Annotated in this window: 62 protein-coding genes, 1 tRNA gene and 4 pseudogenes (2 of these 67 running past the window's edge); 23 read left to right on the forward strand and 44 right to left on the reverse strand. The window is 70.3% G+C overall.

The window, feature by feature from the left end; translation table 11 throughout:
• The 4 genes from P3X83_RS03850 to P3X83_RS03865 all read right to left on the reverse strand — a co-directional run.
• A protein-coding gene (locus P3X83_RS03850; protein ID WP_277303066.1) for a hydrogenase expression protein HypE crosses the window boundary here: on the reverse strand, positions 1-918 show its 5' portion. The gene continues 129 nt to the left of window position 1, outside the view; the window shows 918 of its 1,047 coding nt (coding positions 1-918); the start codon lies at positions 916-918; the stop codon falls past the left edge of the window.
• A gap of 67 nt (positions 919-985) precedes the next feature.
• Positions 986-3,310: a carbamoyltransferase HypF gene (hypF, locus tag P3X83_RS03855; protein WP_277303067.1), complete on the reverse strand. Its 2,325-nt coding sequence runs from the start codon at positions 3,308-3,310 to the stop codon at positions 986-988.
• Positions 3,311-3,397: 87 nt separating this feature from the next.
• Complete coding sequence (locus P3X83_RS03860) at positions 3,398-4,168, reverse strand: protein phosphatase 2C domain-containing protein (protein ID WP_277303068.1); 771 nt, start codon at positions 4,166-4,168, stop codon at positions 3,398-3,400.
• Between the two features lie 13 nt (positions 4,169-4,181).
• Positions 4,182-4,451 carry a hypothetical protein gene (locus P3X83_RS03865; RefSeq protein ID WP_277303069.1) on the reverse strand — a complete coding sequence of 90 codons (270 nt, stop codon included), beginning with the start codon at positions 4,449-4,451 and terminating at the stop codon, positions 4,182-4,184.
• 148 nt (positions 4,452-4,599) lie between these two features.
• Between P3X83_RS03865 and P3X83_RS03870 the strand changes: the two genes are divergently transcribed.
• Together P3X83_RS03870 and P3X83_RS03875 are read left to right on the forward strand one after the other, a co-directional pair.
• Entirely contained in the window at positions 4,600-7,935 is a 3,336-nt protein-coding gene (locus P3X83_RS03870) for a hypothetical protein (protein WP_277303070.1), read from the forward strand.
• Between the two features lie 536 nt (positions 7,936-8,471).
• On the forward strand, positions 8,472-8,699 hold the full coding sequence (locus P3X83_RS03875; protein ID WP_277303071.1) for a hypothetical protein: 228 nt from the start codon (positions 8,472-8,474) through the stop codon (positions 8,697-8,699).
• A gap of 85 nt (positions 8,700-8,784) precedes the next feature.
• Here the strand turns inward: P3X83_RS03875 and P3X83_RS03880 are convergent, their stop codons facing one another.
• The 3 genes from P3X83_RS03880 to P3X83_RS03890 form a co-directional block, all read right to left on the reverse strand.
• Positions 8,785-9,366 (reverse strand): dihydrofolate reductase family protein, encoded by a 582-nt coding sequence (locus P3X83_RS03880; protein ID WP_277303072.1) that lies wholly within the window; start codon positions 9,364-9,366, stop codon positions 8,785-8,787.
• A 93-nt stretch (positions 9,367-9,459) separates the two neighbouring features.
• Positions 9,460-10,461, reverse strand: coding sequence for an RNA polymerase subunit sigma-70 (locus P3X83_RS03885; RefSeq protein WP_277303073.1), 1,002 nt, complete (start codon positions 10,459-10,461; stop codon positions 9,460-9,462).
• Between the two features lie 142 nt (positions 10,462-10,603).
• Positions 10,604-10,891 carry a DUF6653 family protein gene (locus P3X83_RS03890; RefSeq protein ID WP_277303074.1) on the reverse strand — a complete coding sequence of 96 codons (288 nt, stop codon included), beginning with the start codon at positions 10,889-10,891 and terminating at the stop codon, positions 10,604-10,606.
• Between the two features lie 132 nt (positions 10,892-11,023).
• On the opposite strand from P3X83_RS03890, the gene P3X83_RS03895 reads away from it, so the two are divergent.
• The gene (locus P3X83_RS03895) at positions 11,024-11,353 is read left to right on the forward strand and encodes a hypothetical protein (RefSeq protein ID WP_277303075.1); all 330 of its coding nucleotides are present in this window, start codon (positions 11,024-11,026) and stop codon (positions 11,351-11,353) included.
• 84 nt (positions 11,354-11,437) lie between these two features.
• On the opposite strand, the gene P3X83_RS03900 is transcribed toward P3X83_RS03895, so the two are convergent.
• Positions 11,438-12,361 (reverse strand): hypothetical protein, encoded by a 924-nt coding sequence (locus tag P3X83_RS03900; protein WP_277303076.1) that lies wholly within the window; start codon positions 12,359-12,361, stop codon positions 11,438-11,440.
• A 598-nt stretch (positions 12,362-12,959) separates the two neighbouring features.
• On the opposite strand from P3X83_RS03900, the gene P3X83_RS03905 reads away from it, so the two are divergent.
• The 4 genes from P3X83_RS03905 (at position 12,960) to P3X83_RS03920 (ending at position 14,829) form a co-directional block, all read left to right on the forward strand.
• Positions 12,960-13,082 (forward strand): hypothetical protein, encoded by a 123-nt coding sequence (locus P3X83_RS03905; RefSeq protein WP_277303077.1) that lies wholly within the window; start codon positions 12,960-12,962, stop codon positions 13,080-13,082.
• A gap of 168 nt (positions 13,083-13,250) precedes the next feature.
• Positions 13,251-13,475 (forward strand): hypothetical protein, encoded by a 225-nt coding sequence (locus P3X83_RS03910; RefSeq protein WP_277303078.1) that lies wholly within the window; start codon positions 13,251-13,253, stop codon positions 13,473-13,475.
• Between the two features lie 214 nt (positions 13,476-13,689).
• Positions 13,690-14,358, forward strand: a complete 669-nt coding sequence (locus P3X83_RS03915) for a hypothetical protein (protein ID WP_277303079.1) — start codon at positions 13,690-13,692, stop codon at positions 14,356-14,358.
• 126 nt (positions 14,359-14,484) lie between these two features.
• Positions 14,485-14,829, forward strand: coding sequence for a hypothetical protein (locus P3X83_RS03920; protein WP_277303080.1), 345 nt, complete (start codon positions 14,485-14,487; stop codon positions 14,827-14,829).
• On the opposite strand, the gene P3X83_RS43280 is transcribed toward P3X83_RS03920, so the two are convergent.
• Together P3X83_RS43280 and P3X83_RS03930 are read right to left on the reverse strand one after the other, a co-directional pair.
• Positions 14,802-14,987 carry a hypothetical protein gene (locus P3X83_RS43280; protein ID WP_346742669.1) on the reverse strand — a complete coding sequence of 62 codons (186 nt, stop codon included), beginning with the start codon at positions 14,985-14,987 and terminating at the stop codon, positions 14,802-14,804. The genes P3X83_RS03920 and P3X83_RS43280 overlap by 28 nt on opposite strands.
• A gap of 229 nt (positions 14,988-15,216) precedes the next feature.
• Complete coding sequence (locus tag P3X83_RS03930; RefSeq protein ID WP_277303081.1) at positions 15,217-16,017, reverse strand: alpha/beta hydrolase; 801 nt, start codon at positions 16,015-16,017, stop codon at positions 15,217-15,219.
• An 87-nt stretch (positions 16,018-16,104) separates the two neighbouring features.
• Between P3X83_RS03930 and P3X83_RS03935 the strand changes: the two genes are divergently transcribed.
• Positions 16,105-16,686, forward strand: coding sequence for a TetR/AcrR family transcriptional regulator (locus tag P3X83_RS03935; protein ID WP_277303082.1), 582 nt, complete (start codon positions 16,105-16,107; stop codon positions 16,684-16,686).
• A gap of 274 nt (positions 16,687-16,960) precedes the next feature.
• Here P3X83_RS03935 and P3X83_RS03940 read toward each other — a convergent pair whose 3' ends face one another.
• A complete protein-coding gene (locus P3X83_RS03940) occupies positions 16,961-17,278 on the reverse strand; it encodes a DUF2470 domain-containing protein (RefSeq protein ID WP_277303083.1) in 318 nt (105 codons plus the stop codon).
• Positions 17,275-17,784 (reverse strand): FABP family protein, encoded by a 510-nt coding sequence (locus P3X83_RS03945; RefSeq protein ID WP_277303084.1) that lies wholly within the window; start codon positions 17,782-17,784, stop codon positions 17,275-17,277. The genes P3X83_RS03940 and P3X83_RS03945 overlap by 4 nt, the downstream gene beginning before the upstream one ends.
• Positions 17,785-17,896: 112 nt before the next feature.
• Here P3X83_RS03945 and P3X83_RS03950 point away from each other — a divergent pair, with 112 nt between their 5' ends.
• Positions 17,897-18,259 (forward strand): DsrE family protein, encoded by a 363-nt coding sequence (locus tag P3X83_RS03950; protein ID WP_277303085.1) that lies wholly within the window; start codon positions 17,897-17,899, stop codon positions 18,257-18,259.
• Between the two features lie 28 nt (positions 18,260-18,287).
• Here the strand turns inward: P3X83_RS03950 and P3X83_RS03955 are convergent, their stop codons facing one another.
• The 6 genes and pseudogenes from P3X83_RS03955 to P3X83_RS03980 all read right to left on the reverse strand — a co-directional run bounded on the left by P3X83_RS03955 (position 18,288) and on the right by P3X83_RS03980 (position 26,896).
• On the reverse strand, positions 18,288-19,025 hold the full coding sequence (locus P3X83_RS03955) for a glutamine amidotransferase (RefSeq protein WP_277303086.1): 738 nt from the start codon (positions 19,023-19,025) through the stop codon (positions 18,288-18,290).
• Positions 19,015-20,244: a MurT ligase domain-containing protein gene (locus tag P3X83_RS03960; protein WP_277303087.1), complete on the reverse strand. Its 1,230-nt coding sequence runs from the start codon at positions 20,242-20,244 to the stop codon at positions 19,015-19,017. Before P3X83_RS03960 ends, P3X83_RS03955 begins: the two co-directional genes overlap by 11 nt.
• A 215-nt stretch (positions 20,245-20,459) precedes the next feature.
• A complete protein-coding gene (locus P3X83_RS03965; RefSeq protein WP_277303088.1) occupies positions 20,460-23,450 on the reverse strand; it encodes an ATP-binding protein in 2,991 nt (996 codons plus the stop codon).
• Positions 23,451-23,678: 228 nt separating this feature from the next.
• On the reverse strand, positions 23,679-25,703 hold the full coding sequence (locus P3X83_RS03970; RefSeq protein WP_277303089.1) for a hypothetical protein: 2,025 nt from the start codon (positions 25,701-25,703) through the stop codon (positions 23,679-23,681).
• A gap of 204 nt (positions 25,704-25,907) precedes the next feature.
• Positions 25,908-26,078: pseudogene (locus tag P3X83_RS03975) on the reverse strand (DUF397 domain-containing protein); the annotation flags it as partial.
• Entirely contained in the window at positions 26,069-26,896 is an 828-nt protein-coding gene (locus P3X83_RS03980; protein ID WP_277303090.1) for a helix-turn-helix transcriptional regulator, read from the reverse strand. The pseudogene P3X83_RS03975 and the gene P3X83_RS03980, both read right to left, overlap by 10 nt.
• A gap of 433 nt (positions 26,897-27,329) precedes the next feature.
• Between P3X83_RS03980 and P3X83_RS03985 the strand changes: the two genes are divergently transcribed.
• From P3X83_RS03985 to P3X83_RS04000, 4 genes are all read left to right on the forward strand, one after another.
• On the forward strand, positions 27,330-27,593 hold the full coding sequence (locus tag P3X83_RS03985; protein WP_277303091.1) for a hypothetical protein: 264 nt from the start codon (positions 27,330-27,332) through the stop codon (positions 27,591-27,593).
• A gap of 89 nt (positions 27,594-27,682) precedes the next feature.
• The gene (locus P3X83_RS03990; RefSeq protein ID WP_277303092.1) at positions 27,683-28,342 is read left to right on the forward strand and encodes a hypothetical protein; all 660 of its coding nucleotides are present in this window, start codon (positions 27,683-27,685) and stop codon (positions 28,340-28,342) included.
• Complete coding sequence (locus P3X83_RS03995) at positions 28,339-28,989, forward strand: hypothetical protein (RefSeq protein ID WP_277303093.1); 651 nt, start codon at positions 28,339-28,341, stop codon at positions 28,987-28,989. Before P3X83_RS03990 ends, P3X83_RS03995 begins: the two co-directional genes overlap by 4 nt.
• Before the next feature lie 464 nt (positions 28,990-29,453).
• Entirely contained in the window at positions 29,454-30,074 is a 621-nt protein-coding gene (locus P3X83_RS04000) for a hypothetical protein (protein ID WP_277303094.1), read from the forward strand.
• Here the strand turns inward: P3X83_RS04000 and P3X83_RS04005 are convergent.
• From P3X83_RS04005 to P3X83_RS04045, 10 genes are all read right to left on the reverse strand, one after another.
• A complete protein-coding gene (locus P3X83_RS04005; protein WP_277303095.1) occupies positions 30,047-31,414 on the reverse strand; it encodes a hypothetical protein in 1,368 nt (455 codons plus the stop codon). The two genes, P3X83_RS04000 and P3X83_RS04005, sit on opposite strands and share 28 nt — an antisense overlap.
• Before the next feature lie 213 nt (positions 31,415-31,627).
• The gene (locus P3X83_RS04010; RefSeq protein ID WP_277303096.1) at positions 31,628-31,930 is read right to left on the reverse strand and encodes a DUF1416 domain-containing protein; all 303 of its coding nucleotides are present in this window, start codon (positions 31,928-31,930) and stop codon (positions 31,628-31,630) included.
• A complete protein-coding gene (locus P3X83_RS04015; RefSeq protein WP_277303097.1) occupies positions 31,930-32,769 on the reverse strand; it encodes a sulfurtransferase in 840 nt (279 codons plus the stop codon). Before P3X83_RS04015 ends, P3X83_RS04010 begins: the two co-directional genes overlap by 1 nt.
• A gap of 13 nt (positions 32,770-32,782) precedes the next feature.
• Positions 32,783-33,181, reverse strand: coding sequence for a DUF4395 domain-containing protein (locus P3X83_RS04020; RefSeq protein ID WP_277303098.1), 399 nt, complete (start codon positions 33,179-33,181; stop codon positions 32,783-32,785).
• A 57-nt stretch (positions 33,182-33,238) separates the two neighbouring features.
• Entirely contained in the window at positions 33,239-33,382 is a 144-nt protein-coding gene (locus P3X83_RS43285; RefSeq protein ID WP_346742670.1) for a putative leader peptide, read from the reverse strand.
• A gap of 36 nt (positions 33,383-33,418) precedes the next feature.
• A complete protein-coding gene (locus P3X83_RS04025) occupies positions 33,419-33,835 on the reverse strand; it encodes a thioredoxin family protein (protein WP_277303099.1) in 417 nt (138 codons plus the stop codon).
• Between the two features lie 99 nt (positions 33,836-33,934).
• Positions 33,935-34,762 carry a zf-HC2 domain-containing protein gene (locus tag P3X83_RS04030; protein ID WP_277303100.1) on the reverse strand — a complete coding sequence of 276 codons (828 nt, stop codon included), beginning with the start codon at positions 34,760-34,762 and terminating at the stop codon, positions 33,935-33,937.
• The gene (locus P3X83_RS04035; protein ID WP_277303101.1) at positions 34,759-35,274 is read right to left on the reverse strand and encodes a sigma-70 family RNA polymerase sigma factor; all 516 of its coding nucleotides are present in this window, start codon (positions 35,272-35,274) and stop codon (positions 34,759-34,761) included. The genes P3X83_RS04030 and P3X83_RS04035 overlap by 4 nt, the downstream gene beginning before the upstream one ends.
• A 55-nt stretch (positions 35,275-35,329) precedes the next feature.
• Positions 35,330-36,016 carry a DUF2993 domain-containing protein gene (locus P3X83_RS04040; protein ID WP_277303102.1) on the reverse strand — a complete coding sequence of 229 codons (687 nt, stop codon included), beginning with the start codon at positions 36,014-36,016 and terminating at the stop codon, positions 35,330-35,332.
• Positions 36,017-36,080: 64 nt separating this feature from the next.
• The gene (locus P3X83_RS04045) at positions 36,081-36,332 is read right to left on the reverse strand and encodes a MoaD/ThiS family protein (RefSeq protein WP_277303103.1); all 252 of its coding nucleotides are present in this window, start codon (positions 36,330-36,332) and stop codon (positions 36,081-36,083) included.
• Between the two features lie 213 nt (positions 36,333-36,545).
• On the opposite strand from P3X83_RS04045, the gene P3X83_RS04050 reads away from it, so the two are divergent.
• Positions 36,546-37,262 carry a response regulator transcription factor gene (locus tag P3X83_RS04050; RefSeq protein ID WP_277303104.1) on the forward strand — a complete coding sequence of 239 codons (717 nt, stop codon included), beginning with the start codon at positions 36,546-36,548 and terminating at the stop codon, positions 37,260-37,262.
• Between the two features lie 37 nt (positions 37,263-37,299).
• Here the strand turns inward: P3X83_RS04050 and P3X83_RS04055 are convergent, their stop codons facing one another.
• A complete protein-coding gene (locus P3X83_RS04055) occupies positions 37,300-39,051 on the reverse strand; it encodes a bifunctional metallophosphatase/5'-nucleotidase (RefSeq protein WP_346742671.1) in 1,752 nt (583 codons plus the stop codon).
• A gap of 122 nt (positions 39,052-39,173) precedes the next feature.
• Here P3X83_RS04055 and mshD point away from each other — a divergent pair, with 122 nt between their 5' ends.
• Complete coding sequence (gene mshD, locus P3X83_RS04060) at positions 39,174-40,100, forward strand: mycothiol synthase (protein ID WP_277303106.1); 927 nt, start codon at positions 39,174-39,176, stop codon at positions 40,098-40,100.
• A gap of 15 nt (positions 40,101-40,115) precedes the next feature.
• Here mshD and P3X83_RS04065 read toward each other — a convergent pair whose 3' ends face one another.
• The 3 genes from P3X83_RS04065 to dcd form a co-directional block, all read right to left on the reverse strand.
• Positions 40,116-41,114, reverse strand: coding sequence for an inorganic phosphate transporter (locus tag P3X83_RS04065; protein ID WP_277303107.1), 999 nt, complete (start codon positions 41,112-41,114; stop codon positions 40,116-40,118).
• 9 nt (positions 41,115-41,123) lie between these two features.
• Positions 41,124-41,741, reverse strand: a complete 618-nt coding sequence (locus tag P3X83_RS04070) for a DUF47 family protein (RefSeq protein WP_277303108.1) — start codon at positions 41,739-41,741, stop codon at positions 41,124-41,126.
• 243 nt (positions 41,742-41,984) lie between these two features.
• Positions 41,985-42,560, reverse strand: a complete 576-nt coding sequence (dcd, locus tag P3X83_RS04075) for a dCTP deaminase (RefSeq protein ID WP_277303109.1) — start codon at positions 42,558-42,560, stop codon at positions 41,985-41,987.
• A gap of 98 nt (positions 42,561-42,658) precedes the next feature.
• Here dcd and P3X83_RS04080 point away from each other — a divergent pair.
• Together P3X83_RS04080 and P3X83_RS04085 are read left to right on the forward strand one after the other, a co-directional pair.
• A tRNA-Gly gene (locus P3X83_RS04080) sits at positions 42,659-42,732 on the forward strand.
• Positions 42,733-42,893: 161 nt separating this feature from the next.
• Positions 42,894-43,708 (forward strand): IS5 family transposase gene (locus P3X83_RS04085; protein ID WP_277303110.1). Its coding sequence is split into 2 segments (ribosomal slippage): positions 42,894-43,239 and positions 43,239-43,708, totalling 816 coding nucleotides; the frame shifts between segments, so codons are not numbered across the junction.
• 6 nt (positions 43,709-43,714) lie between these two features.
• Here the strand turns inward: P3X83_RS04085 and P3X83_RS04090 are convergent.
• From P3X83_RS04090 to P3X83_RS04120, 8 genes and pseudogenes are all read right to left on the reverse strand, one after another.
• Entirely contained in the window at positions 43,715-44,251 is a 537-nt protein-coding gene (locus P3X83_RS04090; protein WP_277303111.1) for a site-specific integrase, read from the reverse strand.
• Positions 44,209-45,003 carry an N-terminal phage integrase SAM-like domain-containing protein gene (locus P3X83_RS04095; RefSeq protein ID WP_346742672.1) on the reverse strand — a complete coding sequence of 265 codons (795 nt, stop codon included), beginning with the start codon at positions 45,001-45,003 and terminating at the stop codon, positions 44,209-44,211. Before P3X83_RS04095 ends, P3X83_RS04090 begins: the two co-directional genes overlap by 43 nt.
• Before the next feature lie 32 nt (positions 45,004-45,035).
• A pseudogene (locus P3X83_RS04100) lies at positions 45,036-45,208 on the reverse strand (helix-turn-helix domain-containing protein); the annotation flags it as partial.
• Positions 45,209-45,219: 11 nt separating this feature from the next.
• Positions 45,220-46,136: pseudogene (locus P3X83_RS04105) on the reverse strand (replication initiator).
• Entirely contained in the window at positions 46,027-46,458 is a 432-nt protein-coding gene (locus P3X83_RS43290) for a replication initiator (RefSeq protein ID WP_346742673.1), read from the reverse strand. Before P3X83_RS43290 ends, P3X83_RS04105 begins: the two are co-directional and overlap by 110 nt.
• A pseudogene (locus P3X83_RS04110) lies at positions 46,455-46,718 on the reverse strand (cell division protein FtsK); the annotation flags it as partial. The gene P3X83_RS43290 and the pseudogene P3X83_RS04110, both read right to left, overlap by 4 nt.
• A gap of 24 nt (positions 46,719-46,742) precedes the next feature.
• Positions 46,743-47,156, reverse strand: coding sequence for a PIN domain-containing protein (locus tag P3X83_RS04115; protein WP_277303112.1), 414 nt, complete (start codon positions 47,154-47,156; stop codon positions 46,743-46,745).
• Positions 47,153-47,416: a CopG family transcriptional regulator gene (locus P3X83_RS04120; RefSeq protein WP_277303113.1), complete on the reverse strand. Its 264-nt coding sequence runs from the start codon at positions 47,414-47,416 to the stop codon at positions 47,153-47,155. Before P3X83_RS04120 ends, P3X83_RS04115 begins: the two co-directional genes overlap by 4 nt.
• A gap of 514 nt (positions 47,417-47,930) precedes the next feature.
• Between P3X83_RS04120 and P3X83_RS04125 the strand changes: the two genes are divergently transcribed.
• Together P3X83_RS04125 and P3X83_RS04130 are read left to right on the forward strand one after the other, a co-directional pair.
• On the forward strand, positions 47,931-48,626 hold the full coding sequence (locus P3X83_RS04125; protein ID WP_277303114.1) for a dihydrofolate reductase family protein: 696 nt from the start codon (positions 47,931-47,933) through the stop codon (positions 48,624-48,626).
• Positions 48,623-49,093, forward strand: a complete 471-nt coding sequence (locus P3X83_RS04130; RefSeq protein WP_277303115.1) for a dCMP deaminase — start codon at positions 48,623-48,625, stop codon at positions 49,091-49,093. The genes P3X83_RS04125 and P3X83_RS04130 overlap by 4 nt, the downstream gene beginning before the upstream one ends.
• A 1,063-nt stretch (positions 49,094-50,156) precedes the next feature.
• Here P3X83_RS04130 and P3X83_RS04135 read toward each other — a convergent pair.
• The 3 genes from P3X83_RS04135 to P3X83_RS04145 form a co-directional block, all read right to left on the reverse strand.
• Positions 50,157-50,756, reverse strand: coding sequence for a DUF1707 domain-containing protein (locus tag P3X83_RS04135; protein WP_277303116.1), 600 nt, complete (start codon positions 50,754-50,756; stop codon positions 50,157-50,159).
• 234 nt (positions 50,757-50,990) lie between these two features.
• Positions 50,991-51,329: a hypothetical protein gene (locus P3X83_RS04140; protein ID WP_277303117.1), complete on the reverse strand. Its 339-nt coding sequence runs from the start codon at positions 51,327-51,329 to the stop codon at positions 50,991-50,993.
• Complete coding sequence (locus P3X83_RS04145; RefSeq protein ID WP_277303118.1) at positions 51,326-51,604, reverse strand: hypothetical protein; 279 nt, start codon at positions 51,602-51,604, stop codon at positions 51,326-51,328. The genes P3X83_RS04140 and P3X83_RS04145 overlap by 4 nt, the downstream gene beginning before the upstream one ends.
• An 87-nt stretch (positions 51,605-51,691) precedes the next feature.
• Between P3X83_RS04145 and P3X83_RS04150 the strand changes: the two genes are divergently transcribed.
• From P3X83_RS04150 to P3X83_RS04165, 4 genes are all read left to right on the forward strand, one after another.
• Entirely contained in the window at positions 51,692-52,285 is a 594-nt protein-coding gene (locus P3X83_RS04150; protein ID WP_277303119.1) for a DUF6461 domain-containing protein, read from the forward strand.
• Positions 52,286-52,452: 167 nt separating this feature from the next.
• A complete protein-coding gene (locus P3X83_RS04155) occupies positions 52,453-52,725 on the forward strand; it encodes a hypothetical protein (protein WP_277303120.1) in 273 nt (90 codons plus the stop codon).
• A gap of 111 nt (positions 52,726-52,836) precedes the next feature.
• Entirely contained in the window at positions 52,837-53,178 is a 342-nt protein-coding gene (locus P3X83_RS04160) for a DUF5713 family protein (protein WP_277303121.1), read from the forward strand.
• A 138-nt stretch (positions 53,179-53,316) separates the two neighbouring features.
• Positions 53,317-54,102: a crotonase/enoyl-CoA hydratase family protein gene (locus P3X83_RS04165; RefSeq protein WP_277303122.1), complete on the forward strand. Its 786-nt coding sequence runs from the start codon at positions 53,317-53,319 to the stop codon at positions 54,100-54,102.
• Here the strand turns inward: P3X83_RS04165 and P3X83_RS04170 are convergent.
• Positions 54,099-54,414, reverse strand: the 3' end of a protein-coding gene (locus P3X83_RS04170; protein WP_277303123.1) for an inositol monophosphatase family protein. Its footprint extends 488 nt past the window's final position; only the last 316 of its 804 coding nucleotides appear in the window; its start codon lies off the right edge, out of view; it ends in the stop codon at positions 54,099-54,101. The two genes, P3X83_RS04165 and P3X83_RS04170, sit on opposite strands and share 4 nt — an antisense overlap.

The following is a 54,414-nucleotide window of genomic DNA, read 5'->3' on the forward strand; positions in this document are numbered from 1 at the left end:
GATGCCGGCCGAGACCGTGGCGCCGGGGGGTTCGTCCATGAATGGCATGAACTTGTCGGGAAAGCCGGGCATGGTGCAGGCGATGCAGATGCCGCCCACGTTGGGACAGCCGCCCACGCCGTCCATCCAGCCGCGCTTGGTGACGTTGCAGTTGACCACCGGACCCCAGCAGCCGATCCGCACCAGGCACTTGGGCGAGTTGTAGTCGTGGGCGAAGTCGCCCTGCTCGTAGTAGCCCGCCCGGTCGCAGCCCTCGTGCACGGTCTTGCCGAACAGCCAGGTGGGCCGGAACATGTCGTCCAGCGGGATCGTCGGAGCCATTCCGGCGGCCTGGTAGAGCAGCCAGGTCAGGGTCTCCATGAAGTTGTCCGGCTGCACCGGGCAGCCGGGGATGTTCACGATCGGCATGCCCCCGGCGGAGCGGAAGTCGCGCCCGAGGTAGTCGGTCAGGCCCATGCAGCCCGTCGGGTTCCCGGCCATCGCGTGGATGCCGCCGTACGCGGCGCAGGTGCCGATCGCGATCACGGCCCACGCCTTGTGCGCGAGCCGGTCGATCCACTGGTTGACCGTGATCGGCTCGCCGGTGACCGGGTCGTTGCCCATCGAGGTCCAGTAGCCATCGCCGTTGATGTGCTCGTTCGGAATTGATCCCTCGACCACCAGGACGAACGGGCCGAGTTCGCCGCGGTTCGCCTTGTGGAAGGCGGCCATGAACTCGTCGCCGGTCTCCTTGGCCAGCACCTTGTTGTGCAGGTGGACCTTGGGCAGGCCGGGCACGAGACCGAGCAGCACGTCCTCGATGCTCGGCAGCGTGGCCGCGGTGACGGAGACCGTGTCGCCGTCGCAGCTCATGCCCTCGGAGGTCCACAGAATGTGCACCTCGTCGAGCCCCGTGGTCTTTGCCGTGGTTGCGGTCATGGCCCAAGTCCCCTCTTCGGCCACCCAAGGTGATCGGAAGTCACCTCTCCGTAGCGGACATACCGCGTCAAGCTCCGCCGTAAACTCCGGCGTGATCTCGTGCGGCGGCCACCGCGGCCTGGCCGAGGCTGATACCGCCGTCGTTGGGCGGGATCCGCTCGTGGGTGAGTACCCGGAAACCGGCTTCGCCCAGCTCACGGGTGGTGCGTTCGAGCAGCAACGCGTTCTGGAACACGCCGCCGGACAGCGCCGCGGTGGTCAGTCCGGTGCCGTCCCTGATCACCCGGCAGGCCGTCACGACCAGCCCGGCCAGGCCGTTGTGGAACCGAGCGGCGACCACCCCGGACGGCACGCCCGCCAGCAGGTCGTCCGCCGCCGCCGCGACCAGGGCGGACCCCGAGGCCACCAGCGGATCGCCGGTCGTGACCGGCGCGCGGTACCGGCCGCGCTCGGCCGGGTCGGCGAGTTCCTCCAGCCCGGCCGCCGCCTGCCCCTCGTAGGTCACCGTGTCACGGACGCCCGCCAGCGCGGCGACCGCGTCGAACAGCCGTCCCGCGCTCGACGTCGGCGGCGCGACCCGGCGCAGGGGTGAGTCGGCGTCCGCCGCCGCCGCGCGGCGGGCGAGCCCGGCCACCTCCTCCCAGGCGGACTCGTTGCGCCGGGCCACGTCGAGCTTGGCGGCCAGGCCGTCCGGGAGACCGGCCAGGTAGGCGGCGGCCATCCGCCACGGCTGGCGGACCGCCGCCGGGCCGCCGGGCATCGGCACCTGGTCCAGGTGCCCGGCCCGCCGGTAGGAGACCAGGTCGGCGACCAGGAACTCGCCGCCCCACAGCGTCCCGTCCGCGCCGAAGCCGAGGCCGTCGAAGGCGACGCCGATCACCGGCCCCCGCTCGCCGTTGTCCACCAGGCAGGACGCGATGTGCGCGTGGTGGTGCTGCACCCCGGCCGTCTCGACGCCCGGCAGGTCGAGGGCGTGCTTGGTGGACAGGTACTCCGGGTGCAGGTCGTGCGCGACGAGCTCGGGGTGCACGCCGAACAGCCCGGCGAACCGGGCGATGCCCTCGACGTAGCAGCGCAGCGTCTCATAGCTGGAAAGGTCGCCGAAATGCTGGGAAAGGATCGCCCGATCTCCTTTGACCAGGCAGAACGTACTCTTCAAGGCCGCACCGCAGCCCAGCACGTGCCGGGGGGCCGCCCACGGCAGGGTGACCGGGGCCGGGGCGTGGCCGCGTGAGCGCCGCAGCACCAGGGCCCGTCCGCCGTGCGGGCGGACGACGGAGTCGTCCACCGGGGCGTCGATGGGACGGTCGTGGGTGAGGAACGCGTCGGCGACCCCGCCCAGCCGGGCCATGGCGTCGTCGTCGGCGTAGGCGATCGGCTCGTCCGACAGGTTTCCGCTGGTCAGCACGATCGGCTCGGCGACCTCCGCGAGCAGCAGGTGATGCACCGGCGTGTACGGCAGCAGCACCCCCAGGCGTGCCGTCCCCGGCGCGACCCCCTCCGCCACCCGCCGCACCGGCCGCGCCGCGCGCGGCAGCAGCACGATCGGCCGGTCCGCGCCGGTCAGCAGCGCGGCGGCCACCGCGTCCACCTCGCACAGCTCCGCCGCTCCCGCCAGGTCCGCGACCATCACCGCGAGCGGGCGCTCCTCCCGGCGCTTGCGCGCCCGCAGCTCCGCGACGGCCCGTTCGTCCGCCGCCGGCGCCGCCAGGTGGAACCCGCCGACGCCCTTCACGGCGAGCACCCCGCCCGCGCGCAGCACCCGCGCGGCCTCCGCGACCGGCTCACCGCTTCCCCCGGACGGCCCGCCGATCAGCCGCAGCTCCGGCCCGCAGTCCGGGCAGCACACCGGCTGGGCGTGGAACCGCCGGTCGGCCGGATCGTGGTACTCCCGCGCGCACGCCGCGCACATCGCGAAGGCGGCCATCGTGGTCAGCGCCCGGTCGTACGGGACGCCGCGCACGATGGACAGCCGGGGACCGCAGTTGACGCAGTTCACGAACGGATGGCGGTGCCGCCGGTCCTCCGGGTCGGCCAGCTCGGCCAGGCAGTCCGCGCACGTCGCGGTGTCCGGGGAGATCAACGTGCCGGGCGGCCCGCCGTCCTGGCTGGCCGCGATCGAGAACGTCCCGCCGGGCGCGGGCACCGGCTCCCGCGCCCCGGCCGTCACCCGCTCGACCCTGGCCAGCGGCGGCGCGTCGCGCGTCAGCCGCAGCAGGAACTCCTCCACCGCCTCTGGCACGCCCGTCACCTCGGCGAAGACCCCCCGGACGTCGTTGCCCACCCGCCCGGCGAGACCGAGCCCGGTCGCCAGGCCGTGCACGAACGGCCGGAACCCGACCCCCTGCACGACGCCCTCGACCCGCACCTCAACGCGTACCCACGCCCCCATCCGGCCAGTCTGCAACGGGGCCGGTCGCCGACCGGGCGGGCGCGCGGCGAGCCGCCGGTAAGTTCTTCACCACCCCTGAAGGGCTCTTCACCGCGCCTGAGGGGACGGCCAGGTCGCCCAGGCGGCGGTGGCGTCGTCGTGCGGCTTGGCATGGGCGGGTGCGCCGTGCTCCCGCTCCGCCGCGCGGACCAGGCCGATCAGCGCGGCCGGGCCGTCGGCGGCGGCGACGCCGACGACGTCGCGCCACGGCGTGCCGTACCAGTCGATCAGGCGGGTCACGCCGTCGGTGGCCAGCAGCGCGCCGGTCACCGTGGCGCGATGGGCCGACCCGGTGACCGCCTCGTGGGCGGCCTCGGGCCGGGTGCTCGCCACCCAGAACCCGCCCGCCCGGTTGCGCAGCGACCGGACCAGCTCCCGCGTGTACGGCTTGCCCCCCGGCAGCCGGTCGAGCCGGTCGTCGGCCACCACCGTGACCTCTCCCCCGGTCCGCCGCAGCGCCATCGGCGAGTCGCACAGCACCAGGTAGTCCAGCGCGTCGCCGCGCTCGCGGAGCACGGTGAGGGTGGACGACGGCGAGTCCGGGTTCGCCAGGTCGCAGGTGTGGCGGTGCCCGGCGGCGGTCTCCTCGATCGCGGCGGCGACCAGGTCGGGCAGCTTCTCCTCGGGCCGGGTGAGCAGTCCCCGCGCCAGGGCCCCGCCCAGGTGGGCGACCAGCCACGGCACGTCGTGGACGCAGCCCGACTCGACGCCGGGCGAGGGGGTCGCGCCGTCGAGCACGGCGACCCACGTGGATCCGCTGATCACCAGGTCCTCGTTCCGCCGCCCGGGCGCGGGCTGCGACGCATGGGCGACCAGCATGCCGACCATGATGTCATCCGCCCTCCCGCGAGCCCGTCCCGGGGGACGCGCGCCGCCGCGCGGGGGCGCGGGCCGTCCAGGGCAGCATCCGGAAGGCGCGGTCGCTGAGCCGCTCGGGCGCGTACAGCGCGGTGAGCACGACGGTGGCGGCCAGCGCCGCCTCAAGCAGGGTGAGCGCCGCGGCCAGGCCGGGAGCGCCCGCCCACAGCGCGGTGTGCACCCCGGCCACGGTCAGCAGGGCGCCGCCCTTGGCGGCGGCATCGGCGATGACGGCGGAAGGCATGACCGCAGCCTGCCGCCGGAGCACCCGGTCCGGTACGGGGTCCGGACAAGGCCGGACGCACGGCACCCCGATGAGGCAGTATCCGAAGGGAGATCGGAAGGGTTCTGACGAGTTCCGCCGGGTCCTTCCGGTAGCTGACGACCGGATCGTGGATTGCGAGGCCGTGATGCCGCCGCCCCGGACGCCGGAGGACTTCGCCGCCGCGTTCACCGCGCTGCTGACCGCGGGCGGCCTGACGGTCGCCGGGGTGCTGCGGCACTGCCCGGGACAGGTCAGCCGCAGCACGCTCTATGACTGGAAGAACGGCGACCACCTGCCCGAGGAGACCGGCCCGCTGCTGGCCGTCGTGGAGTCGTGCCTGGAGCGGGCCGCGCGGCGGGGCGCCGCGCTCGGCGACGCGCCCCGCGACGCCGACGGCTGGCTGCGGCTGCTCGCCGAGGCCAAGCGGGCCCGCGACACGCGCTCCACGGTCGCGGATCCGGCGGCTGGACGGCCCGTGGTCTCGGATCCTGCGGCTGGACGGCCAGTCGGCAGGTGGGATCCCGTCGTGCTCGGTGTGCACAAGGCGATCGGCGGCGGGCCGCTGCCGCGCTACGTCCGGCGCGTCCACGACGACCTGCTCTACGCGCTGCTCGATCCCGCCGTCGCCGCCAACCGGCTGGTGGCGCTGCGCGGCGGGTCGTCCACCGGCAAGTCCCGCGCGGCCTACGAGGCGGTGCGCGCGCGGCTGCCGCACCTGCCCATGTCCTACCCGCGCACCGGCGACGCGCTCGCCCGCCTGCTGACGCGCGGCGTGCCCGCCCGGTCCGTGCTGTGGCTCAACGAGCTGCGGCACTACGCCGACGACCCGGCCGGGACGCGGGCCCTGTTCGACCTGGCCGACCTGCTCGGTGAGCGGAACCACGTGGTGGCCGTGACCACGCTGTGGCCCGCCCACTGGGCCGCGTACACCGGGAGCCACCACGGCGAGCCGTACTCCCCCGACTCGGCCAGGGCGACCCGGGAGCTGCTGATGCCGCTGCCCGAGCTGACCGGCCACGACCCCCGGCAGGTGGATCCGGGGCGCGGCGGGGTCGTGGACGTGCCCGACCGGTTCACCGCCGAGGAGGTCGCGCGGGCCCTCCGCGACGGCGACACGACGCTGGAGCAGGCCGCGACCGCCGCCGCCGGGTCCGGCGAGGACGGCAGGCTCGCCCAGTACCTCGCCGGGGTGCCCGAACTGCTGGCCCACTGGCAGGGCCCCGGGGCCGACCCATACGGCCAGGCGCTGATCACCGCCGCGCTGGACGCCGTCCGACTCGGGCATCCGTATCCGCTCGGGCGAGAGCTGCTGGAGCGCGCCGCCGTCGGCTACTTGTCCCCCGCGCACCGCGCCGTCTCAGACGCCGACCGCGCCGGACGGCTCGACCGGGCCTGGGCGTACGCGACCCGAACCCTCAAGGGCGCGATCCAGGCACTCCAGCCGGTACCGCCCGAGGACGGCATCGGCGTGGCCGGATACCGTCCGGCCGACTACCTGGAGCACTCCTCCCGGCGCACGGCCCCGCCGCCCGCCTCGCTGTGGGAGGCGCTGGCCGTCCACGCCACGGCCCCCGCGCTGATGCCGCTCGGCGTCGCCGCCGACGATCGGGGCCTGTACCGCTACGCGTTCGCGTTCTTCACCGCCGCCGTCGAGGCGGGCGAGCGGTACGCCCGCAGTTGCCTGGCCGGGCTGTTCGAGAAGACCGGCAGGACCGACGAGGCGATCACCTGGTTCGGTGCCCGGGCGGACGCCGGAGATGCCGACTCCCTGCACTGGCTGGCGAACTTCCTGCGCGACGCGGGGCGCACGGAGGAGGCGATGGCCGCCTACCGCCGCGCGGGCAGCCCCAACGACCTGCGGTGGCTGGCCGGGATGCTGAAGCGGGCCGGGCGGGTGGACGACGCCATCGCCTGTCATCGGGAGGCGGTCGAGAAGTGGGGGGCGGAGCAAGGAGCGAGCCAGTTCGACCTGACCGATCTCCGTACCCTGATGATCGAGGCGGGCCGCACCGAGGAGCTGATCACCTGGCTGCGGGAGCGCGCCGAGGCGGGGAACGGCCTGGCAGGGGGGATGTGCGCGAGGCTTCTTGAGGAAGCCGGGCGCGTGGCGGAGGCCATCGACCTTCACCTGCTCTCCGCCAAGGTCCGCGGCGAACGTAAGCCGATTGAGCGTGCGTCCTTGATCCAGGCGGCGGCACTGCTGGAGAAGAGCGGCCGCGTGGACGAGGCGATCGCGATCCATCGGCGGCTGGCCGACGAGCCGGACGACTACACCGCCCTCTCGGGCGACTACCAGACCGCCCGCCTCCTCGCGGACACCGGGCGGGCCGACGAGGCCATCGCCTGGCTCCAGGGGCGCGCCGCCGCCGGGCGGCGCACCCATCGCGGACTGGCGGTGCGGTTGTTGCGCGAACAGGGCCGGGAAGCCGACGCGATCGCCTGGCTGGAGTCGCTCGCCCGCGACGGTGACCACGAGGCCGTCGTCCCGCTGACCGAGCTGCTGGAGGAGGCCGGGCGCGATGAGGAGGCGATTTGCCTGCTGCGGATCGGCGCACGCACGCACGAGTATCTGCTGTCGCGGCTGATCCGCACGCTGTTCCGGCTCGACCGCGCTGATGAGGCCGTCGCACTGTGCGCCGACGATCGGACCCGGGTGACGGTCGCCGGGCTGCTGCACGAGAACGGGCGGACGGACGACGCCCTCGCCCTGCTGCGCGCAAGCGACCCCGAAGGCCCGGCGACGGAAGTGATCCCGGCCATCCTGCGCGAGGCTGGCCGCACCGGTGAACTGATCACGTACCTGCGCGAACGTGCCGACGGAGGTGACGCCAAGGCCGCTCGCCGGTTGACCTCACTGCTCGTCTGGAACGGCCGTCGCGACGAGGCGATCACGTGGCTGCGCGGCCGTCCCGTCGAGCGCGACGCCTCGGCGGGCGACGAGCTGGCCGAACTGCTACGCCAGGCGTGTCGCCCGGAAGACCTGATCGTCTGGGTGGCGGGCCACCCCCAGCCCGGCTTGCGCGCTCTCTTACTGGCGGCCGAGGCCCTTCTCGAGGCCGGACGTACTGAGGAGGCGATCTCCCTCTATCAGCGCGCGGCCGGCCTCTACCACTCGCACACGGCCTGGTTCCAGACGCTGCCCGTGCTGACCGCGCTGCTGAGCCGACAGGGCCGGATCGACGAACTGGTCACCTGGCTCACCGGCCAGGCGGCGGCGGGCGAGTCCCAGGCGCTCAATGAGCTGACTATAGTGCTCCTGCACGCGGGCCGCGCGGAGGAGGCCCTGGCGGTCTGGGGCCGGTATGTCGAGTCGGGAGACGCCTTCAGGGGCAAGGCCGACCCGCCCGGCGACTTCGCCGACGCGTTCCGCGAGGCGGGCCACGGGGAATCGCTCGACCGGATGCACCGCTACGGCATCGACCCCGGCGGCGCGCCCGCCCAGCCCTGGTCCACGGATACATAACGGTTTTGGGGCCTTGTCAGGCGGCTGTGCGGAGGTAGCATGCAACGGCAGCGAAAAGTACGCGAGTGATCCCGTACGGTGATCTCGGCGAGGGAGGGCCGCGCGAGCGCCCCCGGCCACCGGCAGGTCAGCACGTACCAGGCGAGGGACACCACGGCCCCGATCCGAGGGCCGCATATCGAAACGGAACCTCTGCCATGCACCCGATCATCGCGGCGCTCACCAGCACCGGCATCTCCTGGACCCTCCGCCGCCCGATGGCCGTGATCGGCCCATAGCGATCCCGCCCGCACAGGACCCGGCCGGTTGCCGGCGCAGCCGACCGTGAGGACGGCGGGACGTCTACGCGTGCCCGGGCGAGCGCCCCGCCGTCCGTCCAGCGAGCCCGTCACACCCATCGAACGGGAGGTAATGCCGGAGTTCATAGGTTTTGCCCCGGCCGGGTGACCTCGCCGAATGCCGCCGACTAGCTTTGGATCCACCGGAGCAGGGCTCGATCCAGACGCGAGAACGGGGTGATCCCGATGCTCAGGAACATGCTCACCAACACTCTCTTCGCCTTCGCGCTCATGACCGTGGCGCTCGCCGTACCGGCGACACCGGCGGCCCAGGCCACCGCCACGACGACGGCGAGCGCACAGACGACGGCCGCCGAATGCGCGGTGCACAAGTGCGAATGGCGCCACTGGAAGGGCAAGTGGTGCAAGTTCTGCAAGAAGCACGGCAAGTGGGAGCGGATGTACTGCAAGCACAAGCGCGACTGACACGGCTGAAGGACATGCTCCCTCCAGCGGGGCCGGGCCCGATCACTCAGTGCCCGGCCCTCAAGCGTGCGGGCACGTCAGGCCGTCACTCCGTCACGCCGTATCGCACGAGGACGAGCCGCGAGCCGGGCAGCGGCGCGGCGTCGATCAGCCGGAGCCCGGTGCGCGAGTGCCCCTCGAAGGCCCGGACGCCCCCGCCGAGCAGCGCGGGCCCGACCATGAGGTGCAGCTCGGTCACCAGACCGGCGTCCAGCAGGCCGTTCCACATGAGGTGGCTGCCGAACACCACGATGTCCCGCCCCGGCTCCCGCTTCAGCTCCGCGACCCGGTGATGCGCGTCGGCCCGCCGGACGATCTCCGTCTTGGTCCACGGCCCGGTCCGGTCAGCGGTGAGGGTGTCGGACAGCACCACCTTCTCGATGGCGTTGTTGAGCCGGGAGATCTCCCGCTCCACGGGCGGCACGCCGGGGTCGTCGCACCGCGACGGCCAGTACTCCAGGAAGCCCTCGAACGTCGTACGGCCGAGCAGCAGGGTGTCCGCCGCGCGCAGGCGCTCGGCGTTGTAGACGTCGAAGCCCTCGTCGAACGGCATCGCCATGACGTCGTCGCCCGGCCCCGCGCCGTAGCCGTCCACCGTCACGATGTTGCACACGATCAGCTTGCGCATTACGCGAATCTCCTTCCGGCACGCGCGCCGATCGCGCGTCCCGGAAGTACAGAGACGGCGGCCGCCCCGAACTCATCGCCCGGCGCGAGATCGTCAGGACGATTCCAGCGGCAGCCCGAGCCTGCGGGCGAACAGCCGGCCGACCTCGGGGTCTACGAATCCGGCGATCTCCGTGATCTTCCCCGCGCGCAGTCCGAGGACCGTGATCGCGGCGAGCCGGTAGGCGTCGTCGCGGAGGTCGTGCTGGTAGCAGGCGAACGCGGGCTGGTCGTTGGCCCGGATCGGCCGCAGCCGCCAGGCGGTCTCGAACAGGCGGTCGGCCATGAAGGCGGCCACGGCTGCGCGGCCCTCGAACCATGCGGGCAGCGGCGGCATGGTGAACCGGGCGTCGTCGGCGAGCATCGCCACCAGGGCGGGCACGTCGGCCCGTTCCCAGGCGGCGACGAACGCCTCGATCAGGGCGCGCTCGCCGTCCGGGCCGAGCGCGGCGCGTTCGGCCCGCTGGGCGCCGGGGGCCGCGTCGCCGCCGAGCGTCCTGCGCGCCCGCTGCAGGGCGCTGTTGACGGCGGCCGGGCTGGCGTCGAGGATCCGAGCCACCTCGGCCGCCGAGTAGCCGAGCACCTCACGGAGGATCAGCACCGCGCGCTGCCTGCCGGGCAGGCGCTGCAACGCGGCCACGAAGGCCAGCTCGACGCCCTCCCTGCGCAGGTATCCTGCCTCCGGGCCGGGGTCGCCGCCCGCGACCTCGTCGTCCGGCCAAGGCTCCAGCCAGACCGGACCGCTCACCGGCTCGCCGAGTTCGGCGGTGTCGGGGCACGGCGGGCCGTACTCGGTGGAACGCAGGCGGCGGGCCCGCTGCTCGCTCATCCGCAGGCAGACGTTCGTGGTGACCCGGTAGAGCCAGGTGCGCAACGAACTGCGTCCGGCGAACCCGCCGATCCCGCGCCACGCGGCCAGCAGCGCCTCCTGCAGGGCGTCCTCGGCGTCGTGCGGCGAGCCGAGCATCCGATAGCAGTGCGCGGCCAGCTCTCCCCGATACCGCTCCACCAGCCGCTCGAACGCCCGCGCGTCCTCTCCTGGAGCCCCCTCGACCACCCGGCCACCCTACGCTGGGCCCCGGCCTCCGGCTCCGACCGGCTCCGCAGTTCGTACAGCAGGCCGAGCCGGTCGATGCGCCACAGTTGCGCCAGCACCAGAAGCGTGGCGCCGAGGACTGTGGGCCAGATCATCAGCGCGATCAGCCCCCAGCCGAGCAGGGCGAGCCCGCCAGGCGCTCGACGCCTCGACGGGGCGGAACCTGCGGGTTCAGCCACAGCCAGACGATCACGACGGCGATGGGGACCAGCGACCACCAGCCGATCCAGTCCCGGCTCCAGACCGCGAGGATCATCGCGGGGATGGCGGCGAAGCGCGTCCACACGCTCCACGGGTTGGCGTGCCGCCGCCACGCCTCGTCGGTCATCCGAAAGGCCGCAGCGACCTTGGCCAGTGCCCGGATCACCGAGCGTTTGCTCGAAACCGCCACCCGCCCACCCGCCTCTTCGCGAATTAGGGCCTGCGCAAGACGTCCCTGGAGGAGCTGACGGCCCCCGCGGGCATCGCCAAAACCTCGCTCTACGCGTTCTTCGACTCCAAGGAGGACCTCTACTTCGAGGCCATGCTGCGCCAGGGCGACCAGGTACGCCGACACGTGATCGACGAGGGCCTCGCCCAGGGCACCGACCCCCGCGACGGCCTCCGCCGCTTCCTGCACACCACGGTCGCCGAACTCGACACCAACCCGCTCTACCGCCGCGTGATGTCACACCCCGAGGAAATGGAAGCGGTCAGCGCCAGGCTCACCCCCGAACGCCTGGCCGCCGCCGAGTCCGGAGCCACCGCCGACCTGCTCCACTTCCTCACCACCCACCTGCCCGGCGACCCCCACATCCTCCTCGGCACCCTGCGCGCCGACCGCCTCGGCCCAGACCTCTACCCGCGATCATGACCCGCCTGATCGACGCCATAACCACCGGCCTCACCACCGACTGACCCCGAACCCGACGATCGCGCGAAAGTGCAGGGGCTGTGCTCAGGAACCGCCTCTGACGATCGCGATGGTGGAAACCGATAGCAACGCCGTACCGACGATCGCGAACAGCACCCGCACGAGTAATGGAGAATCCGCCCCGACGATCGCGGGCAGCCCGATCATGAATGCCCCGAGCGCGCTGAGCGTGACCCGTGTCAGCAAGCGTGACCGCGATCTTCGAACGACCACCGGAAAGCCCGCGCTGATCTCAGGGTGCTCGCCCTCGCGACCGTGAGCGACGGTCACCCTGGTCAACGCGTCGAACCCCACGGGGGAAGGTTGCAGCCAGAACTCCACCGCGTCGTACGGTGAGCCTATGTCGCAGAAGTCTTCGAAGGAGATTCGAAGATGTGCGCCATCCGTCACGCACGACAGTCGCCGTTCATCGCCCTCTACGGAGCCGTGCGTACGAAACCACACCTTCAGCCGCACGGCCCGCCGGTCCGACAGGAGCAGGCGGCCCTGCTCGTCGAACGGCACAGGGCCACCTCGATCGAGAACGGGTTCGTCGATGCGGATGAAGTAGGAATCCCGAAACGTCGGATGCTGGGCCAAGCGCCCCGCCGCACCGGCCCAACGCGCCGGCCCGCTGTGCATCCCGTCGTTCGCCATAGACCGACTGGGGAAGCAACCGGTGGCCAGATAGAACTGCCCGTCGTTGAGGGCGATCAACTGATCGAGGTAGCGATGCCCCTCGGCCCTGAGTTCATCCTCGGTCACTGGATAGTCGTCGAGGTCGGTGTAGTCGCCCATGCGCAGCCGGAAGACGCAGACACCGGCCGCGCATTCGGCATCGGCCACAAGGGCGTGACGTACCGGCAGCAGAAACGGAGACCCCGACTGCCGGTCGGCGACGAAGGCCACGACACAGCTACGGCCGACCACCGATCGATCGGCGACCCATCGGCGCAAGGCCGGTGCCACGTGTCTCGCCTGATACCTCATCCGTACGAGCGCACCGGGCGGCTGGGCGAGAGCGACGAGAATGTCCTCCGTATATCGCTGCCTGGCGTTGGAGGACAGGAAGAGAACCGACCGCTGGGAACCTGCCATGGCCTACGATCCCTGCTGCGCGCGGATGGGGAGGACGGCGCTTCAACCATCGAAGCGAATACCGGCTCGTCGATGGACCGCAGGGCTGTCGAGCCGATCGCGCCCTCGGAGATTCCCGTACGACGTTCTCGTGCCGCACGCGCTAACGATCTCCATGGACGCCTCCGACTGACCGCCCGTCACCCGCGACGAGCGACGCGACGACACCCACTGAGCCTCAGCGATCGTCTCCCTTACACCCGTGGATGGTCAATCGGCCTTGTGCTCCGTGCCGGCATGGGCGTGACGCCCGCACGGGTGTCATGAGAAGGCGGGCGATGATTTCTACGCTTGGACCAGCGCCCGATCGAAGGGGGATTCCAATGGGACGCTGGGAAGGCAAAGACGAATGGGGGCGTCCGATCGAGTCGTCGCCGGGTGGTGAACCGACTCTAAGGACCCGCCGTACACGCCTGTCGATTCGACGAGCGTGACCTGTCCCGACCTCGTCTCGGGCGAATACCCGGACGGTACCGGCAGTGTGCGTTTCGGCGGCGGCGGCGCTGGTGACGACGGGGGCGGCTTCATGGACTGGCTCGACCTGTTCTCCTGAAAAGCATCCCGGCGCGAGGGCCGAACTCCGGCTCTCGCGTCCGCATGCCGGAAACGTAGAGGTTTCCATTGATCACGACTCTCCTGCCCGGCCTCCGGGAACTTCGCGCCCCGCTCGCCTGCGGATATCCGTGGCTCCTCAACGCGTGGGCTGCCGTGGGGCGACCTGTTGCCCAAGGGCCGTCCGGAGGCGCGCCCGCTGGCGTTGGTCTATGCCGTCCTGTTCTTCCGGCAGGGGGTAGGGCGGGCCATCCGCTCGTGTGACGTCATCGCCCAGGCACTGATCATGGGGGTGGTCGAATCCCGGTTCATCAACAAGGAGCGCGCCACCGAGAACACGGACATCAGCCTGACACGGCCCACGGCGGTCGTTGAGCGCGTTCGAGTGATATAGCGTGCGAAATTCATCCAGGCGGGAGCGCCGGCAATGGCAGGCACGTGAATTCGCCGACGATCGGGGATGCTTTTGTCCGATCGGAAGGTGCCCCGTCCGTTTTATTGCCACTAATCACGATGAATTTCTTCAAGCGTAGATGAAAGCGCGGGAACTGCGTCGCCAAGGCCGCCGTTGGACGGCTTGAACGCAAGGTGAAATGCGAGGCGAGCGCATGTCCGCACTACCCACACGGCTCATCGCCGTGCTTTCGGTCGTCGCAGCAGTGATCTTCGGATTGAGCTTCTACCTGGAAGAATTCCATCTGGATTACCTGCAAAAGCACCCGATCATGGTCAACCTGCTTTCGGGAGTCATCGGCTTCTGTACGGTCACGATCGTGGTCAGCGCCTTTTTTGGACGGTATACCAAAAGGCACACAGACGAGAGGAAACGAGAATGCCATCTCGCCCTCACCCACAACCTGAAGGTGTTGCTGCGCAGCGCCACTCCCGCCTTTTGGCAGGAGATTCGGGGGCTGCGGATGCGCCGCCTCGGCCACATACTCCAGATCCCGACCACGACCGACGACGTGTTCTCGTTCCGCTCGCGCGTGTTCGTGGCCGCGAATGCCGCGGAACTCGCCCTGACCGCACAGGACCGCCACATCAATCCACGTTCCTATGTGTACGTCCATGCCGAACGCGTGCTCGACAACGGCGGGCAACTGGAAATCCTCGCCGCGGACGCCAGGGCCGCGCCCGCGCGGTTGCGCGCCCGGCGGACGCTGAACCGGGAGAGCGACGAATCCCTGCCCTTACTCATCACCGTGGTCGACTACGTGCTGGAGCTGTACGAGAGTCCGCAGGTGGCGTTCGCCGTCCTGCACGGGCCCTACTTGTGAGGCCCGGCAGAGACCCGGCTGAGGCCCAGCGCAAAACTTACCCGCACCGGTATCACGCTCGGTAATCGCATGACCGCGTGGTGGTCAGGATCGGAGAGCGCATCGGCACCACGAAGGGAAACAGCCATGCACCTGATCCGGACCGCATCGATCCTGGCGGCCGGGGCCGCGCTCGCCACGGCCGCGTTCGCCGGTACCGCCGTCCCGGCCTTCGCCGACGTCGACGCCGACCTGTGCCAGGCGGGCGGCGGCCGAGTCGGCTACGACGCCATCTACGGGCGAGTCTGCTACGGCGGTGAGTTCCACGGGCAGGAGGTCGTCATGACCGACTACCTGCCCATCGACGGCATCGGCTCCGGCGTCACGGCCGAGCTGTGCCGCGGCACCGGCGGGCGGGTCACCTCCTACGCGTTCGGCTACAACCGGCCGTACTGCCGGGGCGGCTACTTCAACGGGCAGCTCGTCCGCTGACGGCACGGCCGAGCCGTACGAGGCTCGACCAGCCGTACGCCCGGCAGTCTCGCGGCGAGGCCGGACGCGATCGCGGCCGTGCGGTCGGTGCTCGCGTTGTCGACGAGGGTGATGGTCCACGCGAAGGGGAAGGCCCGGGTCAGGTGGTCGCGCAGCACGCCCGACGCATCCGGCCAGTGCCAGCTCCTCGTTGTGGACGGGCACCACGATCTCCACGGTCGCGATCCGGCCCGGCGGCCCGGTCGAGCCGCAGCTCCAGGAGAACAGGCTGGGAGGCCATACACCGGATCCCCCGGCAAAGAGCTATAACCATGACCGCTTGCTCCGAGTCAGGAAATACGCGTACAACGGCGGCCTGCCCGCTGATCCACCGGGGCCGGCTCCGGCTCACAGCCGGTCGAGGAAGTCGCGGACGGCCGCGGCGAAGGCGGCCGGGGCGTCGTCGTGGACCCAGTGGCCGCAGCCGGGGAGTTCCCGCAGGACGGTGCCCGGTCGTCGTTCGGCCATGCGCCTGGCCATCGCGGTGGGCAGGATGGGGCTGTCCGCGCCGTGCACGAGCAGGGCCGGGCAGTGCGAGCCGAGCCAGTCGGGCCACCAGTCGCCGACCAGGGCCCGCTGGGAGGCCATCATGTCGACGTGGTCGAACAGGAAGCCCCAGCCGTCGGGGTGTTCGACGGCGCTCTCCAGGAAGTAGCCCGCGTCGGGGATGCCGTGGGCCTCGACGCCCCTGCGCAGCTCGCCGAGGGTGGCGGCGCGGCGGGGCCAGTTCGTCACGTCGAGCACGGGGTGGGGGATCTCCGGCCGCCGGTTGTACGCGCCGCCCTCCTCGTCGACCAGCGCGCCGACCAGGTCCGGGTGCCGGGCGGCGAGCTGGTAGGCGGTGACCCCGCCCATCGAGTGGCCGAGCGCGATCACCGGGCCGAGGCCGAGGTGGCGGACGAACGCGGCGGCGTCGGCCACGTAGGCGTCCCGTCCGAAGTCGCCGCCGGTGTCGCTGTGGCCGTGTCCGCGCTGTTCCAGCGAGATCACCCGGTAGGCGGGGGCGAGGGCGGCGGCCAGCGGGGCGAACATCCTGGCCCGGCCGAAATGCCCGATCATGGCCAGCACCGGGGCGCCGTCGCCCCCGAAGTCCACGTAGGCCAGCCTCCGTCCGTTCACCAGTGCGTACTTCTCGACAGCGGTGGTCATCGGCGTTCCTCCTCGGTCTCATCCGGAGCGAGTTAGCGTAACAGTCGTTACGTGAATAGGATGAGACCCCTCCCGGAAGGAGCCGTCATGGCCAGGCCGCGTGATCCGCACCGCCGTGCCGAGCTGCTCGACGCGATCATCGGTCACCTGACCGCCCACGGCGTCGCCGGGCTCTCGCTGCGCCCGCTCGCCCAGGCCCTCGGGCAGAGCACGTCGGTGCTCACCCACCACTTCGCCACCAAGGACGACCTCATCGCCGCCGTGCTGGAGCATCTCGACCGTCGGCAACGCGACCGGCTCCAGGCCCTGCCCGGCTGGGAGGAGGGGCGGAGCCTGGGAGCCGTCATCCGGGCCTCGTGGGAGTGGCACCTGACCGCCGGCCACCTGCCGCTGATCCGGCTGCTGCACGAGATCGAGGGCCTGGCGGCGGCGGGCCGGCTCACCGGGGCCTACGTGCCGACCATGCTCGGCGACCGCGCCGAGTTCGTGGCCGAGGCCCTGCGCGCCCACGGCGTCCCCGACGACGTCGCCCGCGCCAACGCCACGCTGCTCAACGCCGCCTACACCGGCCTGCAGCTCGACTACCTCACCACCGGAGACACGGAACGCGTCGAAGCCGCCCTCGACCGTCTCGTCGAGCTCGCCGACTCCTGGACCCACCAGTCCTAGGGAAATCATTTGCCGCGCTTTGCGCAGCCGACATATGGTGCAAGCACGCGGAAAGGAGGTGGTCCGAACAATGGTTGATCATAGTTGGGCTAGCGAGGTGGCTGTCCGCTAGGACTCGCCGACTCCGGACTATGTCCGGACGTCTGGTGACGTCCGGCGAATTCGAGGCAACCACCGGAACCCCGGGCAGCCGGAGGGCGCGACGCGCCCATTGGTCCATCCGGCCCGTCTCCTCAGCGAGATGGAGCGCGCCCGGGGTTCTCCAGTTCCACCCTCAGTGTTCTCCCCCGGGCTCTCCCCTGGGCGGGACGCCGAGGGCCGCGCAGGCCTCTCGGTACATCCGGACGACCTCCAGGCGGATCTGGGCGCGCTCGGTGATCGGCGCCGCGAACGGCACGCGCACCGCGACCTCCGCGCCGTCCACCACCGCCGCGAAGTCCATACCGCCGGAGTCGACGCCCGTCGTGCGGGCGGCCGTGGCCTCGGGCCTGCCGCCGAGACTCCGGCAGATGAGCAGCGCGTCGTCACCGTGGTCGTCGTTCATGTGCCGCGTGACGGCCGCGACCACGTCGTCGGAGAAGACGGCGGTCACGCGTCGTCACCGGCGAAGTCGGCGACCTTCTTCAGCTCGGCCGACATGTGCGGCTGCATCGGCTTGCCCAGCGCGGCCATCTCGTAGACCCACATCAGGTTGCCGTTGACCAGCCCGTACATCCGGCGGCCCGCCGCGTACTCCTTGGCGGTGGAGGTGCGCGCGACCACGTCGGTGGCCAGCTCGATCTTGTTGAAGACGACCTCGCCGAGGTAGATCTCCACGATCCCGGTGGGGTGGGAGAGCACGACCTCGAGCTGCCGCTCGGGCAGCGCCCGCCAGAACCCGGTCTCGATGGCGGTGGGCCTGACCCGCTCGCCCTCCTCGTTCAGCAGCCAGGTGCGGCTCTCGTAGGTCAGGAACGGCTTGCCGTTGTGCCCGAACACGACCTCCTGGCCGAACTGGATGCTCTCCATCGTCGGGTAGCCGCCGACGCCGGCGCCCTCCCACCGGCCGAGCAGGAACGCGATCGGCTCGATGTCGGCATGCATTTCAGGTACACCCATAGGGCATGAGCCTAGTCAACGCGAGAGGCTGACTCCGCCCGCGCGGCCGCGCGTCGCGCGAGAACGCGGGCCGCCTGGTGGATCATGGTCGCCCGGGCATAGTCTTGCCCGCATGGCACGATCATTGGTGATCAAAGTGACCGCCGGAGCCGACGCCCCCGAGCGCTGCAACCAGGCGTTCACGGTCGCGGCGGCGGCCCTGGCCAGCGGGGTCCAGGTGTCGCTGTGGCTGACCGGTGAGGCGTCGTGGTTCGCGCTCCCCGGCCGGGCGAAGGACTTCAGCCTGCCGCACGCGGTGCCGTTGCAGGACCTGCTCGACGCCGTGCTGGCCGCGGGCAAGGTGACCGTCTGCACGCAGTGCGCCGCGCGGCGCGACATCACCATGGACGACCTCATCGACGGCGTGCGCATCGCGGGCGCGCCCGCGTTCGTCGAGGAGGCCGTCTCCGACGGCGCCCAGGCCCTGGTCTACTGAGTCAGACCTACTGGGCCGGAAGTACTTCCTACTGGGCCGGAAGCACGGCGGCCAGGCGTTCCTGGCGCAGCCGGTCGTACCAGGTGTCGTCGAGCGGAGCCGGCGGCCCGCCGATGGTCCAGCCGATCAGCAGGTCGGCCAGCGCCGGGTTGCGGGCCAGCGCGGGCCCGTGCAGGTAGGTTCCGATGACCTTGCCCGCGTAGCAGCCCTCGGTGCCGTCGCCGTTCCCGATGCCGACGATCGTGCGTGACAGCGGGCGCACCGCCGAGCCCAGCCAGGTGACGCCCATGTGGTTCTCGAACCCGGTGAGCGTGGGCAGCGGGCCCAGCTCGGGCGCGATCTCGGCGGCCAGTTCGCCCACCGCGCGCGCCGTGCCCCGGCCGCTGGCGATGTCGAGCAGTTCCAGGCCGGGTACGGGCTGGCCCTCCTCGCCGCCGAACGTGGTGCCCATGATCTGGTAGCCCGCGCACACGGCGAGCAGGGCCGCGCCGCGCGCCACCGCGCGGTTCAGCCCGCCGTCGCGGCGCAGGCGCTCGGCGCCGAGGATCTGCGGGCGGTCCTCACCGCCGCCGATCAGGTAGATGTCGCCGGTCTCGGGCACCGGGTCGGCCGAGCGCACGTGGACGGTCTCCACGGGGATGCCCCGCCGCAGCGCGCGCTGTTCCAGGACCAGCACGTTGCCCTGGTCGCCGTAGGTGCTCAGCAGGTCCGGGTAGATCCAGACGATGCGAAGCGCGCTCTCGGTGGTCCTACGGTCACTCTGCACGGCCGAACTCCGCTCGGATCTGCTGGAAGGCGGTGTAGTTGGCGATCACGTCGACCCGGCCGGGCGGCTGGGCGGCCAGGGCCTCGGCGAAGCGGTCGGTGAGCTGGAACGGCACGCCCGCCGTGTCGAGCCGCAGCGCCAGGTCGAGCCTGCGCTCGCCGGTCACGAACACCGGACGGCCGCGCAGGATGCGGTAGTCGACGTCCCACAGCCACGAGGTGTCGCGCCCGTCGGGCCCCTGCGCGTTGACCGACAGGATGATCGGCTGGGCCGGGTCGGAGACGTCGAACGCCTCCAGCCAGCCCGCCGGGTTCTTGGCCAGCAGGAGCCGGGCGTGGCGGCCGTCCCGCTCGACCGTGGTGTAGCGGCCCGCGACCGACGTGACCTCGGCCAGCCGGGGCAGCGCCACCTGGGGCGGCACCCCGAAGATCTCCGCGACGGCCAGCGCCATCACCGCGTTGGAGCGGTTGGCCAGGCCGGGCAGCCGGATGTCGAGCGGCCAGCGATGCCCCCTGGGGTCGATCGCCGCGTCGTCGTCGAGCACCCACGCGGGCTCCGGCCGTTTGAAGGTGCACTCGCGGCAGGCCCAGTCGTTGTCCTTGCGGTCGAGCGGACCGCCGCACTCGGGGCAGCACCAGGAGTCCTCCTTCCAGCGCTGCCCCCCGGCCACCCAGGTGACCTGGCTCGCGGTGGACGCGCCCCAGGTGACCAGCGGGTCGTCGCAGTTGGCCACGACGTGGGCGGGCCGACCCTGGAGGGCGCGCCGCCACTTCTGCGCGAGCAGCCAGATCTCGGCCGCGCGGTCCATCTGGTCGCGGCTGAGGTTCATCAGGCACAGCACGCCCGCCCCGGTGGTGTCGAGCACCTCGGGGAGATACTTCTCGTCCACCTCCAGCACGCCGTAGGGGGCGTGCTTGGCCTGGGAAAGGGCTGACACGTGCCCGGCGGGCATGTTCGCCCCGAAGGCGTTGGTGGCGACCTCGCCCAGCTCCAGCAGCGCCGAGGTGATCAGCCGGGTCGTGGTGGTCTTCCCGTTGGTGGCGCTGACCAGCACGAGCTTGCGGTCCTGCGCCAGCTTGCGCAGCAGGTCGGGCTCCAGCACCAGGCCCACCCGGCCGCCGATCACCGATCCGTCGCCGCGCCCGGTCATGCGGGACAGGGTCGCGGCCGTACGGCCGAGCACGCTGGCGACCTGCGCCCTGAGCGGAAGCTGACTCATGACGTCCGATCCTAGCCGCGGATCGGGTCCTCCGTCCCTAGCCGGGGAGATCACGGCCATACCCGCACGATCGGCGTGTAAGGCGGCGTCGATCTCGGCATGCATGCGGCCAGCGCGACCACCAGCGTGACGATCGTCATGACGATCAACGCCCCCATGGTCGCTCCGACGGCAAGAAGGAATGTCACTTTCCGTCGCATATGTACTACTTTACGCTACTCGGCGAACGAGATCTCGGCCTCGCTCTCGGCGTCGTTGCCGAAGGGCAGCACGAACCGGCGCGGCCACGACAGCACCGCCTCCAGCCAGCTCGCCGCCATCGTCTGCGCCACGTGCGCCAGCCGCTGGCCCGGGTCCACGCCGATCGCGACCGTCATGACGTCGCGCTCGACCACCTCGTGCTCGTCGTCGCCCAGGATCGCCCGCCAGGCCAGCGCCCGGTTGCGGTCCACCTCCATGGACAGCGGATGGTGGCGCAGCGCCTTGGCCCGGTGGCCGAGCAGCTCGCCGCGCCCGGCGGGCGACTCCGGCGCGGTGCCGTTCACCCCCTGGTGCGCGTACGGCCGGCCGTACTGGTCGGTGCCGAACAGCGGATACTCCATCGGCGGCGCCGGGCTGCGCAGGTCGGGCGCGGGATGCCCGAACGGGAACAGCCGATCCACCTCGTGCAGCCAGCGGACCTGCGGGATCACCCAGGCGGGCCCCGGCCGCTCCGCCGGGTGACGGCCGTTGCCGTCGGCGGGCAGCGGCGCGAGCAGCCGCCCGCCCTCGGCCGCGCCCCTGGGCGCCAGCAGCCCGACCGCGGTCTCCGCCGCCTTCTGGGTCAGCAGCTCCGGGTCGTACAGGGTGCGCAGCGACCAGGCGCGGCGCGACACGCTGCGCTCCACCAGCGTGGCCAGCAGGCACTCGCGGCGGCGCTCGGGCAACTCGGCCCAGATGTCGGCGAGCACCCGGGGCACGCCGGGCAACGGGCGGTTCGTGCAGAACGCCAGCACCAGCGTGTCGGTCCAGATCCGCAGCCACGCCCACTCGGGCGCGTCGGCCAGCAGGTCGGCCTCGCGCAGTTCGAACAGCGTGCAGGCCTTGCCGTCGCGGCAGGCCACCCCGCAGGCGGCCGAGCGCCGGCCGTCGATCGGCGGGATCGGGCCGGGCATCGCGCGCTCGCGCCCCTCCCCCAGCGGCACCCGCACCCGCAGCGGGCGGTCCATACCGTCGGCGAACACCGCCGCCGTGCCCGGCTGGAGCGACACCACCTGCCGGGACTGCTCCTCGCTGAGGTTCATCGCCGCGCCCACGAGCAGCCGGTCGTCCTCGGCGGGCAGCCGGTGCACGACCTTCAACGCGGTGTTCTTCACCACGTCGGCCACCAGCTTGGTGGGGATCTGCTCGGCCACCACGATGCCCTCGCCGTACGCGCGGATCTCGGCCAGCATGCCCGCCAGCAGCTCCACCGCGTGGGTGCTGGCCCGCCCCTCGCCCCGGTGCCGCAGCAGGCGGTGCGCCTCCTCGATCACGATCACGTGCCGCAGGCCGCCGGAGCGTTCCTGCCTGGCCCGTATCCGCAGGTGCTCCACGATCCGGATGATCAGCGTGCCCATCAGGAACGCCTTGTCCTCGTCGTTGGCGACATCCTCGATGGCCAGCACCACGTTGCGGCGCAGCAGCCCGCCGATGTCGGCGGGATGGCCGCCCTCGAAGAACCGGCCCGCCGAGCCGACCCGCAGGCTGCGCAGCCGCAGCCGGATGAAGCCCTCGACGTCGGCCTGCACCTCACGGCCATAGCCGATCTCGTGGATCACGTCCATGGCGTGCGCCTGGAGCTGCTCCAGAGTCGGGACGGCGGGCCGCACCGCCGCCCCCGGAATGCCCCCGCCGGTCACGACGTCCCACCCGTTGGCCTCGTAGACCCGCTGCAGCGCCAGCGACATGATCTGCGGGAACGGCTCCTCGGCGTCGAAGGCGGCCATGAACAGCGCCCTGACCATGTCGATGTGCGCCTGCACCGGATAGCCCGGCTCCGGCGCGAGCGGGTTGACGCTGAGCGGCACCGTGTCGGGGGCCGACGGGTTGATCACCGTGAGCTTCCCCAGGTGCTCCACGCGCCCGGCCATCGCGGCGTACTCCGACTTGGCGGGCTCGATGGCCAGCCAGGGGATGCCCGCCGTGGTGAGCTGTTCGAGCAGGTGGCGAACGGTCTGCGACTTGCCGGAGCCGGTCGCGCCGGTGACGAACGCGTGCCGGTTGAGCGTGGCCAGCGGCACCCGGAACGCGCCCACCGCGCGGTCGTGGCCGTCCACGATGGTGCCCAGCTCGACCAGTTCGCCCGGCGGGGTGCGGGTGTCGGCCTCGCTGGTGACGTCGAAGTAGCCGGTTTCGAGCACCCGCACGCCGGGGACCTCGCGCCTGGGCAGTCCGGCGAGCGCCGCCAGCGCGCCAGCCGTGGCCGCGAACGGCGCCGCCGCGCCGTCGGCGTCGTCCTGCACCCCGGCGGTCAGCGCCTCGGCCAGGCCGTACACCGACTCGCTGCCGCCGGACAGCGCGCTGCGCAGACGGTAGGGGTGCTGGCTCATGTCCACCGAGCCGACCAGCACGGGGGCGATCTGCCGCAGTTCCTCAGGACCGGCCGCGCCCGCCAGCACCCGGACGTTCCACAGCCCGGCCTCGCGGAACGCGTCGAGTTCCTGCATGCGGCGTTCGGCGCGCTCGGCGTCGTAGCGGCTGCGTTCGGAGGCGTCGCCGTACTGGCGCAGCACGTTGAGCTGCGTGCGCAGGTGGGCCACCTCGGAGTCGAGCAGGTCGGTCGGCTCGGCCACCACCAGCCAGCCGAACGGCCGCGACATCAGCGTGACCAGGGTGGACTCGAACAGGGTGGGCAGCTTGATCTCGTCGGGCGCGGGCTCGCGACGCCCGCCCAGCGGCGGGGCCTGACGGCCGGGGCACGGCGTCCAGACCAGGTCGGCCAGGTCGTCCAGCCACTCGGGGCCGATCGGCAGGCCGCGCGCCCCGCCGGGGAACAGCAGCGGCTGCGGATCGGCGGGCAACGGCTCGGGCGGCGCGTCGGCCGCCCGGCGCGGCGCGCGGGGCGGAGTGAGCGGCCCCGCGTTCGTGATCAGTTCGAGCGGACGGCCGGACCCGCGCGACAGCCACCCGATGACGAACGGCCGCCCGCGCTGCGCGGCCGACAGCGCGGCGGGCAGCACCGTCACGAAATCCCATTCGGCCGACGAACTTCTCGTCGGTGCGGCGATGGCCTGAACCAGGTACCACGGACCACTGAGCGGGTGACCCGCGTTAGAAGGCGCGCTCGCCTGCATGTGACTCCCGCCCTCGGCGGCTGGTTACCGCTTCCACATTCGGCACCGGATCAAGCCGCCACGTCCACAATGACCATTCTCTTACCCGGCCGCGCACCCCGCTTGCACCGGCGTCCCCGATCACCGGCGGCGGCGCCAGTCGAGCCGGGCGGGCGGCGGCCCCAGGTTGGGCGGCACCAGATGCGGCGGGATCACGCCCTCGGGGGTCTCCTGGGGCGCCTCGCCGTTCACCGACGGCTCGCCGGGCTCGTCGCCCCGGTCGCCCTCCGGCGGCGCGGACTGCTCGGGGACCCGTTGCAGGGCCTCCTTGACCTCCTCCAGCTCGCCGAGGGTGGTGCGGGGGAAGGTGAGGATCGCCGGGTTGGCGTCGGCCAGCCGGACCCGCCTGCCACCGGCCGTGGCGTCGGTGACGATCACCGAGGTGGTCGGGAGCTGCTGGAGCTGGTGCGGCTCGACCAGGAACTCGCGCGAACGCTGCAGCACCCGCTCGGTCTCCCCGCCGATCGCCTTGCTGGCCGCGCGCCCCCACTCGGTGGACTCGGTGATGTCTTCCCGCAGGTCGGGCTTGGCGCCCTCCTTGTCGCCGGCCTCGTCGTCGTCGAGGGCGACCACGGTGGAGGTGTAGCCGCCGTCGAGGCCGTCGACCGGGGCACTGATCGTCTCGGTGAGCGTGGCCAGCTCCAGCCGGTGCTCGGTGCCGACGTGCTCGCTGGCCACCCGGGCGTCCTCGGCGTTGCCCAGCCGCATGAACGCCACCGCCGCGTGGCCCCGGCCGAGGCGTTCCTTCACGGTCGGGGTCAGGCTCCGGTAGGTGAGGACGAGGCCGGTGCGGGAGGTCTCGCAGGCGTCCATCAGCCGGTCGAGGACGTCGCCGCGCAGCTTCTCCGCGCCCGCGACGATGATCGTGTGGTACCAGGGCCGGTCGGAGGCGGGCGACTGGCGCAGGATGTGGGTCAGCGCGGTGGCCACATAGGTGCCGAGCACCCGGTTGCCCAGCACCCCGGCCTGGCGGTCCATGCTGACCACGCGCAGCCGCGCGGGCGGCAGGCGGACGGCCTCGCTGCCCAGCGTCTCCAGCTTGCGCAGTTGCGACTCCAGCGCCCAGGCCCGCTCGATCACCACGCGGTCGCTCACCCCGCGCCCGAACAGCGTGCCGATCTTCTCCAACTGGGCCGCCGTGATCAGGCCGAACCGCAGGTCGTCGCGGGGATCGCCGACCTGGGCCAGGGCGCGCAGCGCGGCGGTCACCTGGTTGATGGTGGCGTTCTCGCCGAGCACCTCAAGGACGCGTTCCAGGATCGCGTTGTCGAAGCCGAGGTCGCGGGTGGTGTGGTGCTCCTCGCTGACGCTCACCACGTGGGCCAGGACGTCGGCGAACGCCTCGGAGGACAGCGTCGCGCCGAGGTCGAGCCGGGGCAGATCGACCGGTAGCACCCAGACCAGCGGGTCGTCGCCGCCGCGCGAGGCCAGCTCGATGAGGTCCTTGGCGATCGCGCCCTCGGAGAGGTCGAGCACGGTGAGGTGCCCGCCGCTGTACAGGCGGGTCGCGCCGATCAGCGTGACCAGCGCCGACCAGCCGGGGAGCGTGCCGCCCGCGACGTCGATCCGGTCGATCTCGTCGGGCACGGCCACGGCGTACCACGACACCTGGCGCTCGAAGCGCTGCTTCTTCTCCTCCCACTCCCGGTAGCGCTGGGCGTGCTCCTCCTGGGCGGCGAACAGCTCCTTGTCGCGCTCGCGGCGCAGGTGCTCGTGCTGGGCCTGCTTCTCGGCGACGCGGTGACGCACCGCGCGGCGCCCCTGGTAGAGGGCGTAGCCGCAGAACACCGCGACGCCGCCGGTGGCGGCCAGCCCGATCAACGCGAACGACCAGCTCAGCATCTCGGTGACGCCCAGCCCGAAGATCAGCAGGGCGACGATCACCATGAAGGTGCCGAAGATCTTGACTGGCCGGTTCAGCAGGTCTTCCTGCAGCTTCTCCCTACGGATCCACTCCGAGTCGACCGCCGGGGGCAGGTCGGACGAGGCGCCTGGCGACGGGCGCTTCGGCGGAGGCCCGGGATCCGGGTACAGCAGAACGTACTGCCAGCCCAGGTAGATCCGGTCCGCCTGGAGCTGTGCGTGCTCGGGATGCACGTCCGCCACGGGGACCTCCGGCCGCCAATCGTCGCCTTCGAGACAGCGTATAAAGGCGCCGTCGCCTTTGGGGCAGTGTTCTGCCCAATCAGCCGGATTTCCCGCGATCAGCTAACCCAGCGCCATCATCGGCCTCACCGGCACATCCGCTTTCACCTGACCGTCGCCGCCCCTCGGCCCGGCGGCCCGGCGACCCCCGCCCCTCTTGACCCCGGCCACGAACGACCGCCACACCTCGGGGGCGAACACCAGGACGGGCCCGAGGGGATCCTTGCTGTCCCGGACGGCGACGACGCCCGGGAGATTGCCCGCCACCTCCACGCACTGGCCGCCGTTGTCGGCGGAGCGGGAGGACTTGCGCCACTCCGCGGCACTCAGGTCCATTGCTGCCTGACCTCCTTGATCATGCGGAGGGATACGTGCTCAGGATATGCCCAGCGTCTGATCGCCTCATATCGATTGGAAAGGGAGGCCAGGATGTCGCGATTGGTGGAAACTCGGCCCTCCGCGGCGGAATCCGCATAGGTGGCGTCGGGCTCCCCCTCGGGCATCTCGGCGATCATGAAGGTGCCGGGCATACCGGCGAGGCAGTCGGGATCGACGACCTGGATGCACACGTTGGGCCGGCTGGCCGTCAGCAGCAGCCGGTCGAGCTGGTCGCGCATCACCTCGGGCCCGCCCACGCGACGGCGGAGCACCCCCTCGTCGATCAGCACCAACAGGTACGGCGGGTCGCTCCGCTCCAGCACCCGCTGCCGCTGCAAACGGGCCTGAACCCGGGCCTCGACCTCCTCCTCGGTGATCCGGGGGCTCTGGGTGAAGATGCAGCGGGCATAGTCCTCGGTCTGGAGCAGGCCGGGGATCAGCAGCGGATCCCAGGAACGAATAACGCGCGCGGCGGGCTCGATCTCGTCTACCCAGCCCAGAAACCAGCCGGGACCGCCGGTATGGGAGAAGATGCGCTTATACAGCAGCATAAAGTGCTGTTTCTTGGTTAAGCCGAACATTTGGTCTAGCCGCTCGGCGTCGGACTGCGACGGCGTGCGCGACGCGAGTTCCAGGCGGCTCACCTGCGTCTGCGTACAGCCGAGGCGTGCCCCGACCGCGGCCTGTGACCACCGGGCCTCCCGCCTCAGGCGGCGCATTTCAGCCCCGAAGCGGACGCGTGGAGACTCCGGGTCGGGGGTTGACTCGGCACCCACTTACAGCCTCCCAACAGTAATCGCAATCTACTGTGGACCGCAGCGTCAAACCAATGCTAGGTCATGGGAATCCATGCACCGTCATCATCGTGACACGACGGGGAGGCATTATGGGAAAACCCACACCCTGTTCTTTGGCAATCCGGGGAAGCGCCCTTCTGCTTTCGACAGCGATGCTACCGGTCGACCAGTCCCTAAACACCATAAAAGCGCACGACCGGGATGGGCCATCGTCGGCGGCGCGGGCAACGCGCACGCCGGTCACGTGGACCTACACCGGAAGGCGGGCGGCGGGGGGCGCGCCGTACGGCGCGGGGCCGGAACCGCCGGCCGGTCGCGGCGAACCAGGCCCGGCCCGGACGGTCAGCACCCCGGTCAACGGATGCCGAAATGATCAAAACGGATTTCGGCGGATCGCTGCTAGTTTCTGCCGATGGCACCCAGAGAGCGGCCCACTGGACGCGGCGGCCTCTATATCCTGCTGTTCTTCCTGGTCGCGAGTGGCCTGAACAGCGGTTTCATCGCCTTCGACGCAGGCCTGCCGTGGCTCGCACCGCTCGCCGTCCTCGCTGGGCTGGCCGGCGGATGGTGGTGGCTCGCGAGTGGACACGGCGCACGGACACCGATCCGGATCTGGGTCCTCCGCGCGGCCGTCTACGCCGGGAGCGCGCTGCGCCGCGACCGCGACCGCACATGAGCCTCAGGACGGGCTGAGCCTGACAAGAGCCGTCAACAGCACAGCGATAGCCGCGAATCCGGACACTGACCCCACTAACATGCTCTCTTATGACGTCACCTCCCGGCGGCGGCCGTAAGAAGCGCCCGGTGCTCATACCGGTGATCGCGGTACTCCTGGCCACCGGTCTCGGAGCCACGGCGGTGCTCGGAGGGCTCGACCGCCTGCCGGACCCGCCGCCCCTGACGCTGAAGCAGGGAGACGTCCTGGACCAGGGTCTCTTCCGCACCCGGTTCGTCGGCGCGACACTGACCACGGTGGCGCCGCGCAACACCTGGGACAAGGAGAAGCGCCTCCTCGACCTCATGTTCAAGGTCACCAGCCACGCCGACAAGACCATGCCCGTGGGCGGCCCTCCCGACCCCGGGCAGCCCTCGGCCTTCTTCATGCTCTTCGGCGGCTCCCTGCTGCGGACCGACCCGGTGCTCAAGACGGAGTTCGGCGGCATCGCCAAGGTGGTGGACAACGGCTCGGAGTCCGGCCAGCTCCACCCCGGGACGACCTCGACCGTACGGATTCGCTACGACCTCCCGGAGAACACCCGCGTACCCGACGAGATCGTGCTGGAGATGGGCGGCTTCGAACTGCAGCAGCGGTTCCCGTCGGAGCTGGTGGAGTGGACGTCGATCACCACGGAGGTCGCGGAGCACAAGTTCGCCGCGGAGGTGGCGGCCCGGGTCACCCTGCCGATCATGCGGGAGGACGCGTGACGACGCCCCCGGCCGCGCCCGGACGCGGCGGCTCGCGCAGACGCCCCGGCGGACGGCGGCGCTCCGGCCGGATCTACAACATCGCGGTGGGCCTGGTCCTGGCCGCCGTGGCGGTCGGCGCGCAGCACTACGCGCTGACCCCGGCGGAGCAGGAGGCGCCGCTGGCCTCCACCGGAGGCATCCGCGAGGAGGTCGCCACCGGCCGCTACACGGCGAAGGTGAACACGGTGGCGGCGGCCCGCTCCATCGAAGCGCCGGACGGCCGCACGATGAAGCGGATCGAGACCGACAAGGTGTTCCTGATCGTCCAGGCGTCGGTCACCGCCCCCAAGGAGCCGACGCACATCGACGGCGTGCTGCTCACCGCCGACGGCAAGCGCTACGAGGCCACCGACCGGATGCCCAAGACGCTCACGCTGGCCAACCCCTGGATCCAGCCGGGCTGGTGGGTCACCGGCCCCCTGGTGTTCGAGGTGCCGGTGGAGGTGGTGGCCGGGGCGAGCCTGGTGGTGCTGCCGGAGCAGGGGGCGATGCTGATCGAGCCGTACCCGCCGGAGGCGGTGATCGACCTCGGGCTCGACGACGCGGCGGCCAAGGCCCTGGTCGCACAGGCCCAGGACCCTTACTCCATGCACAGGAACCGATGATGGACGGGAACGGACAGCACCCGCCGCAGGACCCGGCGGACCGGCACGACCCGTTCGCGCCCCCACCCCCCTGGGACGCCCAGCCGACGCCGCCTCAGCCCCCCAGGGGCCGCCGCCATCGGCAAGACCCCCCGCCGGCCGTCCCCCCACAAGGACCACAGCCACCCCAAGGACCACACCCACCGCAGCCCGTCTCCCCACAGGCACCACAGGGACCGCAGGGGGCGGCTTCGGGCTGGAACGCGCTTCCGGCGCGGCCTGGGCGGGCGCCGGGGACCCCGCATGGCGGGCGGCCGGACCAGCAGGTCTGGCCTCCCGCCCCGCGACACGACGGCGAGGACGACGGATCCACCCAGCCCTTCCCCGCCGTCCGGGCCGAACCGCTCCCCCTCCGCCGGCCCGTCCCGCGGCGGCCCCTGGAGCCGCAGCAGGCGACCGCTGCGGAATCACCCCCGATGCCGCCGATGCCCCCGATGCCCCCTGCGGCTCCGGCGGAGTCGCCGGGGAGCGAGGCCGAGGAGGAGACGCCTCCGCGACGCCGGACCGGGCTGAAGTTGGCCGCGCTCGGGGTGCTGGCCGTCGTGGCGATCGCCGTCCCGACCGTCGACCGCTATCTGGTGTTCCAGGAGAACTGGGACCGCGAGACCGTCCAGACGGTCGCCGCCGGAACCCCGCTGAACTTCGCCAACGTCTCCTGGAAGGTCACCCTGGAGAAGACGCCCTCACCCGACCCCAAGCGCCCGTCGCCCCCCGACCGCACCTGGGTGAAGGTGACCGCGACGCGCGTGTCCCTCAACGCGGACGGCGCGCGCCGCGTGATGAAGCCCGATGTCGATCTGCGCGACCCCGACGGCCGCAAGTGGATGCTCGAATCGCTGAAGGACGACCTCCCCGTCGAGCCCGAGGAGCACAAGACGGGCACGCCGTACAGCTACACCTGGCTGGGCATCGTGCCGGTGGCGGCCTTCGACCGGATCCGGGTGCACCTGCGGCCCAGCGACCTGCGCAGCGACCTGCCTACCGAGGGCCTGCTCAAGCGGACCGACGAAGTGCCGAGCTACGTGGTGTTCGCGTTCACCCGCTGATCGTCGTCGTCCCCGCCGGCCGCGCCATCGGCGGCACCGTCGGTCTCGGTCAGCCCTAGGGCCCTGGCCCTGGTCGAGGCCAGGTCGAAGGTCGCGGCCAGCAGGCACATGGTGAGCACGGTGACCACCAGGTCACGCACGAATGTCACCGGGAACCCGGTGACCATCCAGAAGTAGGGCTCGGTGGACCCGATGAGCTCGCGCACGCCGCGCTCGGCGTAGCCGGTCACGATCCGCAGCCCGATGTAGCACAGGCAGAACATGCCGAACAGCGGGGCGCCGCCGCGCACGGTCAGGCGGATGGAGTGGGCGATCGGGATCCACCGCTCCTGCACGCCGGCGGTGAGCTTGGTGAGGGACTGCTGGGTGAGGTTGTGCGTACGGTCCAGCCGTCCGGCCGCGCGTTCGGCCACGGTGCCCCGGATCGCCGCCCGGGTGTCGTTGATGTCGGCGCCGAACACCAGGATGCCGACGGCCAGCCAGGTCAGCGGCAGCACCATGGCGTCGATGATGAACGGCCACTGCTCCCCCCACCAGCCCCAGAACGCCTCCCAGCCGGGGATCTGCCGCTCGGCCTGCTCGATCATGCCCTTGGTGCCCGCCACGACCGAGCGGTGGTACAGCCAGTCCGAGCGCTCGGAGGCGAAGGTGATCGTGGCGTTCAGGCCGAAGAACGCGAACGCCAGCTCGGAGAAGGCGGCGGCGGACCCGGAGAACCTGCCCTCGCCCGCGTCGTAGCGGCGGCTGAAGATGAGCCTGGCCACCCAGGCGACGATGGCGATGCCGAGAGAGACCCGCACGTCCATGTCGACCAGCCCGCGGCCGACCGTGCTCTCCTCGCCGAACAGGGCCGCTTCCAGGGGCTCGCCGATCCGGTGCATCTGGTCGAGACCGACGAAGTCGCGGACGTCCTGGACGTAGAAGCCCCAGGTCAGATAGATGACGGCGAAGGCGGGCGCGACGCGGTCGAGGGCGACCAGGAACCGCTCGTCGCCGCCACCACCGGCTCGGCGGGCGCGAATCTCGGTGAGCGCGCCGCGCAGGGTGTGGAGCATGCCCACCGTGACGATGAGCTGCGTGGCCACGATGCAGGTGAAGATCAGCATGGTCAGCACGAGGCGGACCTGCCTGGCGTCGCCGTGCGAGATCTCCGTGCCCAGGTAGAGCAGGGCGAACCTGGCCACCTGCCCGCCGATGTACCACAGCAGCACGCCGACGCCGCAGGTCGCGGCCAGGCGCAGGGTGTGGGCGGGAAGGGAGTAGGGCGACGGGACGGCTCGCGACCTGGCACGCTGCGGTGCGGGACGCGGTGGAGAAGCCAAGCCAGACGTACCAGACATCCAGGGCATCGTATCGATCTCGATACCGGCTCGCAGGCCGGTCCGCGGCATCGCCGGAACCCGCCGGGCACTGCGCCGAAAACCGTGGAGCGCCGGTCCCCGAGTGGGAACCGGCGCTCAAAGCCCCGATGAAGCGGTGTTACCGGTGGTGCGGCCGTGCCGTCAGCGCCGCCGATGCCGTCACTGCCGCCAGTACCGTCGGTACCCTACGGCTCAGACGGCGACCTGGAGCTGTGCCACCTCGCCGCGCTTGGCCTGGACCGGGACGTCCTTGGTGACGCCGCCGCCCGCGATGATGCGAACGGTCCAGTCGCCGGGAGCGGCGAAGAAGCGGAAGACGCCCTCGTCGGAGACCACGACCTCACCGGTGAACTCACCGGAGGAGTCGAGGAGCCGCGCGTAGGCGGTGTCGGCACCGGAGACGATGCCCTGGATCACGGCCTGGGTGGAGAGGTCCACCCCGGCGGGCAGGTCGGCGGTCTGCTCGGGCGCGGCGCACCCATCGGCGAAGGTCATCAGCGTGCCTCTCCCAGCTCGATCGGAACACCCACGAGCGAGCCGTACTCGGTCCACGAACCGTCGTAGTTCTTGACGTTGGGCTGCTCGAGCAGCTCGTGCAGCACGAACCAGGTGTGCGCGGAGCGCTCACCGATGCGGCAGTAGGCGATGGTGTCCTTGGCGAAGTCGACGCCCGCCTCCGCGTAGAGGGCGCGCAGCTCGTCGTCGGAACGGAAGGTTCCGTCGTCGTTGGCGGCCTTCGACCACGGGATGTTACGGGCGGTCGGCACGTGCCCGGCCCGCTGCGCCTGCTCCTGCGGCAGGTGGGCGGGGGCGAGCAGCTTGCCGGTGAACTCGTCGGGCGAGCGGACGTCGACCAGGTTCAGCTTGCCGATCGCGGCGACGGCGTCGTCGCGGAAGGCTCGGATCGCGACGTCCTGCTCCTTGGCGGTGTAGGTGGTCGCGGGACGCTCGACCACGTCGCGCACCAGCTCGCGGGAGTCGAGCTCCCACTTCTTGCGGCCGCCGTCGAGCAGCTTGACGTCCTGGTGGCCGTACAGCTTGAAGTACCAGTAGGCGTAGGAGGCGAACCAGTTGTTGTTGCCGCCGTACAGGACCACGGTGTCGTCGTTGCCGATGCCCCTGGCGGACAGGAGGGCCTCGAAGCCCGCCTTGTCCACGAAGTCGCGGCGGACCGGGTCCTGGAGGTCCTGCCTCCAGTCGATCTTCACGGCACCACGGATGTGGCCCTTGTCATAGGCGCTGGTGTCCTCGTCGACTTCGACGAGGACCACACCCGGGGTGTCGAGGTTGGACTCGACCCACTCGGCATCCACCAGGGACGCGGCGCGGCTCATAGATTCCTCCGGTTCATCGGGTTGCGGGTGTCAGACGTCGGATGATCAGATAGATCTCGCAGCCGAGGCAGAAGCCGAATGCGGCATTGAGAAATGCGGCGAACAGGGCGGCAGCCGTCGCACCGATGGCCAGCGGCGTGATCTGCGCGACATACCCGACAAGTCCTACGGTGGCGAAGACGAGCCCCACGGCCTGGGCGAACCGCGGCGGGCCCGCGTCCTCCAGTTCCGCCGGAGGGCTCTTCACGAGCCTTCGGAAGATCGGCCGGTACGGCGAGACCCCCGCCACGCCGAGCGCGAACAGCACCGCCTGCAGGCCGAGCAGCCAGGCGCCGTCCGTTACCAGGACGATTGAGAGAACGAGAGTCGTGATCGCCGCAGAGAACCTGGTGGTTCGGGGATCAACCTGCATCGTGGGATGCTCCTGATGGTGTCGAGCAGATGCGGCGCACGCCGCTAGGTCGCCCAGTCAGGAAGCGCGACAGAGCGCGGTGGCGACACGGCAGAAATCGACCGCCCGTCGCTTGGTAAGCAGCTCTGTCCTCGGATGCACGATGACGACATTACCCGCCGCTCCGCCGTCTGTCACATCCCCGTCCGATTCTTGAGACATGCATGTGACGTGCACGATAGAGTTTCCGATTTCACTTCATGATCCATTGTCTACGGCGGCGCCCAGCGCGGCGATGACGTCGGCCTTCCTGGGCAGGCCGGAGGCCCGCCGGACCTCGTTTCCTGCGCGGTCGAGGACCAGCACCGTGGGGGTGCTCAGCACGCCGAGCGAGCGGACGAGGTCGAGCCTCGATTCGGCGTCGATCTCGACGTGCCGGACACCGGGGACCATCCCGGCGACCTCGCCGAGGATCCGCCTGGTCGCGCGGCACGGCTGACAGAACGCGCTGGAGAACTGCACCAGCGTGGCGCGCTCGCCCAGCTCGCCGCCGATCTCGTCGGGGGTCAGCACGTTTCCTCCACGGTCGGTGATCCGTCCCTGACGCCGTCGCCACACGACCCCCGCGACGCTCGCGAGGAGCAGGGTCGCGACCACCACCAGCAGACCGTCCACGGTGGGTGGAACCCAAAACAGGCCCTAAAAGCTTCCCTAAGACCGATATTTCATTCTTCGGGGTCGCCGGTGGTGCTTCGGGGTCGCCAGCGGCGCGGATCAGGGCGTCTCCACGGTCAGCAGCACCCCGCCGTCGTCACCGACCACCTCGAACCGGTCGATCTGCCCGGGCGAGAAGCTCGTCGTGCCGGTCGGCGGCGAAGCGGCCTCGTACCCGTTCACCTCATCGGCCTGCGGCTCGGCGACCTTCCAATTCGCGGCGGTGTTCCTGGTGGCGTCCACGCCGACCACGACCAACCGGCAGGAGGTGCCCGAAGCCACCCCGCGCAGGTCGATCTTGATCTCGCTGCCGCCTTCGACGGCGAAGACCTGGACCGTGGCGCTGACCGGGCCGTCCTTCGCGAACCGCGTGATGTCCGGAGCCTGCGCGACGGCGGTGGTGTTCTCCTTCTCCTGCGCGTTCGCCGCCGACCGCGAGGCGCGCGAGCTGGGCGCCATCTTGGGTTCGGCCGGCTCGTCCTGCTCGCGCGCCGCCGTGGCCGAGTCCTCGGCGGCCGACAGCGGCGCCGCCACGCTGGCGCTCCGGCCGTCGGAGGCGGAGCCGTTCATGACGGCCGTGGCCACCGCCCCGCCACCGGCGACCACCACGGCCGCCGCTGCCGCCGCGAGCAGCACCCGCGACCTGCGCCGTCGTCTGCCTCCCGCGACGAGCATCCGGTCGAGCACGGCGCGCGGCGGCGCCGCCGCGTGCGCCACGTCGGCCGCGGACACCCTGCCGAGGAAGGTCGACACCCCCACCAGGTCGTGGAATTCCGCGCGGCACTCCGCGCACGCGGCGAGGTGGGCCTCGACGACCACCGCCTCGTCCGCGTCGAGCGCGCCCAGCGCGTGGGCGCCCAGGGACAGCCGTACCTCTTCGCATGTCATGGCGCGAGCCCCCGCTCCTCAAGCGCCAGCTTCAGCGCCCGCAGGGCGTAGTAGGAGCGGGACTTCACGGTGCCCGCGGGAATCCCCAGCTCCTGCGCCGCCTCCTTCACAGAGCGCCCCCGGTAGTAGACCTCCATCAGGACCTCGCGGTGTTCCGGCCGCAGCGCGGCCAGCGCCTCGGCCACGGCCCACGACTCCACCGCCCGTTCCAGCTCGTCGTCGGCGGGCACCACCGCCAGCGCCTCGTCGCCGATCTCCTGCGGGCGCGACCTGCGCGCCCGGTGCTGATCGACGACGAGATTGCGGGCAACGGTGAACAACCACGCGCGGATCGGACGCCCGGAGAGCGCGTCCGGATGCCTCCAGGCCCGCAACAGCGTCTCCTGCACGACGTCCTCCGCACGTCCGGGGTCACCCGTCAACCGCAGCGCGTAGCCGTACAACGGCCCGCCATGATCGTCGAAGAGGGCTCTGATCAGCTCCTCGTCGGCGGTTCCCGCGGCTGGACTCACACCCTCTTCACGTACGACACCGGACGGCGGTTCAGCGGAATCCGAGTGGCGTCGCTCACGCCCGAAGCGGAACATCACTCGCCTCACCGGTGATCTGGAGGCCTTCCGGCACGGTCTTGACGGCCGTCACCTTCAGGCCGAGCGGGAGGTTGTCCACCGGGATCGTGTAGCTCAGCGACTTCGTGGCCTCGGGCGGAACCGGGATCCCGCCCGCCACGACGACCTTGACCGGCGACAGCCGCACGCCGTTCTTGACGGTCTCCACCTTCATGTCGGCCTGCACGGGCACCGTCACCCCGCGCACGGTGATCCGGCCGGAGATCTTCAGCGTGTCGCCGCCGTCGCCGGACAGCTTGACGCCCTTGGGGGCGCGCTGCTCGATGACGGAGAGCGGGACCACAAAGGACCCGCTGACCCGGTCGGCGGTGATCCGCGCCTCGGCGGGGTTCTGCAGCAGGTCGAGCAGGGGGGCGTTGACGCCGTACAGGGTCGCGCGGACGTCGGACAGGCGCACCCCGCCACGGGTGAGATCGCCGATCTCGACGCCGATCTCCTCGTAGCGCCCGCCCGCGGCTTGGGTCAGGAAGGGAATGCCGGAGATGCTCACGGTTGGGACGGTGCTCAGTTTGTACTGCGCGGCGACCTGTTTGGCGATCTCGCTCTCCGCGCCGCCCACGGCGACGCGATCGACCACTCCGAGGACGACGGCCAGCACGATCAAGAAGACGATCAGCTTGCGCATCGCACTCCTTCGGCTCCTGACTGTTCTTTTGGCTACTTGCCGGAAACCCTATGAAAGCGGGGGATCAACCGCCAGCGAAGGGAGGAAGTACCTCTACCGTGCAGCCGTCGGTCAGGCGTATCGAGGAGTGGTCGCGGAAACCGACCGGGCTCCCGTCCACCAGAAATGACGATCTTTTGGCAACACGGGCGAGTTCATCCCGATTTTGTGTGATTTTCGTCATCAGTTCGTCGAGTGTGGCCGCGTCGAACGGCTCCTCGGCGAGCCCGGCGGCGTCCTTCGCCGCGGCCCAGTAGCGGATGATTCCCGTCGCCATAGGCCGTTCGTCCCTTCTCACCTGTCGCTTCGCACTCGTGTGCGGGGCGCGTAACACCGATGTTGCAGGTCGGGGCCCGTGCACCGGGCGGACTCACCTGGGACGCCCGGTCCCCGTGAGTTATCCTCGCCTACTATGGACCTGGGCGATGTGGCCCCCGGGTCCTTCGTGTTTTGTACGGCATACCGCCGTCAGCGCGGGAAGGAGGAGCCGTTGAGCAATCTGCTCCTGCTCACCAATGCCCTGGAACCGTCCGCCGAGGTGCTTCCGGCCCTCGGCCTCCTACTCCACTCCGTACGCGTGGCGCCCGCCGAGGCGTCCGCCCTGATCGACGCTCCGCCGTCCGACGCCGTGCTCGTCGACGCCCGGCGCGAGCTGGTCCACGCCAAGAGTCTGTGCCGGCTGCTGCGCACCACCGGCATCGACTGCCCACTGCTGGTCGTGGTCACCGAGGGCGGCCTGGCCGCCATGACCGCCGAATGGGGCGCCGACGACGTCCTGCTCGACACCGCGGGCCCGGCCGAGGTCGAGGCCCGGCTGCGGATGGCCGCCGGCAGGCGGTCGCAGGCCGTCGCCGACGAGGTGCCCGACGAGATCCGCAACGGCGACCTCTCCATCGACGAGGCCACCTACACGGCCCGGCTGCGCGGCCGGGCGCTCGACCTCACTTTCAAGGAGTTCGAACTGCTGAAGTACCTGGCCCAGCATCCGGGACGGGTCTTCACCCGCGCCCAGCTCCTGCAGGAGGTCTGGGGCTACGACTACTTCGGCGGCACCCGTACGGTCGACGTGCACGTCCGCCGCCTGCGCGCCAAGCTCGGCGCCGAGCACGAGGCGCTGATCGGCACCGTCCGCAACGTCGGATACCGGTTCGTTCCCGATCGTGGGGGCGAGCAGCACACTGACGAGCGCGAGCCCGCCCACCACTGACCCGGCCTTACCTGGGCCTACCTGGGCCTACCTGGCCTTACGGAATTACGGTGATCCGGTTGGGCGCGGGAGGCGCGACCGGCGAGCGCGCGCCGAAGTACGCCACCAGCGCGTCGATGTCCAGCGGCCCGCTCCACACGTCGGTGCCCTGGGTGAAGACCGAGAAGCCGTCACCGCCGCCGACCAGGAAGTTGTTCGCCGCCACCCGCACGGACTGGGTGTCGGTGACCGGCACGCCGTTGATCTTGATGTCGGAGACCTTCGAGCCGACCGGCGCCGACGAGCCGACCGTGTAGCTCAGCGTCGCCGACGGCTGCAGGATCCGGTTGACCTGGTACTGCTGCTCCAGCAGCGCGTCGAGCTGCGCGCCGGTCAGCGTGATGACCTGCATCAGGTTGTTGAACGGCTGGACGGTGAACGCCTCGCCGTACGTCACCACGCCGTCGGGCGCGTAGGTGAGGTCCGCGCGCACCCCGCCCGGGTTCATCAGCGCGATCTCCGCGTTGCCGCCGGTCCGCGTGGCCTCAAGCTGCGCGTCGGCGATCACGCCGCCGAGCGCGGTCTCGCCCGACGGGGCCGCCGTCCGGGTGAGGTCCGCGGTGATCGACCCGATCCGCCGGTTCGCGACCTCGGCCACCCGGTCCTTCCACGTCTGCACGAACGTGGTGATCTCCGGGTCGGCCGGCACGTCACGGGTCACGACGTGGTTGTCCGCCGCCACCGTGGACCGCACCACGTCCTTGGTGCGGGTGTCCACCTGGAAGTCCAGCGTGGTGAGCACCCGGCCGAACGACGAGCCCTGCGTGACGTAACGGTCGGCTCCCGCCGGGTCCTTGGTCTTGCAGACGTACGCCTGGTGCGAGTGGCCCATGACCACCATGTCCACGTCCGCGCTGACGCCGTTCGCGATCCGGCTGCCCGCGCCGATGATGACCGGGCAGGCGTCCGGGCTCTGGTTCGGGGCGACCTGGTCGCCCTCGTGCACCAGCACCACCTGCGCCTTGACGCCGAGCAGCTTCAGCGCCTTGGAGGTGCGGTTGGCCGCCTCGATCTCGTCGACGAAGGTCAGGTCCCTGATGCCCTCGGCGGTCACGATCGACGGGGTGGACTTGGTGACCAGCCCGATGAAGCCGACGTTGACCCCGTTGACCTTCTTGACGGAGAACGGGGCGAGGGCCGGGAGCTCCGGCGCCTTCTTGAACCGCACGTTCGCGCCGAGGTAGTCGTAGGCGGCCCCGCGCCAGCGGCCCGCCGGGGTGCAGCCGTCCGTCTTGTGGCAGCCGCCGCCGATGATCCGCAGCAGCTCGCGGTAGCCCTCGTCGAACTCGTGGTTGCCGACCGAGGAGACGTCCAGGCCGAGCTTGCCGAGCAGCTCGACGGTGGGTTCGTCGTGGTAGGCGGCGGAGATGAGCGGGGTCGCGCCGATCAGGTCGCCCGCGGCCACCGTGACGGTGTTCGCGTCGGCCAGCGCCTTGATGTGGGTGGCGAGGTAGGCGGCGCCACCGGCGTCCACCGTCGTGCCCTGCTCGTTGACGATGCGGCCGCCGGAGCCGGTGGGCGGCTCCAGGTTGCCGTGGAAGTCGTTGACCGCGATCAGGCGCACCGGGACGGTGCGCGCCTTGCCCGGCCCGGAGGTGACGGCCTTGGTCTGGGGGGCGACCGCCGTCGCTTGGAGAGCGACCGCCGTCGCTTGGGGAGTGACCGCCGTGGCGCCGGCCTGGACCGGCTGCCCCAGGGCGAGCGCCAGGCAGGCCGCCGCCGAGAGTCCGGCTCCAGCGGCTAACCGCACTTTGGAACGTGACGTCATGGCCCCAGACAGTAAGACGGCGATCTATGCAGGGAATGTCCTAGAGGTAACGAATCAACCCCCCGGAAGATGGCGGGTTTTGCCACTGGATCTAGGCTTCCCCCATGAGTGCGCAGGTCGAAACCAAGGGCAGGCTGGACGACGCCGAGGTCGCGGAGGTCCTCTCACTGGTCGACGCGGCCACCGAGAGCGACGGCGTGCGACCGCTCAACGAGCACGTCATGCTGCACCTGCGGCACGGAGGCGACGAACGGGCGCGAGCCGCGCTGCTGCGCGAGCCCGGCGGGGCGCTGGCCGGATACGCCCATATCGACCCCACGGACGCGGTGGAGGGGCCGAGCGGGGAACTGGTCGTGCACCCGGCGTGGCGGCGACGGGGGTACGGCGAAGCGCTGCTGCGTGCCGTCCTGGACGAATCGGGCGGACGGCTGCGGCTGTGGGCGCACGGCGACCTGCCGGGCGCGGAGCGCCTGGCCGCGACCTCGGGCTTCCGCCGGGCGCGCTCGCTGTGGCAGATGCGGCGCTCACTGTTCGCGCCGATCCCCTCCCACGAGCTGCCCGCCGGCGTGAGCCTGCGCACGTTCGTCCCCGGACGCGACGAGGGCGAATGGATCGCGCTCAACGCCCGCGCCTTCGCCGACCACCCCGAGCAGGGCTCCTGGACCCTCGACGACCTCAAGCGGCGCGAGCAGGAGCCCTGGTTCGACCCGGCCGGGTTCTTCCTGGCCGAACGCGACGGCAGGACGGTCGGCTTCCACTGGACCAAGGTCCACGGCGCCTCCGTCTCCGAGCCGCCGGCCGGCGACCACGGCCACGAGCCCATCGGCGAGGTCTACGTGGTCGGCGTGGACCCCGCGGAGCAGGGCGGCGGGCTGGGCCGGGCGCTCACCCTGGCCGGGATCGCCCACCTGCGCACCCGTGGCCTCGCCCAGGTCATGCTCTACGTGGACGAGGCCAACCGGGCGGCGATCCGCCTCTATGAGTCGCTGGGCTTCACCCGCTGGGACACCGACGTGATGTACCGCAAGTAGCCCGGGGCTCCGGTCCTACTCCAGCATCCAGTGGAAGGCCAGATAGGTGAGGCCGGCCACGAACGCCGACGCCGGAATGGTGAGGACCCACGCGGTCACGATGTTGCCCGCGACCCCCCAGCGCACCGCGGACAGGCGCTTCGTCGCGCCCACGCCCATGATCGCGCTGGTGATGGTGTGGGTGGTCGAGATCGGGGCGCCGAAGCCCATGGCCGCGCCGTACAGGACGGTCGCCGCGGCGCTCTCGGCCGCGAAGCCCTGCGGCGGGTCCAGGGCGATGATCCGGCGGCCCAGGGTGCGCATGATGCGCCAGCCGCCCGCGTACGTGCCGAGCGAGATCGCGCCGGCCGCGGCCAGGATCACCCACTGCGGGATCGGCTCCTGCGGAGTGGCGTAGCCGCCGACCACCAGCGCCAGGAAGATCACGCCCATCGTCTTCTGCGCGTCCTGCAGGCCGTGGCCGAGCGCCATCGCGGCGGCCGAGACGGTCTGTGCGTGGCGGAATCCGCGGTTGGCCTTTCCTGGTTGAGCGCGACGGAAGATCCAGAAGATCGCTATCATGATGATCGCGCCGAGCGAGAACCCGACGATCGGAGACAGGATCATCGGCACGACCACCTTCGCCAGCACGCCGTCCCAGTGGATGGTCGCCGACGCGAGGAGCGCCGAGCCCATCAGGCCGCCGATCAGCGCGTGGCTGGAGGACGACGGCAGGCCGAAGTACCAGGTGATGATGTTCCAGGTGATCGCCCCGACCAGACCGGCCCCGACGATCACCAGGCCATGCGAGCCGGATGGCGGGTCGATGATCCCGGTGCCGACCGTGGTGGCCACCGCCGTCCCGAGGTGCGCCCCCAGGAAGTTCATCGCCGCGGCCATGAACAACGCGGCCCGCGGGGTCAGTGCGCGGGTCGACACCGATGTCGCGATCGCGTTGGCCGCGTCGTGGAAACCATTGGTGTAGTCGAAGATCAACGCCACGACGATGACGCCGATGACGAGTGCGAGCTCCACTGTGCCTTACTAGCTTTCCTTGACGGCGATCGACTCGATCGTATTGGCGACGTGCTCGAAAGCGTCGGCGGCCATCTCCAACTGGTCGATGACCTCCTTCATCTTGAGCACGGTGAGCGCGTCGTACTCGCCGCCGAACAGCTTGGCCAGCAGCCTGCGGTAGATCTGGTCCGCCTGGTTCTCCAGACGGTTGATCTCGATCCAGTACTCGTTGAGGTTCTTCATCGACCGCAGCCGGGGCATCGCCTCGGCCGTCAGCTCGGCCCCCCGTTCCAGGACCTCGACCTGCCGGATGACCTCTTTGGGCAGATGGTCGATCTTGTAGAGCACGATGAGATCGGCTGCGGCCTCCATGTAATCCATCACGTCGTCGAGGTTCGAGGCGAGGCGGTAGATGTCCTCGCGATCGAACGGTGTGATGAAGCTCTCGTTGAGCCGCTTCATGATCGCGTGAGTGCGGTCGTCACCCGCATGCTCACAGGCACGCATCTTCTCCGCGAGAGCCTCACGGTCGGACCCGTCGCCGATGATCTCGACCAGCAGGCGGGAGGCGGTGACCAGGTTGTTGGCCGAATCCGCGAACAGGTCGTAGTAACTGTCCTCACGGGGCGTGAGACGCAGGCGCACGTCGTTCTCCAGATGTGCGGGGATGGTCCGCAGAGAAGAGTAAGGGTAACCAGCGGATATGCGAACTTCGACCGCTTGTCACCCGTCCTTCTAGCTCTGGCTACCCCCGTTGTGATCCCTGACACCAACTTTGGCGGGCTCTTGGCCTTCGTCCGTTTTGATGGATTTTGACGGCGTTCTGCCAGCCCGTACGCATACTACGACCTGATGTCGACGTGTGGTCAGCCCCGGGGCACCCGGTGTTCAGATCCTTGTCCGGTGGAAGTTCAGGAACGACCGCGACGCCGTCGGCCCCCGCTGGTTCTGGTACCGCGACCCGTGCCGCTCCGAGCCGTACGGATGCTCCGCCGACGAACTCAGCCGGAAGAGACACAACTGCCCGATCTTCATCCCCGGCCACAGCTTGATCGGCAAGGTCGCCATGTTCGACAACTCCAGCGTGACGTGCCCCTCGAACCCCGGATCGATGAACCCGGCCGTCGAGTGCGTCAACAGCCCCAGCCGCCCCAGACTGGACTTCCCCTCCAGCCGCGACGCGATGTCGTCCGGCAGACTGATCACCTCATAGGTGCTCGCCAGCACGAACTCCCCCGGATGCAGGATGAACGGCTCATCCCCCTCCGGCTCCACCAACCGCGTCAGATCCGGCTGCTCCACCGCCGGATCGATGTGCGGATACCGGTGGTTCTCAAACACCCGAAAGTACCGGTCGAGCCGCACGTCCACACTGGACGGCTGGATCATCTTCGGATCGAACGGATCCAGCCCGACCCTACCGGCCTCGATCTCCACGCGAATGTCCCGATCGGAAAGCAGCACGTGAGGCAACCTACCGGCTCCCCACCCCACTCCGACCCGAACACCGGCTCAACGAGCCCCCGCTTTCCGCTACAGTGGTCTCGCGGCCAAGGCTGCACGCGGGTGTAGTTCAATGGTAGAACTTCAGCTTCCCAAGCTGACAGCGCGGGTTCGATTCCCGTCACCCGCTCCAAGAGCGAAGGCCCAGGTCATCCGAAGGTTCCGGACCCCGGGCCTTGATCTTTTCCCAGGCTTGTCGATCACGACGGGCCATTAGCGGGCCATTAGAGGTCCTAACGGAATGATCTCTGTTGTGGTTTGATCTCTCGCTGTAGCCAAGCGAGAGGGGGCCGGGTGGCCAAGCCGAAGCCGTGGGAGATCAGCGACGAGTTATGGGCGGTGATCAAGCCGCTGATCCCCGAACACCAGCGGCGGTTCCGGCACCCCGGCCGCAAGCGGCTCGATGACCGCCTGGCATTGCAGGGCATCCTGTTCGTCCTGCACACCGGCATCGCCTGGGAACACCTGCCGCAGGAACTGGGCTACGGCTCGGGCATGACCTGCTGGAGACGCCTGGCCGAGTGGAACAAGGCCGGCGTCTGGCAGCGCCTGCACGAGACGCTCCTTGATCGCCTGCGCGCCACCGACGCCCTGGACATGTCCCGGGCCGCGGTGGACTCCTCCCACATCAGAGCTCTAAAAGGGGGGCGCAGACCGGCCCGTCCCCGGTCGATCGCGGACGGCCGGGCAGCAAGCACCACCTGATCACCGACGCCGGCGGCATCCCGCTCGCGGTCATCCTGACCGGCGGCAACCGCAACGACGTCACCCAGCTCCTGCCCCTGCTGCACGCGATCCCCAAGATCCGCGGCAAGCGCGGCCGTCCCCGCCAACGCCCCAGGGTCGTCGTGGCCGACCGCGGCTACGACCACGACAAGTACCGCCGCATGGTCCGGACGTTGCAGATCCGTCCGCTGATCGCCCGCCGCGGCACCGAACACGGCTCCGGCCTGGGTAGACACCGCTACGTCGTCGAGCAGACCTTCGGCCTGCTGCACGCCTTCCGCCGTCTGCGCATCCGCTGGGAGATCCGCGCCGACATCCATGAAGCCTTCCTCAGCCTGGCCTGCGCGCTCATCTGCTGGAGACGGCTCGCTTCATTGTGTTAGGAGCTCTTAGCCACAGCCGTGGTCGTCGAACCGTCTGTCCATCGCATCAGTGATCGCCTTGTCCGCCCCGCGCACGGCGTGCTGATAGATCATCGCGGCCCTGACGTTGTCGTGCCCCATCCTGGCCATCAGGTCCTTGAGCCCGACACCGGCCCCGGCCGCCAGCATGTTGCCCGTGTGACGTAGATCATGGAAGTGCAGCCCCGGCACGCCCATGTCGCGAACCACGTCCGCCCACGACGTACGCGGGTTGAATCCGCTACGCCGCAACGGCCCGCCCTTGACCCCGGAGAACACCAACGCGTCCAGCTCAGCCCCGACGTAGGTGTCCAGGTGCTCCCCCAGAGCCGAGACGATCAGTCGCGGGACACCGACCGTCCGTCGCCCTGCCCGAGACTTGGGCGGCCCCAGTACCAGCTCCCCTGTGGAGCGCTCGATGTACGCCAGCCTGACGCGGACCGTCCCCGCCGTCAGATCGATGTCACTCCGCCGCAGCGCGGTTACCTCACCCCACCGCAGACTCGCGAAGGTCGCCAGCAACACCAGGGCACGAAACCGCCCATCGTGCGTGCAGTCGGCCCCGCCATCGGCTTCATCCGCCACAGCGCCCGGTCCGCGTCGGACCTCGCGGCGAAGACCTCTGGATGCGTCCTCATCTCGCCATGCCTCTGGAAGCGCAGCCGGTAAGTGCCGTTGCCGAGTCTGCGGACATTGCCGACCGGCCGACGCCCGCCCCTGTCTGCCAGCTCGAAGACCTGGGCCACCGTCAGCACGGGCCGTTCGTCCGGATGCTCGTCGCCGGCCCCTCGGATGCGGCACGGGTTGCGCGGGATGATGTGGTCTTCAGACGCCGTCATCAGCACGGCACGCAACAGCCGATAGGCCTTGGCCGCCATCGAGACGGACACGCCATTGCCGAGCAGATCAGCACGCCACTCCCAGACCATCGCAGTGGACAGCTTTCCGAGTTGGACGTTGCCGAGATAAGGCACGATGTGCTTCTTGAGCAGCCAGCGATAGAGACCGACGGTGCGGGGACGGAGTCCCGGACGCTGGGAGATCCAGCTATCGGCATAGTCGGACACCTTGACCTTGCCTCGCTCCGGGTCCGTCCACTCCCCCTTGATGAGCTGCGCCTCGATCAAGGACAGCGCCCTTCCCGCATCCGCCTTTCGCGCGTACGTCTCGGTCCCACTCCGCATCCGGCCATCCGGTCCGAGATAGCGGATCTGGTAACGCCCCGATTCACGCTTGCGGATGCTGCCGAAACGCCGATGGCCGTCCTTGTTCGCCATCGGGCCGCCCTCCCGCTCGCGTCGAAGCTGGTCATGGGCACGACGATCCCCGCGACGACGAAGGCGACCAGCGCGGATTCCCGGATGCGGACATGGCGTCCGACCTTCACGAACTCGATTCGCCGCTCGGAGATGAGACGGCGGACGAAGCGGGCGAGGTGTGCAGCAGGTCGGCCGCTTCGGGGACGGTGAACAGTTGATCCATGTCCTGCCTCCTCATGCCGCTGCGGGAGTTGCCGGAAGACCGAGTGCGCTGGCTTCCAACCGGCGCAGGTGTTCGCGCCAGCGTTGGCGTTCGTGGATCGACCGCAACAGCCGGACGGCCAGCGGCGGTACGTTGCCGTCTCCCGCCGGGACGGGTTTCCATGTGTAGCGGTGTGGGTCGGTGGGTTCGTCGTCCAGGCCGAGGGCTTGCAGGACCCAGGTACGGCGGTCCTGCTTGTGCTCGGCGAGGGTCTTGTTGGACCATTTACGGCTCACCAGGACCCGGCGACCGGCGTAGCCGAGGTGGCCGGGCTTGTGGGCCTTGCCCCGGCACCGTCCGGGGACCATGCCGGGCTTGGCGTTCTTGGGCTGGACGCCGTAGCGCAACCAGTTCGCACACGACGGCGAGCAAGGTTCGTGGCGCAACGCCTCCACCAGCCGCGCCGCATGCTCACACCGGGCGTGCTGATCGCCATCGAGACCATCGCCGAGGCTCTTGGTCAGATACTTCGACAGGTACCGGATCGCCTTGTCGGCGTCCGAGGTTCCGGCTAGAACGCCCTGAACGCGGGCCACCACACCTGGTGATAGGTGGCCGCTGCGATCTGTCGCATCTCCGTTCGCGGGAGGATGCCCCGGATGGCCATGTGCAGATGCGGCGCGAGCCGTTTCTGTGGTTCCACGGTGGCGAAGTACTGCACGTCGTAGCCCGCCACCCGGCGCAGGTTCTGCACGAACCGGTCGATCAGCTTGGAGAAGTGCAGCGCGTCCCGTGCCGCGCGGGCGTAGTCGTAGGTGTCCGGGTCTATCGGCACGCCGTCACGGACCTTGCCGTAGGAGGGCAGGGTCAGGGTGACGAACAGCGAAGGCCGGTAGGTCTTGCCCTCCGAGCCGGTGAAGGTCCGGCCGAGGGTCGTGGCCGCCCTCACCCGCTTGGGCAGGTCCGGCGTGTCCTGTCTGCGCCGGGTCGGGGGTGATGGCGGGTTCGGTCTCCAGGTGCCAGCCCTCGCGGCACTGGGCCGTGCGGAGCTGCCGGTTACGGCGAGCGCACGGCTCACACCGAACGTCGAGGGTGGCCCCGCAGGGAACGTCGATGATCTCCGACGCTCCGGTGCGGGTGTCGGTCCGCTTGAGCGGCACCGGGCGGATGCACACCCCGTACTGCCTGGCCACCTCCTGCATTACCTCACGGGCCTGTGGCATGGCCTGACGGACGGCCCGTGGCAGCGCACGATCGGAGGCGGCGGTCATGCGGCCTCACCTCCCACGGTGTGCTCGGCGGTCATGGCGCGGATGTCGGTATCGGAGACGTAGGCCGCCCGCACCCTGACCGGATCCGGCGAGGTCTCCACGCGGACGTAGGCGACTCCGGCCCCCAGGTGCGGGATGGGCGAGATGTGATCGGCGAGCGCGCCCCGGTCGCGTGCGCCGTCGCCGAGGACCATGTCCACCTGCTCCGGCTCGTCCAACCGCAGCGCGATCTTGTCGGGGAACAGGTTGCGGATGTTCATGCCCGAGGCGTCATCGCGCGCAGCTCAGACCTTGATGACGATGACGCGTCCGCCGCACAAGGCGGCAAGGTCCTCCGGGTCGGAGGTGAGAACCGTAACAGGACCGGGGGCAGCGAGGGCGGTTGCGCTGAGCATCGCATCAATGGCGTACTTGTGCCCGTGCAGGCCAGCGCCAGACAGAAGTGCGGCGGCGTGGCGGGCGATCGGTTCGGTGACCGGTTCAACGACAAGGCGGGACAGCGACCACTCCAGAGCCGGCCGGTTGATGCGGGGGTGGACCACTTCGACGAGGGTGGCGGCGGAGGTGATGACGCGGAGATCGTCGGCGCGGGCGAGGGCGAGCCATGTGGTGACCGTGCGGTCACGCAGGACGACTTTGGCCAGTCCCTCGCTGTCGAGGACCAGCGTGCCGCCGGGGGTGGCGGGAGAACGGGTCATGCAGCGTCCGCCCCACCGTGGGCCTGTCCCTGCCGCGCCTGGTTGAGTTGGTCGCGCAGTGCCTGGACTTCGTCATCGGCAATGGGGCCATGCTCGGCCTCGGCGACCTGGATGAGTTCACTGAGGTTGTCGCGCTCGATCTGGCGGGCGACGGCGGCGGCGACGTAGGCAGACAGACCAGAAGGGCCGCTCCGGGACCGCGCGGCCTCTGCGATGTCACGCGGCATGGTGATCGAGTACTTACCGGTAGGCTCACTCATACTCTCTATCCTACCTCCTATGCCCCTGGCAGGATGGTCACGCCCAGCGGGAATGAGCACCAGGTCTGCCCCGCATCCACTTCTCGATCTTGGTTACTCGCCCAGTCTCCTGGGCGGCGTTGATCACGTGCCAGATCCGTGCCAGAACAGGCGGTGAGCTCACCAACACCGGCAGCCGATTCCCAAGCTGACAGCGCGGGTTCGATTCCCGTCACCCGCTCCAACGCCGAAGGCCCAGGTCATCCGGTAGTTCCGGAACCCGGGCCTTGATCTTTCCCTGGGTCACTTCGATCTTCCGTGCAATTTGCGTGCGATTAGCCCTGCGGCCGGAGCCTGGCGTCGATCGCATCGGTGATCGCTTGTCCGCCCTGGCGTACAGCGTGCTGATAGATCATCGCGGTCCTCAACATGGCGCGGCGCACCCACCATCGCCGAGTTCCACAGCGCCGAGAGATACGGTGGTGCGGCCGCCGTGACCACGGCGTCGCTGCGCTCACCCTCCTCTGGAGGTCCCATGCCGCCACGTCCCCATGTCCTGCTGAGCTGCGCGATGTCCGTCGACGGCTACATCGACGACACCGCGGTGGACCGGCTCCTGCTGTCCAACGCTCAGGACTTCGACCGCGTCGACCAGGTCCGCGCCGACAGTGACGCCATCCTCATCGGTGCGACCACGATGCGCCGCGACAACCCCCGCCTACTCGTCAACTCGGCCGAACGGCGAGCCCAGCGAGCGGCACAAGGGCTTGCCCCGTACCCCCTCAAGGTCACCCTCACCAACAGCGGCGACCTCGACCCCGGCCTGAAGTTCTGGCACCACGGCGGCGAAAAGATCGTCTACTGCCCCGACCCGGCCGTCCCCAAGCTCCGTCACGCACTGCACGACCTCGCCACGATCGCCGGCCTCGGCCCCACCACAGACCTCCAGCGCATGCTTGCGGACCTCGGCCGGCGCGGTATCCGCCGTCTCATGGTCGAAGGTGGCACCACCATCCACACCCAGTTCCTCACCCAGGGCCTCGCCGATGAACTCCACCTCGCCATCGCCCCCATCCTCGTAGGCGACGAGCAGGCCCCCCGCTTCGTCAACCCCGCCGACTTCCCCGGCGGCACCGGCCACCGCATGACCCTCGCCGAAGTCCGCGCCATCGACGACGTCGTCCTGCTGCGCTACCTGCCCAAGCAGACGTCGGGAAGCGACGAGTCATGACCAGCACCCCAGAAGCCGACCGCCGATGGCTGCTCACCGCCATCGACCTCTCCCGGCTCTGCCCACCCTCCACCACGGCCTTCTCCGTCGGCGCCGTGATCGTGGACGCCAACGGCAACGAACTCAGCCGCGGCTACTCCCGCGAGACCGACCCACACGTCCACGCCGAAGAAGCCGCCCTGGCCAAACTGCCGCCCAACGACCCACGCCTCAAGAGCGCCACCATCTACAGCAGCCTCGAACCGTGCAACAAACGACGATCACGACCGAAGACCTGCACACAACTCATCCTCCAGGCAGGCATCCCCCGCGTAGTGATCGCCTGGAAGGAACCCCCCACCTTCGTCACCGCCGCCGACGGCACCCGAGCCCTCACCGCCCACGGCGTCACCGTGATCACCATCCCCGACCTCGCCCAAGCCGCCTTATCCGCCAACACCCACCTGACCGGCGGCCCCGACTCCTGACGCCCAGCACGCTTGTCTCCGGGCGTGCGGCCTGGGGGTCGGTCCCGGACGGCCGCGGGACACCGGGCCGGCCACCGCACGCCGCCCCGCCGTACCAACCGAAAGCACCGATCAGGGTTGCCACGGCGCCGCACAAATGCCGCCCTGCGATCGCCATTGCATGGCCGATCGCCGTACATGGTCGGGGCGCTCGGTGGGCGATCATCTTATGAACGAGCGCCGGACGGTTGCCAATGACCGTTCTGTTTCAAGAGTCGTTTCGCGGCATGCCGTGTGGCTTGAGTTCGGGACCGTCCTATGGCCATTTCGCGGAGCAGCCCGGCGAAACGCATGACGTCATCAGCGGTCATCCGCGGCAGCGCACGCGAGATCCAATACTCAGACGGCCCCGCGAGCGCGCACTCGATGACTGTGTGCAGGACCTCGGCGATGTCTGGATCGCCAGGGCCAAGCGCCTGCCTGGCCTGTGTCTCCACCTCATCCCGCCGCTCGTCGTGTGGCGACTCCCCTTCGGTTCTGACCGCGAACCCACATACTGACGGTGCGGTCTGCCGCGCCACATGCTCCCGCCGGGCCGGGTCCATGTCGTCGAGGGCCTGTTCCCAGGTGGGCCGGTATCTCCATCTCCGTTCTCGGGAAAGTGCCTCGGATGGCCATGTGCAGATGCGGCGCGAGCCGCATCTGCGGTTCAACCGTGGCGGCACGACTACCCCAACAACTCGTCGCGGGGATTCCAAGGTCCTCAGACCCATGGCAGGCCATGGAAGCACTGGCCCGCTGAGCTGTGCCGGTTTCTGGTGCAACCGCACGACCCGCGACGAGGACGGCCATCCGCTGATGGTCATCCGCTGCGGCCCGGTGGGCCGTCGTATGCCGCACCCGGCCTGCGCCGCCGTGGCGGCCCTCGCCCACGGTGGCGACGACCTCGTCATCGACGCGATGTCGCCGACCCCGGATCTGATACCGGTGTGGATGAAAGCGCCGACGAGCCTGGACGTGCTGCTTGTGGGCGTGATGTGCGCCAGGTTACGGGAGGCGGAGGAGGCACGCCGGGCCCCGCGGCTCACCCTTGTTGGTAGCGCCTCAGTTTCCGGCGTTCCCAGCTGTTGGGGTGACGGACGACCACGCCTCCCGAGCCGCCGGTGCCGCTGACGCGGACCAGCGGTGTCCCCGGAAGCCGGGTCGGGGTGACCTTGTCCTTCAGGCCACCGAGGCCCGGATCCATCGCACTGGTCTCCGCGACCCAGCCGTCGGGGATGACGACCGTGACGCTACCCGCCTGGCCATGCACTTCCAGCTCGATCTCGGGCAGGTGGCAGTCGACTTGGGTGAAGTCGAGTTTGGCACCGCCCATGCCGCCGTAGGCGACTATCTTCGCGGGCACCTGCCAGTATCCGTCACGTGTCGCGCCGCTGAGGCCTCCCTTGATGACCAGCGGCTCTTTCGGGACCGCGGAAACCTCGGAGGGAAGATCCGCCGTAAGAGGGGTCAGATCGGCGTAGGTTCTGGCGGTCAGCGCCCGGTCGAGCCGCGCGTCCAACTCGGTGAGGTCGAGCCGTCCTTCGGCCGCCGCCTTGCTCAGCCTCTCCACCACCGCCTCGCGTTCGGAGTGGGAGACGCGCAGCTCATTGCGGCTGACGGGTTCTGGGAGCTCGCCGGTCATACAACCGATGATACGGAGGAACGGGCGCGAGCACCGCTCTCCGTCGGCCGGATCGGCCCTTGGCCGACGCCCACCGCACGACTCACGCCGCCGTGCCGTCGGCCCAGGTGTGGAGGCGCTTGTCGCACGGCTGCCGACGTCATCAGGCGAAAGTTCCACGTCTATCCGTGTGTCACATTCGACTCCGGGTCGACTTCCAGCCAGATCCGCAGGTCCCAAAAAGATAGCCCGCTTCTAGGTGCCGACGACGCCCGGCCAGGGAGTCCAGGGCAGGGTTTCCCGCCAGCCGGGGAGGCGGTAGAGCCACATGGTGATGATCTGTGCGAGGACCGGAAGCGTGCGGCATGAGGTGCGGAAGTGGGCGTCGGCGCTGCCGTCGCGGTATTCGAGCCAGTAGGCGCCGTCGTCCCGCAGGTAGGCCTGGATGTAGTACTCGTCGTTTTCGGCGTCCAGGCGTTCGACCACGAGGAAGCGGTTGGCGAAGGTCAGCTCGCGTAGCAGCGAATTCAGGTCGCCAGAGGTTGGGTTCTCTACGGAATCGCCGCGTTCGTTGAAGGCCCGTGCCGTCGTCATGGGCGCCCGGATCGTCCGCTTGGGTCCAGTTCTCGTCGGGTGTTGGTCACCCAGGTGGCGGCGCTCGTTCGGGTGGGGTCGATGTGCTCTGACCATAAGGCGCGCAGCAGCCGGAACCTCGCGAGGTGCGGTACTCCTTCTTCGGTTTCCACGCGGGCGAGGTCTTCGGGCCTTTCCGCGCCCAGGGCGGTGAACTCGTCGCGTAGCGCCATGGCTTCCGTGCGCGAAGCCGGTGCGAGATTGGCGAGCCAATCAGTCCATGTCTGATCGTCCATACGCGGGTCGCTCCATGGGTTGCGATCGGTCTCCGGCGACGGATTCGTCGGCGAGCTTGTGTCGGTGGGAACTGCCATGATCGGCACGTGATCATCAAGCCCCCAGACGACTATGCCTGGTTCGCGAACTCCGCGCTCGCGGAGGCGTACAGCTTCATCTTCGTTCGCGGGTTCACACCCGAGCAGCTCGTCGCCCGGTTGGGCGGCCGGGTCGAGGACTTCTCCTGGAAGGCGCTCGACGAGGTGATCGACGTCGGCGGCCCATACGATCGGGGGTTCGAGTTCGTCGGGATCGCGGCGCTCGGGGAATGGGCGTTCGTCGTGCAGTACAACAGCTCGCTCGGCACGTATGACGACTTCCTCACGCCCCAGTCGGCGGGTACCCGCCTGATCTCCCTCTACCGTCTCGATCTCAAGGGGCTGGAGGAGTTCCGCTGGATCGAGGACGGGGAGACCCGGTTCGCCTTCTGGGCTCAGGAGGGTTACTCCGAAAAGGTCCCCGGCGAACTCGTGGAGACCATGGAGCGGATCCACCGCGACTATGGGCGGTTCGCGTATGAGCTGTACTGGGGACCCGGGCTCATTCTGATCGAACATCTAACCGGAATCGAGCTCACCCCCCAGATTCTGGAAGGGGCGACTTACCTGTCGGGGACCATCCGTCAGCCGTTCACCGATTGATGAGCGGTGGTCACCGCGGAAGAAAACCTATGGCAGCCCTCCTTGCTAGCGCGCTCGACGGCCTGCGCATTGATTGTGCGGACAGTTTTCTCATCACCGAGGTGAAGAACGGCGATGCCACGGGGTCTCCCGGGCCAGGCGATGGCATCAGGGCGGCCCACTAAGGCGTGCTGGGGTTGGTGGCGGTGATCGAGCCCGCGACGCCCCTCTACTCGTCTCTGGACACATGTGGCGTCCCGATCCCCATCCTCAGTGCCGAGTGGTTCGCGACGGTGGTGGGCTCGTGGGGCATCAGACAGGTCTGCCTGCTGGGGGCCGCCGGGCTCGTGCTGCTCGTCGCGTACATGTCGCCGTCGCGGCCATCGGGCCGGCGGCTCTCCTCGTGGATGCGGCGTGGGCGCTTGTCGATCCGGACGGGCGGCCGCTGCACGACCGGCTGACCACTGTCGAGGTGATTCGAAGTGGCCGCGCCGAGGCCGCGAGCCGAAGGCTTTGTCGGTGGGGTGGTGCAGGATCGGCACACCGGATCAGGCTGAGAACGGGAGATCGGGATGCCGTCCACGAACGAGCTGATAGCGGGTCGCGCCTTCCTCCATGGCATGTACCAGGACGGCTACTTCCCCGACCACGTCGTCGACAAGGGCAAGGCGATCCTGCTGCGGCTCTGTGCGCGGATCGAGGCCGAGCGGCCGACTGACCTCGCTGCGTTGTACGTGCTCACGCATGCGGCGACGGAGGAGTTCAACGACCTTGAGGGAGACTTCGACGCGGCGGGCAGTGAGATCGAGACCGTGGCGCGTGAGGTGATCGCCGAGGACTTCTGGTTCGTGGCGTCGGCCTACGGTTTCACGGACGCCGACGTGGAGGAGCTGATCGCGCCGCGCGAGTGGTGATCGGCCGGCCCCCTACGACGTGGGTGCGGATCTTGGTGCGGTCGGGGCAGTCCGGCCGTGGGCCCTGGCCGATCCGCAAGGCACGCATCGTGAGATGGTGACCGAGGCCGGCGTCCCTGCTACCTCCTTGGAGACCTCGTGACCGACCCGCTTCTCATCGAGCGCGATGCGCACGTCGAGACCTGGACGCTCAACCTGCCGGAGGCCAGGAACCCGGTCTCCGGGCCCGCCATGATCGACGCGCTGGTGTCGTCCGTCGAGCGGGTGAACCGCGATCCGGACGTGCGCGTGATCATCATCACCGGTGCGGGCAGCGCGTTCTCCTCGGGCGGTGACATCAAGGAGATGGCGCGGCGCACCGGGCTGTTCGGCGGGGCCGCGCAAGACCAGCGCGTCCGCTACCGCGACGGGATCCAGCGCATCCCCCGCGCCTTCCACACCCTTGAGGTCCCGGCGATCGCGGCGGTCAACGGACCCGCCGTCGGCGCGGGATGCGACCTGGCCCTGATGTGCGACCTGCGGATCGCCTCGCCGTCGGCCTTCTTCGCGGCCAGCTTCGTCAAGCTCGGGCTGATCCCCGGGGACGGCGGCGCCTTCCTGCTGCCCCGCGCGGTGGGCGCGGCGCGCGCCGCCGAGATGGCGCTGACCGGCGACCGCGTGGACGCCGAGACGGCGGTGGCCTGGGGGCTGGTCTCCCGGGTGGTCCCGGCGGAGGACCTGCTGGCCGAGGCCCGCGCGCTCGCCGGGCGGATCGCGGTGAACCCGCCGCCCGCCGTCCGGATGACCAAGAAGCTGCTGCGCGAGGCGCAGCGCGGCACGCTGGACTCGATCCTGGAGCTGTCGGCCTCGATGCAGGCGATCGCCCACCAGACCGAGGAGCACGCCCAGGCGGTGGCCGCGCTGCTGGAGCGGCGCAAGCGCTAGGCGTCCGCCCGCTGCGCGGCGATGAGGGACAACAGGGCGGTGTGGGTGTCGCGGTCGGCGGCGGCGAGCAGGCCGTTCGCGCCTGAGCCGACGGGGCTGACGGGGCCGCCCCAGAGGTCGGTGACCACGCATCCGGCCGCCTGGCACAGCGCGATCCCGGCCGCGAAGTGGACGTTGTCCCGCAGGTCGCCGTCGGTGACGTAGGCGGCCCGCCGTCCGGCGGCGACCCACGCGACGGCCAGCGTGGTGGACAGCACGCGCGGCTGGAAGCGCTCGGTGAACCCCTGGGCGGTGAGCAGGCGGGTCGGGTGG

This window comes from Spongiactinospora sp. TRM90649, from assembly GCF_029382225.1.
Taxonomy (GTDB): Bacteria; Actinomycetota; Actinomycetes; order Streptosporangiales; family Streptosporangiaceae; genus Spongiactinospora.

What these genes read in the sequence shown, in the direction of transcription:
- hypF (WP_277303067.1), bottom strand. Translation starts at nt 3,310, where the DNA reads ATGGGGGCGTGGGTACGCGTTGAGGTGCGGGTCGAGGGCGTCGTGCAG.
- P3X83_RS03860 (WP_277303068.1), bottom strand. Translation starts at nt 4,168, where the DNA reads ATGCTGGTCGCCCATGCGTCGCAGCCCGCGCCCGGGCGGCGGAACGAG.
- P3X83_RS03865 (WP_277303069.1), bottom strand. Translation starts at nt 4,451, where the DNA reads ATGCCTTCCGCCGTCATCGCCGATGCCGCCGCCAAGGGCGGCGCCCTG.
- P3X83_RS03875 (WP_277303071.1), top strand. Translation starts at nt 8,472, where the DNA reads ATGCTCACCAACACTCTCTTCGCCTTCGCGCTCATGACCGTGGCGCTC.
- P3X83_RS03880 (WP_277303072.1), bottom strand. Translation starts at nt 9,366, where the DNA reads ATGCGCAAGCTGATCGTGTGCAACATCGTGACGGTGGACGGCTACGGC.
- P3X83_RS03895 (WP_277303075.1), top strand. Translation starts at nt 11,024, where the DNA reads ATGCTGCGCCAGGGCGACCAGGTACGCCGACACGTGATCGACGAGGGC.
- P3X83_RS03915 (WP_277303079.1), top strand. Translation starts at nt 13,690, where the DNA reads ATGTCCGCACTACCCACACGGCTCATCGCCGTGCTTTCGGTCGTCGCA.
- P3X83_RS03920 (WP_277303080.1), top strand. Translation starts at nt 14,485, where the DNA reads ATGCACCTGATCCGGACCGCATCGATCCTGGCGGCCGGGGCCGCGCTC.
- P3X83_RS03930 (WP_277303081.1), bottom strand. Translation starts at nt 16,017, where the DNA reads ATGACCACCGCTGTCGAGAAGTACGCACTGGTGAACGGACGGAGGCTG.
- P3X83_RS03935 (WP_277303082.1), top strand. Translation starts at nt 16,105, where the DNA reads ATGGCCAGGCCGCGTGATCCGCACCGCCGTGCCGAGCTGCTCGACGCG.
- P3X83_RS03945 (WP_277303084.1), bottom strand. Translation starts at nt 17,784, where the DNA reads ATGGGTGTACCTGAAATGCATGCCGACATCGAGCCGATCGCGTTCCTG.
- P3X83_RS03950 (WP_277303085.1), top strand. Translation starts at nt 17,897, where the DNA reads ATGGCACGATCATTGGTGATCAAAGTGACCGCCGGAGCCGACGCCCCC.
- P3X83_RS03960 (WP_277303087.1), bottom strand. Translation starts at nt 20,244, where the DNA reads ATGAGTCAGCTTCCGCTCAGGGCGCAGGTCGCCAGCGTGCTCGGCCGT.
- P3X83_RS03985 (WP_277303091.1), top strand. Translation starts at nt 27,330, where the DNA reads ATGGCACCCAGAGAGCGGCCCACTGGACGCGGCGGCCTCTATATCCTG.
- P3X83_RS03990 (WP_277303092.1), top strand. Translation starts at nt 27,683, where the DNA reads ATGACGTCACCTCCCGGCGGCGGCCGTAAGAAGCGCCCGGTGCTCATA.
- P3X83_RS04000 (WP_277303094.1), top strand. Translation starts at nt 29,454, where the DNA reads ATGCCCCCGATGCCCCCTGCGGCTCCGGCGGAGTCGCCGGGGAGCGAG.
- P3X83_RS04005 (WP_277303095.1), bottom strand. Translation starts at nt 31,414, where the DNA reads ATGTCTGGTACGTCTGGCTTGGCTTCTCCACCGCGTCCCGCACCGCAG.
- P3X83_RS04010 (WP_277303096.1), bottom strand. Translation starts at nt 31,930, where the DNA reads ATGACCTTCGCCGATGGGTGCGCCGCGCCCGAGCAGACCGCCGACCTG.
- P3X83_RS04015 (WP_277303097.1), bottom strand. Translation starts at nt 32,769, where the DNA reads ATGAGCCGCGCCGCGTCCCTGGTGGATGCCGAGTGGGTCGAGTCCAAC.
- P3X83_RS04020 (WP_277303098.1), bottom strand. Translation starts at nt 33,181, where the DNA reads ATGCAGGTTGATCCCCGAACCACCAGGTTCTCTGCGGCGATCACGACT.
- P3X83_RS43285 (WP_346742670.1), bottom strand. Translation starts at nt 33,382, where the DNA reads ATGTCTCAAGAATCGGACGGGGATGTGACAGACGGCGGAGCGGCGGGT.
- P3X83_RS04030 (WP_277303100.1), bottom strand. Translation starts at nt 34,762, where the DNA reads ATGACATGCGAAGAGGTACGGCTGTCCCTGGGCGCCCACGCGCTGGGC.
- P3X83_RS04040 (WP_277303102.1), bottom strand. Translation starts at nt 36,016, where the DNA reads ATGCGCAAGCTGATCGTCTTCTTGATCGTGCTGGCCGTCGTCCTCGGA.
- P3X83_RS04045 (WP_277303103.1), bottom strand. Translation starts at nt 36,332, where the DNA reads ATGGCGACGGGAATCATCCGCTACTGGGCCGCGGCGAAGGACGCCGCC.
- mshD (WP_277303106.1), top strand. Translation starts at nt 39,174, where the DNA reads ATGAGTGCGCAGGTCGAAACCAAGGGCAGGCTGGACGACGCCGAGGTC.
- P3X83_RS04095 (WP_346742672.1), bottom strand. Translation starts at nt 45,003, where the DNA reads ATGGCGAACAAGGACGGCCATCGGCGTTTCGGCAGCATCCGCAAGCGT.
- P3X83_RS43290 (WP_346742673.1), bottom strand. Translation starts at nt 46,458, where the DNA reads ATGACCGCCGCCTCCGATCGTGCGCTGCCACGGGCCGTCCGTCAGGCC.
- P3X83_RS04115 (WP_277303112.1), bottom strand. Translation starts at nt 47,156, where the DNA reads ATGACCCGTTCTCCCGCCACCCCCGGCGGCACGCTGGTCCTCGACAGC.
- P3X83_RS04120 (WP_277303113.1), bottom strand. Translation starts at nt 47,416, where the DNA reads ATGAGTGAGCCTACCGGTAAGTACTCGATCACCATGCCGCGTGACATC.
- P3X83_RS04125 (WP_277303114.1), top strand. Translation starts at nt 47,931, where the DNA reads ATGCCGCCACGTCCCCATGTCCTGCTGAGCTGCGCGATGTCCGTCGAC.
- P3X83_RS04130 (WP_277303115.1), top strand. Translation starts at nt 48,623, where the DNA reads ATGACCAGCACCCCAGAAGCCGACCGCCGATGGCTGCTCACCGCCATC.
- P3X83_RS04135 (WP_277303116.1), bottom strand. Translation starts at nt 50,756, where the DNA reads ATGACCGGCGAGCTCCCAGAACCCGTCAGCCGCAATGAGCTGCGCGTC.
- P3X83_RS04140 (WP_277303117.1), bottom strand. Translation starts at nt 51,329, where the DNA reads ATGACGACGGCACGGGCCTTCAACGAACGCGGCGATTCCGTAGAGAAC.
- P3X83_RS04145 (WP_277303118.1), bottom strand. Translation starts at nt 51,604, where the DNA reads ATGGACGATCAGACATGGACTGATTGGCTCGCCAATCTCGCACCGGCT.
- P3X83_RS04160 (WP_277303121.1), top strand. Translation starts at nt 52,837, where the DNA reads ATGCCGTCCACGAACGAGCTGATAGCGGGTCGCGCCTTCCTCCATGGC.